General features: G+C 70.9%; 51 protein-coding genes and 1 tRNA gene. 36 read left to right on the top strand and 16 right to left on the bottom strand.

The annotated features are described in order from the left end of the window. The first annotated feature begins 40 nt into the window (after positions 1 to 40). From eno to SSQG_RS15695, 4 genes are all read left to right on the top strand, one after another. The gene (eno, locus tag SSQG_RS15710; RefSeq protein ID WP_003990772.1) at positions 41 to 1330 is read left to right on the top strand and encodes a phosphopyruvate hydratase; all 1290 of its coding nucleotides are present in this window, start codon (positions 41 to 43) and stop codon (positions 1328 to 1330) included. Between the two features lie 120 nt (positions 1331 to 1450). After that, positions 1451 to 1927, top strand: coding sequence for an FtsB family cell division protein (locus tag SSQG_RS15705; protein WP_039932825.1), 477 nt, complete (start codon positions 1451 to 1453; stop codon positions 1925 to 1927). A 48-nt stretch (positions 1928 to 1975) separates the two neighbouring features. Further along, positions 1976 to 2506, top strand: coding sequence for a DUF501 domain-containing protein (locus tag SSQG_RS15700; RefSeq protein ID WP_003990770.1), 531 nt, complete (start codon positions 1976 to 1978; stop codon positions 2504 to 2506). After that, on the top strand, positions 2503 to 3444 hold the full coding sequence (locus SSQG_RS15695) for a Ppx/GppA phosphatase family protein (RefSeq protein WP_003990769.1): 942 nt from the start codon (positions 2503 to 2505) through the stop codon (positions 3442 to 3444). The genes SSQG_RS15700 and SSQG_RS15695 overlap by 4 nt, the downstream gene beginning before the upstream one ends. A gap of 5 nt (positions 3445 to 3449) precedes the next feature. On the opposite strand, the gene SSQG_RS15690 is transcribed toward SSQG_RS15695, so the two are convergent. Together SSQG_RS15690 and SSQG_RS15685 are read right to left on the bottom strand one after the other, a co-directional pair. After that, positions 3450 to 3719, bottom strand: coding sequence for a type II toxin-antitoxin system RelE family toxin (locus tag SSQG_RS15690; RefSeq protein WP_003990768.1), 270 nt, complete (start codon positions 3717 to 3719; stop codon positions 3450 to 3452). After that, positions 3716 to 3988: a type II toxin-antitoxin system Phd/YefM family antitoxin gene (locus SSQG_RS15685; protein WP_003990767.1), complete on the bottom strand. Its 273-nt coding sequence runs from the start codon at positions 3986 to 3988 to the stop codon at positions 3716 to 3718. Before SSQG_RS15685 ends, SSQG_RS15690 begins: the two co-directional genes overlap by 4 nt. A 516-nt stretch (positions 3989 to 4504) precedes the next feature. Here SSQG_RS15685 and SSQG_RS15680 point away from each other — a divergent pair. The 4 genes from SSQG_RS15680 (at position 4505) to SSQG_RS15665 (ending at position 12749) form a co-directional block, all read left to right on the top strand. Next, positions 4505 to 5917, top strand: coding sequence for an NAD(P)/FAD-dependent oxidoreductase (locus tag SSQG_RS15680; RefSeq protein ID WP_078506858.1), 1413 nt, complete (start codon positions 4505 to 4507; stop codon positions 5915 to 5917). Positions 5918 to 6199: 282 nt separating this feature from the next. Beyond that, on the top strand, positions 6200 to 6541 hold the full coding sequence (locus SSQG_RS15675; RefSeq protein WP_086025096.1) for a trypco2 family protein: 342 nt from the start codon (positions 6200 to 6202) through the stop codon (positions 6539 to 6541). Positions 6542 to 6671: 130 nt separating this feature from the next. Then, positions 6672 to 11381 carry a tetratricopeptide repeat protein gene (locus SSQG_RS43450; RefSeq protein ID WP_052310290.1) on the top strand — a complete coding sequence of 1570 codons (4710 nt, stop codon included), beginning with the start codon at positions 6672 to 6674 and terminating at the stop codon, positions 11379 to 11381. 60 nt (positions 11382 to 11441) lie between these two features. After that, positions 11442 to 12749 (top strand): SAM-dependent methyltransferase, encoded by a 1308-nt coding sequence (locus SSQG_RS15665; RefSeq protein WP_039932824.1) that lies wholly within the window; start codon positions 11442 to 11444, stop codon positions 12747 to 12749. A gap of 69 nt (positions 12750 to 12818) precedes the next feature. Here the strand turns inward: SSQG_RS15665 and SSQG_RS15660 are convergent, their stop codons facing one another. Next, the gene (locus SSQG_RS15660; RefSeq protein ID WP_003990762.1) at positions 12819 to 15353 is read right to left on the bottom strand and encodes an ABC transporter permease; all 2535 of its coding nucleotides are present in this window, start codon (positions 15351 to 15353) and stop codon (positions 12819 to 12821) included. A 38-nt stretch (positions 15354 to 15391) separates the two neighbouring features. Continuing rightward, a complete protein-coding gene (locus tag SSQG_RS15655) occupies positions 15392 to 16162 on the bottom strand; it encodes an ABC transporter ATP-binding protein (RefSeq protein WP_003990761.1) in 771 nt (256 codons plus the stop codon). A 416-nt stretch (positions 16163 to 16578) separates the two neighbouring features. On the opposite strand from SSQG_RS15655, the gene SSQG_RS15650 reads away from it, so the two are divergent. After that, positions 16579 to 16662: transfer RNA gene (locus tag SSQG_RS15650), tRNA-Leu, on the top strand. A 220-nt stretch (positions 16663 to 16882) separates the two neighbouring features. Here the strand turns inward: SSQG_RS15650 and SSQG_RS15645 are convergent. Both SSQG_RS15645 and SSQG_RS15640 read right to left on the bottom strand, forming a co-directional pair. Beyond that, positions 16883 to 17455 (bottom strand): GNAT family N-acetyltransferase, encoded by a 573-nt coding sequence (locus SSQG_RS15645; protein WP_003990760.1) that lies wholly within the window; start codon positions 17453 to 17455, stop codon positions 16883 to 16885. After that, the gene (locus SSQG_RS15640; RefSeq protein ID WP_244299141.1) at positions 17455 to 18468 is read right to left on the bottom strand and encodes a hypothetical protein; all 1014 of its coding nucleotides are present in this window, start codon (positions 18466 to 18468) and stop codon (positions 17455 to 17457) included. The genes SSQG_RS15645 and SSQG_RS15640 overlap by 1 nt, the downstream gene beginning before the upstream one ends. 491 nt (positions 18469 to 18959) lie before the next feature. On the opposite strand from SSQG_RS15640, the gene SSQG_RS15635 reads away from it, so the two are divergent. From SSQG_RS15635 to SSQG_RS15605, 7 genes are all read left to right on the top strand, one after another. Beyond that, positions 18960 to 19433, top strand: coding sequence for an ATP-binding protein (locus SSQG_RS15635; RefSeq protein ID WP_244299139.1), 474 nt, complete (start codon positions 18960 to 18962; stop codon positions 19431 to 19433). Continuing rightward, a complete protein-coding gene (locus tag SSQG_RS15630; RefSeq protein ID WP_003990757.1) occupies positions 19415 to 20059 on the top strand; it encodes a hypothetical protein in 645 nt (214 codons plus the stop codon). The genes SSQG_RS15635 and SSQG_RS15630 overlap by 19 nt, the downstream gene beginning before the upstream one ends. A gap of 220 nt (positions 20060 to 20279) precedes the next feature. After that, on the top strand, positions 20280 to 21398 hold the full coding sequence (locus SSQG_RS15625) for a radical SAM protein (protein WP_039932822.1): 1119 nt from the start codon (positions 20280 to 20282) through the stop codon (positions 21396 to 21398). A gap of 3 nt (positions 21399 to 21401) precedes the next feature. Next, positions 21402 to 21599 carry a hypothetical protein gene (locus tag SSQG_RS15620; protein ID WP_003990755.1) on the top strand — a complete coding sequence of 66 codons (198 nt, stop codon included), beginning with the start codon at positions 21402 to 21404 and terminating at the stop codon, positions 21597 to 21599. 86 nt (positions 21600 to 21685) lie between these two features. Continuing rightward, a complete protein-coding gene (locus tag SSQG_RS15615; RefSeq protein WP_003990754.1) occupies positions 21686 to 22558 on the top strand; it encodes a GNAT family N-acetyltransferase in 873 nt (290 codons plus the stop codon). 487 nt (positions 22559 to 23045) lie between these two features. Beyond that, the gene (locus SSQG_RS15610) at positions 23046 to 24224 is read left to right on the top strand and encodes a 4-hydroxybenzoate 3-monooxygenase (RefSeq protein WP_003990753.1); all 1179 of its coding nucleotides are present in this window, start codon (positions 23046 to 23048) and stop codon (positions 24222 to 24224) included. A gap of 152 nt (positions 24225 to 24376) precedes the next feature. Beyond that, a complete protein-coding gene (locus SSQG_RS15605; protein ID WP_003990752.1) occupies positions 24377 to 25285 on the top strand; it encodes a Bax inhibitor-1/YccA family protein in 909 nt (302 codons plus the stop codon). Between the two features lie 61 nt (positions 25286 to 25346). Here SSQG_RS15605 and SSQG_RS15600 read toward each other — a convergent pair whose 3' ends face one another. After that, positions 25347 to 25577, bottom strand: coding sequence for a DUF4287 domain-containing protein (locus SSQG_RS15600; RefSeq protein WP_003990751.1), 231 nt, complete (start codon positions 25575 to 25577; stop codon positions 25347 to 25349). Positions 25578 to 25678: 101 nt separating this feature from the next. Here SSQG_RS15600 and SSQG_RS15595 point away from each other — a divergent pair, with 101 nt between their 5' ends. Beyond that, complete coding sequence (locus tag SSQG_RS15595) at positions 25679 to 25990, top strand: hypothetical protein (RefSeq protein WP_003990750.1); 312 nt, start codon at positions 25679 to 25681, stop codon at positions 25988 to 25990. Positions 25991 to 26083: 93 nt separating this feature from the next. Here SSQG_RS15595 and SSQG_RS15590 read toward each other — a convergent pair whose 3' ends face one another. From SSQG_RS15590 to SSQG_RS15580, 3 genes are all read right to left on the bottom strand, one after another. Then, on the bottom strand, positions 26084 to 26863 hold the full coding sequence (locus tag SSQG_RS15590) for a hypothetical protein (RefSeq protein WP_003990749.1): 780 nt from the start codon (positions 26861 to 26863) through the stop codon (positions 26084 to 26086). A 273-nt stretch (positions 26864 to 27136) separates the two neighbouring features. Then, the gene (locus tag SSQG_RS15585) at positions 27137 to 28354 is read right to left on the bottom strand and encodes an acetyl-CoA C-acetyltransferase (protein WP_039932820.1); all 1218 of its coding nucleotides are present in this window, start codon (positions 28352 to 28354) and stop codon (positions 27137 to 27139) included. A gap of 130 nt (positions 28355 to 28484) precedes the next feature. Continuing rightward, a complete protein-coding gene (locus SSQG_RS15580) occupies positions 28485 to 29504 on the bottom strand; it encodes an SGNH/GDSL hydrolase family protein (protein ID WP_003990747.1) in 1020 nt (339 codons plus the stop codon). Positions 29505 to 29667: 163 nt separating this feature from the next. Here SSQG_RS15580 and SSQG_RS15575 point away from each other — a divergent pair, with 163 nt between their 5' ends. Continuing rightward, positions 29668 to 31056: a cystathionine beta-synthase gene (locus SSQG_RS15575; RefSeq protein ID WP_003990746.1), complete on the top strand. Its 1389-nt coding sequence runs from the start codon at positions 29668 to 29670 to the stop codon at positions 31054 to 31056. A gap of 346 nt (positions 31057 to 31402) precedes the next feature. On the opposite strand, the gene SSQG_RS15570 is transcribed toward SSQG_RS15575, so the two are convergent. Then, a complete protein-coding gene (locus SSQG_RS15570) occupies positions 31403 to 32233 on the bottom strand; it encodes a helix-turn-helix transcriptional regulator (RefSeq protein WP_003990745.1) in 831 nt (276 codons plus the stop codon). Between the two features lie 145 nt (positions 32234 to 32378). Here SSQG_RS15570 and SSQG_RS15565 point away from each other — a divergent pair, with 145 nt between their 5' ends. Next, entirely contained in the window at positions 32379 to 33140 is a 762-nt protein-coding gene (locus SSQG_RS15565; RefSeq protein ID WP_003990744.1) for an SDR family oxidoreductase, read from the top strand. A 12-nt stretch (positions 33141 to 33152) separates the two neighbouring features. Here SSQG_RS15565 and SSQG_RS15560 read toward each other — a convergent pair whose 3' ends face one another. After that, positions 33153 to 33575 carry a hypothetical protein gene (locus tag SSQG_RS15560; RefSeq protein ID WP_039932817.1) on the bottom strand — a complete coding sequence of 141 codons (423 nt, stop codon included), beginning with the start codon at positions 33573 to 33575 and terminating at the stop codon, positions 33153 to 33155. 151 nt (positions 33576 to 33726) lie between these two features. On the opposite strand from SSQG_RS15560, the gene SSQG_RS15555 reads away from it, so the two are divergent. After that, positions 33727 to 34569: a MurR/RpiR family transcriptional regulator gene (locus SSQG_RS15555; RefSeq protein WP_003990742.1), complete on the top strand. Its 843-nt coding sequence runs from the start codon at positions 33727 to 33729 to the stop codon at positions 34567 to 34569. A gap of 84 nt (positions 34570 to 34653) precedes the next feature. Here the strand turns inward: SSQG_RS15555 and SSQG_RS15550 are convergent, their stop codons facing one another. Next, complete coding sequence (locus tag SSQG_RS15550; protein ID WP_039932815.1) at positions 34654 to 36015, bottom strand: diaminopimelate decarboxylase; 1362 nt, start codon at positions 36013 to 36015, stop codon at positions 34654 to 34656. A 127-nt stretch (positions 36016 to 36142) separates the two neighbouring features. Between SSQG_RS15550 and hutU the strand changes: the two genes are divergently transcribed. The 7 genes from hutU to SSQG_RS15515 all read left to right on the top strand — a co-directional run bounded on the left by hutU (position 36143) and on the right by SSQG_RS15515 (position 45255). After that, entirely contained in the window at positions 36143 to 37807 is a 1665-nt protein-coding gene (gene hutU / locus SSQG_RS15545) for a urocanate hydratase (RefSeq protein ID WP_003990740.1), read from the top strand. Continuing rightward, a complete protein-coding gene (locus tag SSQG_RS15540; RefSeq protein ID WP_003990739.1) occupies positions 37804 to 39021 on the top strand; it encodes an allantoate amidohydrolase in 1218 nt (405 codons plus the stop codon). The genes hutU and SSQG_RS15540 overlap by 4 nt, the downstream gene beginning before the upstream one ends. Next, a complete protein-coding gene (locus SSQG_RS15535; protein ID WP_003990738.1) occupies positions 39018 to 40355 on the top strand; it encodes a formimidoylglutamate deiminase in 1338 nt (445 codons plus the stop codon). The genes SSQG_RS15540 and SSQG_RS15535 overlap by 4 nt, the downstream gene beginning before the upstream one ends. Further along, positions 40352 to 41647: an imidazolonepropionase gene (hutI, locus tag SSQG_RS15530; RefSeq protein ID WP_003990737.1), complete on the top strand. Its 1296-nt coding sequence runs from the start codon at positions 40352 to 40354 to the stop codon at positions 41645 to 41647. Before SSQG_RS15535 ends, hutI begins: the two co-directional genes overlap by 4 nt. Positions 41648 to 41972: 325 nt before the next feature. Continuing rightward, on the top strand, positions 41973 to 44171 hold the full coding sequence (locus SSQG_RS15525) for a glycoside hydrolase domain-containing protein (protein WP_003990736.1): 2199 nt from the start codon (positions 41973 to 41975) through the stop codon (positions 44169 to 44171). Between the two features lie 9 nt (positions 44172 to 44180). Next, positions 44181 to 44534, top strand: a complete 354-nt coding sequence (locus SSQG_RS15520) for a hypothetical protein (RefSeq protein WP_052310289.1) — start codon at positions 44181 to 44183, stop codon at positions 44532 to 44534. Positions 44535 to 44538: 4 nt separating this feature from the next. Continuing rightward, the gene (locus tag SSQG_RS15515) at positions 44539 to 45255 is read left to right on the top strand and encodes a hypothetical protein (RefSeq protein ID WP_244299137.1); all 717 of its coding nucleotides are present in this window, start codon (positions 44539 to 44541) and stop codon (positions 45253 to 45255) included. Positions 45256 to 45328: 73 nt separating this feature from the next. Here SSQG_RS15515 and SSQG_RS15510 read toward each other — a convergent pair whose 3' ends face one another. Continuing rightward, positions 45329 to 46243, bottom strand: coding sequence for an RNA polymerase sigma factor SigF (locus SSQG_RS15510; protein WP_003990733.1), 915 nt, complete (start codon positions 46241 to 46243; stop codon positions 45329 to 45331). 251 nt (positions 46244 to 46494) lie between these two features. Here SSQG_RS15510 and SSQG_RS15505 point away from each other — a divergent pair, with 251 nt between their 5' ends. From SSQG_RS15505 to SSQG_RS15490, 4 genes are all read left to right on the top strand, one after another. Next, positions 46495 to 46872 carry an STAS domain-containing protein gene (locus SSQG_RS15505; protein WP_003990732.1) on the top strand — a complete coding sequence of 126 codons (378 nt, stop codon included), beginning with the start codon at positions 46495 to 46497 and terminating at the stop codon, positions 46870 to 46872. 243 nt (positions 46873 to 47115) lie between these two features. Further along, complete coding sequence (locus tag SSQG_RS15500; RefSeq protein WP_003990731.1) at positions 47116 to 47673, top strand: ATP-binding protein; 558 nt, start codon at positions 47116 to 47118, stop codon at positions 47671 to 47673. Positions 47674 to 48025: 352 nt separating this feature from the next. Beyond that, the gene (locus tag SSQG_RS15495) at positions 48026 to 48727 is read left to right on the top strand and encodes an LPXTG cell wall anchor domain-containing protein (RefSeq protein ID WP_003990730.1); all 702 of its coding nucleotides are present in this window, start codon (positions 48026 to 48028) and stop codon (positions 48725 to 48727) included. A 61-nt stretch (positions 48728 to 48788) separates the two neighbouring features. Further along, complete coding sequence (locus tag SSQG_RS15490; RefSeq protein ID WP_003990729.1) at positions 48789 to 49781, top strand: hypothetical protein; 993 nt, start codon at positions 48789 to 48791, stop codon at positions 49779 to 49781. A 58-nt stretch (positions 49782 to 49839) separates the two neighbouring features. On the opposite strand, the gene SSQG_RS15485 is transcribed toward SSQG_RS15490, so the two are convergent. Further along, positions 49840 to 51345 (bottom strand): peptide MFS transporter, encoded by a 1506-nt coding sequence (locus SSQG_RS15485; RefSeq protein ID WP_003990728.1) that lies wholly within the window; start codon positions 51343 to 51345, stop codon positions 49840 to 49842. A 514-nt stretch (positions 51346 to 51859) separates the two neighbouring features. Between SSQG_RS15485 and SSQG_RS15480 the strand changes: the two genes are divergently transcribed. Further along, entirely contained in the window at positions 51860 to 52537 is a 678-nt protein-coding gene (locus SSQG_RS15480) for a response regulator transcription factor (RefSeq protein WP_039932810.1), read from the top strand. Positions 52538 to 52658: 121 nt separating this feature from the next. After that, a complete protein-coding gene (locus tag SSQG_RS15475) occupies positions 52659 to 53933 on the top strand; it encodes an ATP-binding protein (protein ID WP_003990726.1) in 1275 nt (424 codons plus the stop codon). 32 nt (positions 53934 to 53965) lie between these two features. On the opposite strand, the gene SSQG_RS15470 is transcribed toward SSQG_RS15475, so the two are convergent. Next, positions 53966 to 54472, bottom strand: coding sequence for a GtrA family protein (locus tag SSQG_RS15470; protein WP_003990725.1), 507 nt, complete (start codon positions 54470 to 54472; stop codon positions 53966 to 53968). Positions 54473 to 54640: 168 nt separating this feature from the next. On the opposite strand from SSQG_RS15470, the gene SSQG_RS15465 reads away from it, so the two are divergent. From SSQG_RS15465 to SSQG_RS15455, 3 genes are all read left to right on the top strand, one after another. Beyond that, positions 54641 to 55780: a 5-(carboxyamino)imidazole ribonucleotide synthase gene (locus tag SSQG_RS15465; protein ID WP_063749164.1), complete on the top strand. Its 1140-nt coding sequence runs from the start codon at positions 54641 to 54643 to the stop codon at positions 55778 to 55780. Next, complete coding sequence (gene purE / locus SSQG_RS15460; protein ID WP_003990723.1) at positions 55777 to 56304, top strand: 5-(carboxyamino)imidazole ribonucleotide mutase; 528 nt, start codon at positions 55777 to 55779, stop codon at positions 56302 to 56304. Before SSQG_RS15465 ends, purE begins: the two co-directional genes overlap by 4 nt. A gap of 5 nt (positions 56305 to 56309) precedes the next feature. Then, the coding region (locus SSQG_RS15455) for a dipeptidase (RefSeq protein ID WP_039932804.1) at positions 56310 to 57369 on the top strand (1060 nt) is incomplete at its 3' end.

Here is a 57369-nt window from a genome sequence, read left to right as displayed (position 1 = left end):
GCGGCCCGCGTACCCGCGTCACATCAAGAAGGAGATGCTCGTGCCGTCCATCGACGTCGTCGTAGCCCGGGAAATCCTGGACTCCCGAGGCAACCCCACGGTCGAGGTCGAGGTCGGCCTCGACGACGGCAGCACCGGTCGTGCCGCCGTCCCGTCCGGCGCCTCCACGGGCGCCTTCGAGGCCATCGAGCTCCGCGACGGCGACTCGAACCGCTACCTCGGCAAGGGTGTGGAGAAGGCCGTCCTCGCGGTCATCGAGCAGATCGGCCCGGAGCTCGTCGGTTACGACGCCACCGAGCAGCGCCTGATCGACCAGGCGATGTTCGACCTGGACGCCACCGACAACAAGGGCTCCCTCGGCGCCAACGCCATCCTCGGCGTCTCCCTCGCCGTCGCCCACGCCGCCTCCGAGGCCAGCGACCTGCCGCTCTTCCGCTACCTGGGCGGCCCGAACGCGCACCTGCTGCCGGTGCCGATGATGAACATCCTGAACGGCGGCTCGCACGCCGACTCCAACGTGGACATCCAGGAGTTCATGATCGCCCCGATCGGCGCGGAGTCCTTCTCCGAGGCCCTGCGCTGGGGCGCCGAGGTCTACCACACGCTGAAGAAGGTCCTGAAGAGCAAGGGCCTGGCCACCGGCCTCGGCGACGAGGGCGGCTTCGCCCCGAACCTCGGCTCCAACCGCGAGGCCCTCGACCTCATCCTGGAAGCGATCAAGGAGGCCGGCTACACGCCCGGCGAGCAGATCGCCCTCGCCCTCGACGTGGCCGCGTCCGAGTTCTACAAGGACGGCTCCTACACCTTCGAGGGCAAGACCCGCTCCGCCGCCGAGATGACCGAGTACTACGCCGAGCTCGTCGACGCGTACCCGCTCGTCTCCATCGAGGACCCGCTGTTCGAGGACGACTGGGAGGGCTGGAAGACCATCACCGACAAGCTCGGTGACAAGGTCCAGCTCGTCGGCGACGACCTGTTCGTCACCAACCCCGAGCGCCTCGCCCGCGGCATCGAGGAGAACGCGGCCAACGCGCTCCTGGTCAAGGTCAACCAGATCGGTTCGCTCACCGAGACCCTGGACGCCGTCGAGCTGGCCCAGCGCAACGGCTTCAAGTGCATGATGTCCCACCGCTCCGGCGAGACCGAGGACGTCACCATCGCCGACCTGGCCGTCGCCACCAACTGCGGCCAGATCAAGACCGGCGCCCCGGCCCGCTCCGAGCGCGTCGCCAAGTACAACCAGCTGCTGCGTATCGAGGAGATCCTCGACGACGCCGCGGTGTACGCCGGACGCAGCGCGTTCCCGCGGTTCCGCTCCGCCAACCAGTAAGCACAGCGAGGGCTGAGGCACGGCCCCCGTAAGGAAGCGTCGTACGTACGTCCCCGTACTCGGTCCCGTACCGTGTGCGGGGACGTACGCGCATCGGACGTGAGCGGGAGGCGGGCAGACATGGCCGTGAAGGACCGGGACCGGTTCTCCACCGCGACCAGGATCCGGCTGCTCGGAGAGCAGACCGCGGCCCGGGTCTACCGCTCCCAGACCCGGCGCCAGGCCCGCCGCTCCCGGCTGACCGGCCGGGCCGCGCTGCTCGCCCTGGTGATGTGCTCGCTGATCGTGGCGCTCGCCTACCCGATGCGCGAGTACGTCTCGCAGGGCGCCGAGATCGACGACCTCCAGAAGGAACAGCGGCAGGCACGGGAGCGCGTCGAACGGCTGCGCGACCAGAAGGCGCGCTGGCAGGACGACGCGTACGCCGAGCAGCAGATCCGGCAGCGGTTGCACTACGTCATGCCGGGGGAGACGGGATTCATCGTCGTCGACCCGCACGCGGCGAAGCAGTCGCGCACCGACCTCGGGGCGGCCGACCGCCCCTGGTACTCCAACGTCTGGGACGGCGTCGACAAGTCCGACGCCTCCGGTCAGTGACCTGAACCCCCCAGCCGACGATCAGAGAAAGACAGCCTGAACACAGTCATGGAAACGCCCCCGCCGACCACCCCGCGCACCGAGCCCACCGACGCGGACGTCGAGGCCTTCAAGCAGCAGCTCGGTCGGCCCCCGCGCGGTCTGCGCGCGATCGCGCACCGGTGCCCGTGCGGGCAGCCCGACGTCGTCGAGACGGCACCGCGGCTGCCGGACGGCACGCCCTTCCCCACGCTGTACTACCTGACGTGCCCGCGCGCCGCCTCGGCGATCGGCACGCTGGAGGCGAACGGCGTGATGAAGGAGATGACCGAACGGCTGGCCGCGGACCCGGAGCTGGCGGCGGCCTACCGGGCGGCCCACGAGGACTACATCAGGCGCCGCGACGAGATCGAGGAGCTGAAGAACTTCCCCAGCGCGGGCGGCATGCCGGACCGGGTGAAGTGCCTGCACGTGCTGGTGGCGCACTCGCTGGCCGCGGGCCCCGGGGTGAACCCCCTCGGGGACGAGGCGATCGCGATGCTGCCGGAGTGGTGGCAGAAGGGCCCGTGTGTGACGGCCGTCGAGGAGGACGCCCAGTGACCCGTGTCGCCGCCGTGGACTGCGGTACGAACTCCATCCGCCTGCTGGTCGCGGACGCCGACCCGGCCACCGGCGAGCTGGTCGATCTGGACCGCCGGATGACGATCGTGCGGCTCGGGCAGGGCGTCGACCGCACCGGCCGGCTCGCTCCCGAGGCGTTGCAGCGGACCTTCGCGGCGTGCCGCGAGTACGCCGGGATCATCAAGGAGCACGGGGCGGAGCGGCTGCGGTTCGTGGCGACCTCCGCCTCCCGGGACGCCGAGAACCGGGACGAGTTCGTGCGCGGCGTGCTGGACATCCTGGGCGTCGAGCCCGAGGTGATCTCCGGGGACCAGGAGGCCGAGTTCTCCTTCACCGGCGCCACCAAGGAGCTCGCCGGGCGCGACCACCTCGCGAAGCCCTACCTCGTCGTGGACATCGGCGGCGGCTCCACCGAGTTCGTGGTCGGCGACGACCGGGTGCGCGCGGCGCGCTCGGTGGACGTCGGCTGCGTCCGCATGACCGAGCGGCACCTGGTCCGGGACGGGGTGGTGAGCGACCCGCCCACCGAGGAGCAGATCGCGGCGATGCGGGCGGACATCGAGGCCGCCCTCGACCTCGCCGAGGAGACGGTCCCGCTGCGCGAGGCCCGCACGCTGGTCGGCCTGGCCGGGTCCGTGACGACCGTGTCGGCGATCGCCCAGGAGCTGCCCGAGTACGACTCGGAGGCCATCCACCACTCCCGCGTCTCCCACGAGAAGGTCCGCGAGATCACCGAGTGGCTGCTGCGCTCCACGCACGCCGAGCGCGCGGCCGTGCCCTCGATGCACCCGGGCCGGGTCGACGTGATCGGCGCGGGGGCCCTCGTACTCCTGTCGATCATGGAGCGGATCGGCGCGGAGGAGGTCGTGGTGAGCGAGCACGACATCCTCGACGGCATCGGCTGGTCTTTGGCTTGACCGCCCTACAGGTTGCGGTAGACGTCCCGCCGGTCGCCCACCTTGACGACGAGGATGACCAGCTCACCATCGTTGATCTGGTAGGCGACCCTGTAGCTTCCGACCCTCAGCCGGTAGAGCCCGGACGGACCGGTGAGTTTCTTGACGTCGGCGTCCTCGCGGTACGGGTCGTCACCGAGCGCGGTCAGCGCGGTCAGGATGCGCATGGCGTCGAGCCGGCTGATGGCCCGCAGTTGCCGCTGCGCCGCCGTGGTGAACCGGAAGGCGTACTTCACGCCGCATCGCCGTTGCGCTCGGTGAACAGGTCTGCCAGCAGTTCCGCCATCGTTACCGTGGGGCCGCCCTCGGCCAGAACTGCTTCGGCTTCGCGCGCCAGCATGACGTCGGCCGCTTCCTCCAGTGCGTCGAAGTCAGCGATCGGGACTACGGCTGCCACCGGAGCGCCGTTGCGCGTGATGACGGTCGGAACGCCTTCCTCGGCCCGGTTGATGTGGTCGGCGAGATGCGCGCGGGCTTCCCGTACGGTCACGGTGTTCTCAGTCATGAAACCAGTGTACGCATTAGCGTGTACACGCGACTCGATTCAGGGAGTCGCGTTCGCGAGCCATGCTCGACGGCATCGGCTGGTCGCCGGCTCAGGCCGCTTCTGAGCAGGCATGGATCACGAATGAGCGTCTCCGGGGGGCTCGCACGGGCCCCTCGGAGACAGCCCGTCGGAAAAGTTCGTGAAGTTCTTCACAAGGAATTCGGCCCTCCTGAGCGACAACAAGGGGGCGGTTGACCCATCTGGGGGCCCAATCGGCCCTTGAACGCGTTCAGAAGCGTGATAAGGGGGTGTGTCGGAGAGGGTCCGGAACGGTGCTCCGACGACACCTCACGGAGCCCTCGCCGGGCCAGAGAGGCAGCTCACGCGGCATTGACAACGGTCCGCGCTGCACAAAGGATCCCGGTTGTCACCATGACATGGATCACGCGAGCGGCGGAGGATAACACACCCCATGTCGGAGCTTGTGAAGGGGCGCACGAGCCACCCCCCTGAGGCGGGTGGATACTCGATGGCATGAGCACCACGGAGCGTCCCAGGATCCTCGTAGTAGGCGGTGGGTACGTAGGCCTGTACGCAGCTCGGCGCATCCTCAAGAAGATGCGTTACGGCGAGGCGACCGTCACGGTCGTCGACCCCCGGTCGTACATGACCTACCAGCCCTTCCTCCCGGAAGCCGCCGCCGGCAACATCTCCCCGCGCCACGTCGTCGTCCCGCTGCGACGCGTGCTGCCCAAGGCGGAGGTTCTCACCGGCCGGGTCACCACCATCGACCAGGACCGCAAGGTCGCCACCGTCGCCCCGCTGGTCGGCGAGGCGTACGAGCTGCCCTTCGACTACCTCGTCGTCGCGCTCGGCGCGGTCTCCCGTACCTTCCCGATCCCCGGCCTCGCCGAGCAGGGCATCGGTATGAAGGGCGTCGAGGAGGCCATCGGCCTGCGCAACCACGTCCTCGAGCAGCTCGACAAGGCCGACTCCACGACCGACGAGGAGATCCGCCGCAAGGCCCTCACCTTCGTCTTCGTGGGCGGCGGGTTCGCCGGTGCGGAGACCATCGGCGAGGTCGAGGACATGGCCCGGGACGCCTCCAAGTACTACAAGAACGTGTCCCGTGAGGACATGCGCTTCATCCTCGTCGACGCCGCCGACAAGATCCTCCCCGAGGTGGGTCCCAAGCTCGGCAAGTACGGCAAGGAGCACCTCGAGGGCCGCGGTGTCGAGGTCTACCTGTCCACCTCCATGGACTCCTGCGTCGACGGCCACGTGGTGCTGAAGAACGGCCTCGAGGTCGACTCCAACACCATCGTCTGGACCGCCGGCGTCAAGCCCAACCCGGTCCTGTCCCGCTACGGCCTGCCCCTCGGGCCCCGCGGCCACGTCGACTGCGCGACGACGCTCCAGGTCCAGGGCACCGACTACATCTGGGCCGCGGGCGACAACGCCCAGGTGCCGGACCTCGTCGGCCGCAAGGCCGGCAACGAGAACGCCTGGTGCCCGCCGAACGCCCAGCACGCGCTGCGTCAGGCCCGCGTCCTCGGCGACAACGTCCTGTCCGGCATGCGGGGCTTCCCGCAGAAGGACTACTCGCACGCCAACAAGGGTGCGGTGGCCGGTCTCGGCCTCCACAAGGGCGTCGCGATGATCGTCATGGGCAAGATGAAGATCAAGCTCAAGGGCCGTCTCGCCTGGTACATGCACCGTGGCTACCACGGCCTGGCGATGCCGACCTGGAACCGCAAGATCCGCGTCTTCGCCGACTGGACGCTCGGCATGTTCCTCAAGCGCGAGGTCGTCTCCCTCGGCGCGATGGAGACCCCGCGCGAGGAGTTCTACGAGGCCGCCAAGCCGGCCCCGGTGGCCGCGCCGCCGAAGGAGAAGACCGCGGAGAAGGCTGCGGAGAAGACCGAGGAGAAGGCCAAGGCCTCCTGACCGACGGTCACGCACCTCCCCGAAGGGGCCGCCCGCCATCCGTGGTGCGGGCGGCCCCTTCGGTGTGTGTTCCCGGCGCACCGGCCAAGGCCCTCGTTCCCGCGGCACCGCGCGGCGCCGTTGCACCGGGGGGTGTCGGCTTCCGAAGAACGCCGTGTCCGTAAGTCCCCGCACGTGTACGGTGTGTCACGACTTCAGGGGGGGACTCGCCCGGCGCACCCGCGCCGTGACACCGGCGCGCACGTGCGCCCGGGGGGCTCGGGCGATCACAACGGGGTGGGCATGAAGCTGGAACTGGAACTCGCGGACGCGGTGGCCGCGTTGCGCGACGAACTGGTGCAAGCCGTGACGCGCGGCGCCGGGCAGGACCTCGCCTTTCGAGTGGGTCCGATAGAGCTGGAGTTCAGCGTCGAACTGCGCCAGGACGCCCGGGCGAAGGCCGGCTTCAAGGCATGGGTGGTGTCCGGTGACGCCGAAGCGGGTGCCGCGCGGGGGCGCACGCACAGGGTGACGGTGACGCTGACGCCGAAGAGCGGCGACGGCCGGGAGGACATCCTGGTGGCCGAGAAGCGCCGGTCGGCGTTCCCGGGCCCGGGCGACGTGTCCGGGCGCATCCAGAACTGACGTTCCTCACAGCGGGACCTGTCACCTCTCCAGCGGTGGAGAGGAACGTACGTATGGGCGAGTGGGGGATGGCGTGAACGGTGACCTCGTCGTTGGTGTGGACGGGCCTTCGGGCAGGGGATCGGGCTATGTGGTCGGGCCGCGACTGGTGCTGACCTCCGGGCATGTCGTGCCCGAACCGGGCGGGACAGTCACCTTCTTCCACCCCGGCAGACCCGGGCAGTACCCGGCGACGGTGGTCTGGCGGGGGACGCCGGGAGGACGGGACGACGCGGCCCTGCTCCGTATCGACGGCCAGTACCCGGCCGAGGGACAACAGCCCTGGCCGGGGAGGCCGGTGCGGTGGGGCCACCTGGTCACCCACCGGCCGGCCGTAGGGTGTGAGACGCGCGGTCTGCCGAGCGTCGTGCAGCGTGACCAGGTGGCCGAGTTGCTGCACCTGGAGGGGACCGTCAACAGGGCGGACCGCTCCGTCAACAACCGCTACCTCATGCGGGTCACCGAACGCGTCGAGCCCCGCGTCGGCCCGGACGGCCATCCCGCCTCACCGTGGGCCGGCCTGTCGGGCGCGCCCATGTTCTGCGGTGCCCTCCTCACCGGGGTGATCTCCACCGACTTCGGCGGATTCACCCACACGCGCCTGGATGCGGCACCCGCCTACGTCCTGATGGCGGACCAGCGCTTCCGTGCGGTCCTGGCGGAGCACGGGCTGAGCACGCTCCTGGAACCCGTGGAGTGGCAGACCCTGCCCGAACCCCCGCCGGCGCCGACGCGCGACGGCCTGCTCGGATCCCCCGCCGCCCTCCTGGAGGCACACCGCGCGGTCGTACCGTTCCGGGGCCGTACCCGACTGCTGGACGAACTGCTGAACTGGTGCGCCGACCCCGGCCTCGGCGTGCGCCTGATCCATGGACCGGCGGGACAGGGCAAGACCCGCCTGGCTCACCAGCTGGCCGAGCGGCTGACCGGCGAGGAGGGCTCCCGCTGGTCGGTGCTGTGGCTGTCCGGGCAGGCCCCGATCGGCGACCTGGCGGAACTCAGGGACGCGGCCGTCCCTCTGCTGGTGATCATCGACTACGCCGAGACCCGTCCCGAGCAGCTCACCGCTCTCCTGGACGTCCTCCTGCGGCACCCGACTGCCACGCCGTTGAAGCTGCTCCTGCTCGCGCGCACCAGGGGCGACTGGTGGACGTCGGCCCGAAGGGCACGGCGCCAGAGCCAGGAGCTGCTGGACACGGCCGCCGTGACCGAGCTCGAGCCACTGGACACCGTTGACCGTGCCACGGCGTACGCACAGGCGGTGCAGGCCCTCTCCCGGGCCCTGCACCAAGTGCGTGGGCAGCGACTGCGCAAGTGGGAACGGGTGGCCGAGGGCCTGTCCGGACCGCCGGAGAGCCGGTTGAACGCTCCGGGCATGGACGTGGCGCTCACCCTCCACATGACCGTCCTGGCCGACCTGCTGGACGCCGCGGACCGGCCCGTACGTGCCAGGGCGAGGGAGACCGACGACGCACCCGTGGAAGAGCGGCTGCTGGACCACGAGATCCGCTACTGGGAGAACGAGAGCGAACGACGCGGTGCGAAGCTCCCGTGGGAAACGCTCTCCCAGGCCCTGGCCGCGGCGTTCCTGTGCGGCGCAGACGACGACTGCCAGGCGGACGACCTGCTGCGCCGGGTGCCCCCGCTGGCCGGCGCGGACGCGGAACGCGAGCACGTCAGCGCCCTGATCGCCGGGCTCTACCCGCCGGGTGAAGGGAGACACTGGGGGACGCTCCAGCCGGACCGACTGGCCGAGTACTTCGTCGGCCGGCAACTGCTGACCAGGCGACGTCTCCCGAAGGCACTGCTCGGGACAGGCACGCCTCCGGGTGACCGGAGCGCCGGCGCCCTGACCGAGGCGCAGCGCGTACAGATGCTGACCGTCTACACGCGCGCCGCCGCCCACCCCGCCCACCACGGGCTCCTCGACGGCCCCCTCACCGACCTCTGCGTCAGCCGCCACGATGTGCTCACGCAGGCCGCGATCGACGTCGCCACCCGGGTGGAGCGGCCGGAACCGCTGGTCGGTGCCCTGGAGCGGATCGCCCAGGAGTGCGCGGCGACGCCAGGCGAGCTGGGCCCTCTGGCCGAGCGTCTGCCGCGGCCCACGCACACGCTCGCCCCGTTGGCGCTGAACGTGACCGAGCGGCTCGTCGGGATCCACCGCGCACAGGCCGAGCACGACCCGGAACACCGGGCTGAACTGGCCCTGGCGCTGCGCCGGCTCACCGGCCGCCTCGGTGACATGGGCCGCAGGCGGGAGGCGTACGAGGCCGCCGCCGAAGCCGTACGCCTCTACAAGCGGCTGGCCGAGGAGGACCCGGCGGCGTTCCGCGCCCACCATGCCACCAGCCTGCGCAACCTGTCGGTCATGCTCAGCAAGCTGGGGCGGCGCAAGAAGGCTCTGAAACGCGCTGCCAAGGCGGTACGCATCCTGCGCGCGTCGGCCGCCTCCGACGCCGGAGACCCCAAGGACCTCCTGGCCCACGGCCTCGAGGCCGTCGCCACCGCCGAAGCGGAGCTGGGGCGTCCGCAGGAGGCGCTCACGTCGATCGCGGAGGCGGTCGGGATCCGCCGCGGCCTGGTCGAGGAACACGGCGACGAGTTCCGGCCCAGCCTGGCCGCGGCCCTGAACGACCACGCCACCTGGCTCAAGGAGTGCGGGCGCGTCGAGGAGGCGCTGACGGCGAGCGAAGAGGCCGTGGGCGTCTACCGGTCGCTGGCCGAGCGGCGACCTGACGCCTACCGTGCCGCCCTGGCGATGGGGCTGGGCACGCACTCCATCTGCCTGCACCTCATGGGCCGCCCCAGAGAGGCGCTGAAGGCGGCACACGAGGCGGTCGGGATCCGGCGCCGGCTCGCCGAGGAGCGCCCCGGCACCTACCGCGCCGACCTCGCCCTCAGCCTGAACTCCCTGGCGATCGACCTCGACGGCGTGGGGCGGCCGGACGAGGCCGTGCAACCGGCTGCCGAAGCGGTCAGCCTCTACCGGAGTCTGGCCGAGAAGGACCCGAAGGCGTTCGTCCACCAGCTGGCCAACGCGCTGAACACCTATGCCAACCAACTGCACGACACAGGGCGCGTGGAGGAGGCTCTGACAGCCGCCGAGGAGTCGGCCGCCCGCTACCGGAGCCTCGCCGAGGCGGAACCGGACAGGTTCACCGCCGATCTCGCCATGAGCCTGATGACCCTCGCCAGTCAGTTGCGGGAGAGTGGGCGGCAGGAGGAGGCACTGGAAACCCAGCGGGAATCGGTCGCCCTGCACCGCCGGCTGGCCGAGCGGCAACCGGGGGTGTTTCGGCACGACCTGGCGTCGGCTCTGAACAACCTGTGCCTGCTGCTGAGCACGACGGGAAGCCCCGACGCGGCCCTGGCGGCGGTGAACGAGGCGGCCGATATCCAGCGCGACCTGATGGAGAGCGGCTCCACCGGCCGCGCACGACCCTCCCTGCCCACAGCCCTGATGAACAAGATGAGCTGTCTGTGCGACCTGGGACGTGAGCAGGAGGCCGTGCCCGTGGCCGAGGAGGCGGTGGAACACTACCGCCGTCTGGTCGAGGACGACCCGGACCTCTACGAACCGCAGCTCGCCACTGCCCTGTCCGCGCGGTGGGGAGTCTTGTACAGAGTGGGCCGCACGGAGGAGGCTCTGACGGCGCTGACCGAGTCGGTCGGGATCCGCGGGCGCCTGCTGGACCAGGACGACGCGGCCCAGCGCCCGGCATACGCCGACCAGCTGCACCTCCTCGGCAGTCAGCTCTCCGCCGCCCACCGCCACGACGAGGCGGTGGACGCCCTGCGCAAGGCCGTAGCCGTCCGCCGCGGGCCGGCACAAGAGGATCCCACCCGGCAGCTGCCGCAGCTCGCCCTGTCCCTGGCGACGCTCGGGACGACGCTGATGAGGGCGGGGCTGCGCCGGGAGGCACTGCCGGTCGCCGAAGAAGCGGTCGAGTTGCTGAGCGGTCCGGCACAGCAGGACGAGACCCATCGACCACTCCTCGCCGAAGCGCTGTGCACCCTGGGCGTCCTTCAGCACACCGCCGGACGGGAGGAGGCCCGGCACACCCTCCGGCGGGCCGTCCGCGTCTGCGGCGAACTGCCCCGCACAGACCTGCGCGAGACCCTTCGTCACGTGTCTCTCCACGCTCTGGGACTCTGCCTGGCGGATCAGGGCGAGGCTGCCGAAGGCCTGTCCCTCGTCACACGGGCCGTCGGTGTCGCCCGCGACCTGGCCCGGATCAACCCCGCGTACGAAGCCCTGTCGGCCGGGTCGCTCACCACCCTCTCCCGGCTGTCGGCAGCCGACCCGCTGGTGTGCGGGGAGGCCCTGACGATCTCCGGCGAGGCGGTCGCGATCAGCGAGCGGCTGGTGGAATCCGATCCGCTGACCCACAACACTCTCCTCGCCTGGGCGCTGCCGGACCACGGCCTCCGCCTGGCTGAGGCCGGCCGGTACGAGGAGGCGCTGGACGCCACCGCGCGGGCGGTCGACCTGAGCCGCCGACTGGTCGCGGATCACCGCACCGCCCACACGGACAACCTCGCCTTCTCCCTGTACGCGTACGCCAGGAGCCGGTTGGTCTCGGACACCGAAACGGAGCAAGCCAGGAGCGCCATCGAAGAAGCCCTTCCGGTGTGGGAAGCGTTCGCCGAGGAGGAGCCCGGCCTCGTCGCGCCGTACCTCGACTCTGTGCGGGACACCTTCGCGCGGCTGGCCGGTGGGGCCGCGCCCGGTCGGTCGGGATGGGAGGCAAAGGAGCGTTTTTGCCCAGATGTAACGCGCGCCGGGGAGTGCGGCTGAGCCCTACGGTGTTTACGTGGTGCTGGACATTCCGGGATTCTCGTCACGGAGGTGTACACCATGGCAGACGCCGCGCCGCGGCTGCAGGGCCTGTTCACACAGTTGCTGGGAGCGCCGCTCCCGGTGCGCATCCGCGCCTGGGACGGTTCGCAGGCGGGTCCTCCGGGTGCGCCGACCCTGGTCGTACGCAACCGCCGCGCCCTGCGCCGCCTGCTGTGGAAACCGGGCGAACTCGGCCTGGCCCGCGCCTGGGTGGCCGGCGATCTCGACATCGAGGGCGATCTGTACGCCACCCTCGACCTGCTGGCCGGTCTCGTCTGGGAGCGCGGCGAGGACGCCCGCACCCTCGCCCAGGCCCTGCGCGACCCCGAGGTCCGCTCCGCCGTACGCGGCCTCGTCAAGCTCGCCGGGAGCCCGCTGCCGCCCGCCCCGCCTCCCGAGGAGGCCCGCAGCCCTCGCCGCCACCTGCACACCAAGCGCAGCGACAGACGCGCCATCAGCCACCACTACGACGTCGGCAACGACTTCTACGAGATCGTCCTCGGCCCGTCCATGGTGTACTCCTGCGCCTACTGGCCCACCCCGGACAGCACCCTCGAACAGGCCCAGCACGACAAGCTCGAACTCGTCTGCCGCAAGCTCGGCCTGAAGCCCGGTCAGCGGCTCCTCGACGTCGGCTGCGGCTGGGGCTCGATGGCCCTGCACGCCGCCCGCGAGCACGGCGTCGCCGTCGTCGGGGTCACGCTCTCCCAGGAGCAGGCCGCCTACGCCCGCAAGCGCGTCGCCGACGAGGGCCTCACCGACAAGGTCGAGATCCGCGTACAGGACTACCGCGACGTCCGCGACGGGCCCTACGACGCCATCTCCTCCATCGGCATGGCCGAGCACGTCGGCGCGGAGCGGTACCTGGACTACGCCACCGACCTGCACGCGCTGCTCGTGCCCGGCGGGCGGCTGCTCAACCACCAGATCGCCCGCCGCCCGCAGCGGGACGAGACGACGTACAGCGTCGACGCGTTCATCGACTCCTACGTCTTCCCGGGCGGTGAGCTCCAGCCCGTCGGCAGCACCGTCACCCAGTTGGAGCGGGCCGGTTTCGAGGTGCGTGACGTCGAGTCGATCCGCGAGCACTACGCCCTCACCCTGCGCCGGTGGGTCACCCGTCTGGAGACCGACTGGGCGCGGGCCGCGCGGCTCACCAGCCCCGGCCGCGCCCGCGTCTGGCGCCTCTACATGGCCGCCTCCGCGGTCGCCTTCGAACGCAACCGCATCGGCGTCAACCAGGTCCTGGCCGTGCGGACCCCCGAGTCGGGGACCTCGGGCCTGCCGCTGCGCGCCCGCGAGTGGACCGAGTCCGAGCGCAGTTGACCCGGACGCAAGCCGAAGGGCCGGACTCCCCGTCGAGGGAAGTCCGGCCCTTCGGCGTGGCGGGACTGCTCACTCCGCCTTGATCGCGTTCAGCATGTTCAGCCGCGCGGCGTTGCGGGCCGGCCACATCGCCGCCAGGACGCCCACCAGGCCGGCCAGCACCAGGAAGATCCCGATCCGGTCCCAGGGCAGGACCAGCGCGTAGCCCGGGATCTGGTCCGCGAAGGTCTCGCCGATCGCCCAGCCGAGGAACGAGCCGAGACCGATGCCGACCATCGCGCCGAACACCGAGATGACCACGGCTTCCAGCCGCACCATCCGCTTCACCCGGCGCCGGTCGAGACCGATCGCGCGCAGCATGCCGATCTCCTGCTGCCGTTCGAAGACCGACATCGCCAGGGTGTTGACGACACCCAGCACGGCGATGATCAGGGCCATCGCCAGCAGGCCGTACATGATGTTCAGCAGGGTGTTGATGATGCCGCCGAACTCGTCGCGGATGTCCTGCCGGTCCATGACCTTGATCGCGGGGTTGTCGCCCAGCGCGTCGGTCAGGACCTTCTCGTGCGCCGAGGACTGGCCGCCGTCCACCTTCACGAAGATCTGCTGGATGGACGGCCGCGCCTCGTGCGGCTTCACGACCTTCGTGTCGACGAGGACGGGGGAGAGGAACTCGCTGTCCTTGAAGACGGCGCCGACCTCGAGCGTGCCCTTCTTCTCGTCGTTGAAGGTGACGGGGACGGTGTCGCCGGGCTTCCAGCCCTTGCTCCTGGCCGTCTTCTCGGCGACCGCGATCTTCCCCTTCGCGAGCGAACCGATGTCGCCGCTGACGACGTCGACGTTCAGGACCTGCTCGACATCGCCGGGTGTGACCGCCGAAGCGGATACGAAGTCCTCGTCACCGGCCTGGAAGTAGACGCTCTGCTGGGGCGAGACCGCCGAAACGCCCTCGGCCTTCTCCAGCGCCGTCAGCGCGGACTGGTCGAGGTCCCGGCCGTTCGCCATCGAGACCATGTAGTCGGCCTTGATGTTGTCCGTGGTCGTCTTGTCGATGGCCGTGCCCACCGTGACACCGAGCACCGACAGGCCGGTCACCAGCGTCAGCCCGATCGCCAGCGCCGAGGCGGTGGCCCCGGTACGGCGCGGGTTGCGGACCGCGTTCTGGCCGGCCAGTTTGCCGGACACCCCGAAGGGGCCGACGAGCAGCGGACGGACGATGGCGATCACGGGCCGGGACAGCAGCGGGATCAGGATGATCACACCGACCAGGGCGAAGAACGCGCCCGCCGCGATGTACATCCGGCCGTCGTCACCGCCGGACGAGGCACCCAGCACGATGCCGGCCGCGCCGAGGGCGGTGACGGCCGCCCCGATGGAGTTGCGCAGCACCAGCGACTTGGTGGTGGCCGCGGCGTGGACGCTGTTCATGGCCGCCACCGGTGGGATCTTCGCGGCCCGGCGGCCGGGCAGCCAGGCGGCGAACATCGTGATCAGCACACCGACGCCGAGCGCCGCGAGCACCGGCGTGGCGGACAGGATCAGCGGACCGTCCGGGATCTTCATCTCGAACGCTGCCATCCCGGACCGCAGACCGACCGCCAGCCCGATGCCGAGGACGAAGCCGATCGCCGAGGCGACCAGACCCACCAACGCCGCCTCGGCGAGCACCGAACGGGTGATCTGCCTGCGCGAGGCACCGACGGCGCGCATCAGCGCGATCTCCTTGGTGCGCTGGGCGACCAGCATGGTGAAGGTGTTGGAGATCAGGAAGACCCCGACGAACAGCGCGATGCCCGCGAAGCCGAGCAGGACCTGCTTGAGGCTGCCCAGACCCTGTTCGATCTCCTCGGCCTGCTCGTCCGCGAGGGCCTGGCCGGTCTTCGCCTCGGCGGTGTCCGGCAGCAGCGGCTTGACCGCGTCCAGGATCTTCGCGTCGGACGCACCGGGGGCGGCGGTGACGGTGACGCTCTGGAAGTAACCGGGCTCGAGGTACTGCTTCTGGGCGACCGCGGTGTCGAAGAGGACCAGGCTGCCGCCGGCGTTCACGGCGCCGTCCTCGGTGGTGAACACACCACTGAGGGTGTACTCCTTCACCGGCCCGTTCGTGGCGACCCGGACCCGGTCGCCGACCTGGTAGTCGCCCTTGGCCGCGGAGTCCCTGTCCAGGGCGATCTGATCGTCCTTCACCGGGCCCGAGCCGTCGGTGAACGTGTAGGCGGGGTCCTTGCCGCCCTTGCCGGGGGCGAAGTTGGAGCCCTTGTTGGACCAGCCGACGCCGATCAGCTTCCCGTCGGGGTCGGCGACACCGGCGAAGCCGTCGACGCGGCCGTACGTGGCGCCGACGCCGTCCACCGCGGCGATCTCGTCGAGGGTCTTCCGGGAGAGACCGGGCTCCTTCTCGGCGTCGTCCTTCTCGGCGTACGAGGTGACGGCCACGGCGACGTCGTCGTAGCTCTTCGCCGACTGGTTGCGGAAGGCGTTGGAGAGCGTGTCGGCGAAGACCAGCGTGCCGGAGACGAATGCCACGCCGAGCATCACGGCGAGCACGGTCATCAGGAGCCGGGCCTTGTGCGCGAGCACGTTGCGCAAGGCGGTTCGGAACATGGGTTCTTCTTCTCAGTCCTGTCGGTCCTGACGGGGGATCAGCTGGTGCGGCCCTTGGCGTCGAAGGCCTTCATGCGGTCCAGGACCGTCTCCGCCGTCGGGCGGTACATCTCGTCGACGATCCGGCCGTCCGCGAGGAAGACGACCCGGTCCGCGTAGGCCGCGGCGACCGGGTCGTGCGTCACCATCACCACCGTCTGGCCCAGCTCCCGAACGGAGTTGCGCAGGAAGCCCAGCACCTCGGCGCCGGAGCGCGAGTCGAGGTTGCCGGTGGGCTCGTCACCGAAGATGATCTCGGGCTTGGAGGCCAACGCCCGCGCCACGGCCACGCGCTGCTGCTGACCGCCGGACAGCTGCGAGGGCCGGTGACCGAGCCGGTCCGCCAGACCGACCATCGTGATGACGGAGTCCAGCCACTGCTTGTCCGGCTTACGGCCCGCGATGTCCATCGGAAGGGTGATGTTCTCCAGGGCCGTCAGGGTTGGCAGCAGGTTGAACGCCTGGAAGATGAAGCCGATCTTGTCCCGGCGGAGCTTGGTCAGGTGCTTGTCCTTCAGCGAGCCGAGCTCGGTGTCGCCGATGCGCACCGACCCGGAGGAGAAGGTGTCCAGCCCCGCCACGCAGTGCATCAGGGTGGACTTGCCGGAGCCGGACGGACCCATGATCGCGGTGAACTCGGCCTGCCGGAAGTCGACGGAGACCCGGTCCAGGGCGACCACCTGGGTCTCACCCTGCCCGTAGATCTTGGACAGATCCGTGGCGCGCGCGGCCACGGTGGTGGCCCGGTCGGCGAGGGATGCGGTGGTCACGGATGACTCTCCTGTCGGGACGACGGTGTTCTGGACGGACGTGAATCCATCGTCCGCTTGCCCACCCGTCGTGTAGTCACCCGTAGTCCCGGTTCCGAAGGCCGACTTCGGTCTGACCGCGAGAGGCGATGTCATACCTGGGGATGACGGGCGTCCCTGAGGGGGCCCGGTGTCGGGAACCAGACCGATCCTGTGTCAAGAACAGGTGGAGTGCCCTCGTTCAGACGGTGAAATTCCGTCATTCCGTATACGTAGCCGAGCGCCGCACGGAAGGCTATTGGCAAGTGCGGATGGCGCGTTCCGAGTGCTGATGCACCCTCAGACGTCAATAAAATAAGACAACATCGGCCCACCCTTCCGCTGTTCGGGGGACCCGTCCCGATAGTCTCGGAACCTCGATGCGGAGCCCATGGCCTGCCCGGATGGTGGAATGCAGACACGGCGAGCTTAAACCTCGCTGCCCCTTCGCGGGCGTGCCGGTTCGAGTCCGGCTCCGGGCACCTTCCGACCCCTGCATGGTTCATTGAAGAGTTCACGGCATGCCCGTTGACAGCGGGCGCATGCCGTCGGAAACCTGATCGTAGTGAAATATTCTTCACTACGCGAACTCATCCCGCCGCGATCGACTTCCAGGCAGGGCGGCACGCAGTGCCTGGAGGGCCGGGGGGAGTTGGGCGAGGCGCCAAGGTACGGGCGGGGCTGACAACGCCCGTACGGTGATCAGGGTGCGGCGGGCGGGGCTTGCTGAAGGTGGCGCACCATGCAGTCGTACAGGGGTGCGTCTTCCCAGGGGTGGGAGGTGCCGACGCGGTGGTATCCCCATGCCTCGTAGGCCTGGCGGGCGGGGGCGGCCTCCGGTTCGGGCCGTACGGTGAGGGTGACGCGCTCGGCGTGCACGTCCTCCAGGAGCACGTTGTGCAGGGTGGCGGCGACCCTGCGGCGGCGCCAGGCCCTGCGCACCGCGAGTTCGATGATCACGAACGTACGTCGGCCGTCCTCGCGTGTCTCCTCGGGCGGGAGCTGGACGTCCTGGATGTTGGCCCACCAGCGGGTGTCCGGGGCGAGGTAGTAGCCGTAGGTGAAGCCGACGACGTCGGGGCCGTCGTGGGCGAGTACCAGGCGCATGCCTGGGCGCTTGGCTTGGGCGGCGTAGTGCTCGATGAAGTCGGCGACGTCCCTGGGGCCCTCGAGGTAGGGCGGTTCGGCGTAGATCTCCTCGTACGCCGGCAGGAATACGTCCAGGGCATCGGCGGCGTCCTGGCCCTCATGCCGTGTGTAGGTCAGCTCCGGCATCACGCGGCCTTCCTCTCCTGCACGTACTCGGTCAGCTCCTCGGCGGCCTGGCGCGCGGAGACGGCGTCGACGTCGCCGAGGAGGTCCACGACCTCGCTCAGGCGACGCAGTACCCGCCCGGATTCGACTTCTTCCAGGTGGCCCAGGCTCTCGATGGCTTGGGCTGCTCCTTCGTCGACCTCGCCGCAGCTCACGAGGCTCCGGGCGAGGGTGAGCCGGTACAGGGCGCGGTTGCGGCCGTATGTGCGGTCCTGGTGGTCGAGGGCTGCCCGCAAGAACGCGACGGCGCGGTGGTGGTGGCCGCTCTCCGTGTACAGCAGGCCCTGGGCGTAGTCGAGTTCGGCGTGGCCGTGGAACGCGGCCCAGTCAGGGGAGGGGCGCCCGCGGTCTGCCCGCTCCACCAGGCGCATCGACTCCGCCAGGCGTTTGCGGGCGGTGGAGTCATCGCGGAGGAGGGACAGGGCCCGGGCTTCGCGGGAGGCGATGAGGGATTGCAGGACGGGGGAGCCGTAGCGGGCTGCCCGTTCCTGGGCTGCTCGGGCCAGGTCGTAGCCGTCGCGGGGCCGTCCGGTGTAGCTGGCCTGCATGCTCAGGGAGGCGAGGACGAGGATCTCCAGTGAGGCCTCGCGCACCATCGTGGCGGTGGTCAGGGCCTCCCCCCAGTAGGAGTTGGCCCCGTCCTGGTCGTCGGCGTCGTAGTGCAGCCAGGCGCAGTGCTCGGCGGTTTCGCCGGCGAGGAGGCGTAGCTGCCGTCCGATGGTGTCGGGGTACTCCCGGGTGTTGATGACGCGGCGGATGCGGCGCAGGTGCTTGACGGCCAGTGAGAGGACGTCGCCGCCGCCGTACGCATCGTCCAGGTGGTACAGGGAGCGGAGGCCTTCCCGCAGCTCCAGCACGTGGGCGGTGCCGACTGCGCCCGTGCTGCTCGGCGGCGTGGTGGTGGTTACTCGGGGCGGCATGGTGACGGCGGCGGCGGCGCCGATGGAGTCGGAGAGGAATGCCCGTCGGTGCACGCTGGTGCCTTCCTGCGCGAGGAGCGTTGCTCCTCTCAAGGTGACACCGGCAGGCCGGTTGGGGAAACCAAGCTCGAGGGGGTCCACGCCGAACATGGCATGGATGACTGTCCATGTCCGGGCCCGCGGTGTCGGCGGCGGCACCTCGCGTTTCCAGCGGCGGACATGACGGGCGGTCACAGTGACCGGCTCGCCCAGGAGCTCCGCTGTCTCCTCAAAGGCCTGCACGAATTTACCCGTTGTGTCCCAGCCCTGAGCGATGCATGCCTGCTCGAAGAGCGTTGCTCCCTCGGCCACGTCGTGACTCCGCTCATCCGATCGTCCACTGACCGTAGCCGGTTGCAGACACATGGGGATGTCCCCTCTCTTGAAAATGTCCGCCGGAATGTCCGCCTGGATGTCCTCACGGAGAAGTTGACCCGCTGTTGGCTTGAAGGGCGGGCCCCGGGTCCGCCTCCGAAAATGCACGACAGCCGCTTGGGGGCGTCAGCATGGCGAGCACGAGCATCACTGAGACCGAAAGGGTGGAACGGCTGCGGCCGTCCTGGCGCCCGATCGTCTCAGCCACCGGAGATCCGGCGTACGTCGGCGTCCTCCAGCGGGACGAGCAGACCGCTGAGGACGCCCGCCAGATGGTGGCCATAGTGCTGGCCGTCTGGCACCTGGAGCACCTTAAGGATGACGCGAAGATCCTGGTGTCGGAGTTGGCGAGCAACGCCACCCGTCACGCCACGGGCAGCATCGTCCGCTTGACGGTGACCCGCACGGCCCGCAACCGGGTGCGCGTTGCGGTCACGGACAAGAGCCGGACCATGCCGCAGGTCCTGGAGGGCGATCTGCTCGCCGAGTCCGGCAGGGGCCTGCGCCTGGTCGACGCGTTGTCGAGTAACTGGGGGGTCATCCCGCTGCCCTGGGGCAAGAGCGTGTGGGAGGAGGTGACCGCCTCATGGCCACCGCAGCGCTGATGGCGCCGCCGTACCTGCCGCAGTACGGGCCGCTGGACCTGGTCGCCGTCGACGGCACATGGAACGCCGTCACCGTGCCCGCCAGGTGGGGGCCTCTCGTCCTGGACGTCCTGGCGGACCGGTCCGAGCCGGTCCTTGAGGACCCGGCCGCCGGCCACCTGCTGTGGCCGGTCCCGCCCGGCAGCGCGGACACGTGGCCCGACACCCGGACCGCCGGCATCCAGGTACACGGGCAGGGCGCGGAACTGCTGATGTGCGGGCCCGGCGGGCACCGGGACGTGATGCAGTGGCTGCGCGTCCCGACGCGCCGTCACTGGGCGACGGACGCCGACCCATTGCGCATGGCGGTGGAGTTTGTGGTCGGGCCGCTCCCGGCCGCGGTGCCGATACAGATGTGCACCTGGTGCGGGACGCCGACGCGCGCCGCCGCCTGCTGGGCTGGCGGTATGAGCAGTCCGGCCCGGTCGGGGCACTGTTCGCCTGCCCGCCGTGCTGGTCGTCGACCCTGCGGGGCTGCACCGGCCGGCACCTCCGCCTCGTGCGTGAGGGGCCGCTGTGACAGCCCGTACGGAGGCGGTCGCCTGCATGGTGGTCGGCACCGCTCTGGCTACTGCCTCCACCTCTGAACTCCCGCCCCTGGCCGGCATGACGCCGATGGAGTCCGGCGCCCGACCTCCGCCCTCCTCCCACTGTGGACGGTCCCGGCCCGGGGCGGGACATCGTCCCGGTGTCCCTCCTGGGGGAGGGCGGCGCCGGGGCGAGGGCCCCGGCCGACCGTGCGGCCGGGGCCGTCCTCCCCGGACTCCCGCCCCCGACCTGAGCGACCGACTCACTCTTGGAGCCTGCATGCATTCCGTGATCGCCAGTCCGTTTCTGGAGCAGCACGTCCTCGTACGGCCGGGGAGCCGCGGTGGTGCCCTGCTGCCCGTGGACCGTTACGAGGAGCTGCGCGTCCTCGACCCGGCCGCGCCGGCCCCGGCCTGGCTGGCCGACGCCGTCCGCGAGCAGTGGGACGACCTGGGCGTGACCGGCCGCCCGGCCGGTGAGTTCCTGCTCGTCCGCCAGCCCTCGACGTGGGGGTACGGCAAGGCCAGTTGGGAGATCAACCTGGGCTGTAACTACGCGTGCAAGCACTGCTATCTCGGGCTGAAGATGAACTCCGGGATGCCGTGGGAGGACAAGCGCCGGTGCCTGGACGTCATGGCGGAGGCGGGGGTGCTGTTCCTCCAGGTGACCGGCGGGGAGCCGACCGTCGACAAGGACTTCATGCGGTCCTACCGGCACGCGTGGGACCACGGCATGATGATCACGGTCTCGACGAACGCCTCCCTGCTGTGGCGGCAGAACCTCCTCGACATGTTCGCGGAGCGCCCGCCGTACCGGGTGACGGTGTCGGTGTACGGAGCGACGAAGCGCAGCTATGACGAGCTGACGCAGCGCGAGGGCGCGTGGGACCAGTTCGTTCAGGGCATGAACGCCGCCCGGCACGCCCGGCTGCCGCTCCGCATGTCCATCGTCGTGACGGAGGACAACGGTCACGAGGAACAGGCCATGATCGACCTCTGCCGGGGCTGGGGCGTCGAGTACGAGGTGTTCACGAACATCACGCCGACGATCTACGGCGGCGGGGAAGTCCTCACCGCGCAGTCCGCCGAGCACCTCCGGGTCCGCAAGACCTTCACCGGCTGCAACGCCGGCCACACCTTCTTTCACATGGACCCGCACGGGCTGGTGTCCATCTGCAAGATCGGTCGTGACGATCAGATCAGCCTGCCCCATGAGGGCATCGAGGGCCTGGCCCGGCTGGGCGCGATCGCTGACCGCCTCATGCTTCGCACCGGCGGGTGCTCGGGATGCACCCTGGCCGGTTCCTGCCGCGTGTGCAGGCCCCTGGCTAAGCACTACCAGGAGGCGAAGGCGCCGCTGGCCGCTTACTGCCAGCACGGAGATAAGAAAGCAGGTTGAGCGATGACCGCTGTAGCAGTCGAGATCTCGCCGCGCCGTCCTCTCCCGGGCGACGGCCCCGGGAGCAGCGAGCCGTACTTCACCCGGCCCGTCCTCGCGGCGGTGCCTCCGGTGAGGACGGTCACCGGGATCGCGGACATGGACACCGTCATGGACAGTGCCAAGTGCAGCTGTGCCGCCGGTGACGACAACCCGCACTAGCGGCCGCGTCCGGTCATGAACGCAGGCCCCGCCAGCAGTTCCGGTCGGGGCCTGCGGCATGCGCGCCGGGTGGGTAGCGTGCGGTCATGCGCTTTCACTGGGGCTGGATGGAGCCCGTGATGCCCGTGCCGTACGTGCCGACTCTTGGCCCGGTCCGCCCGGGCGACCCCGTCCCTGACATGTTCGAGGCGGTCGTGGAGGTCGCCGGCACCGGCCGCTTCCTCCCTTACGACAAGGACCGCCGCTGGTCGCCCGTCAAGGCGGAGAGCGTCCTCGTGGACGCCATTGAGCACGACCGGACGCAGACGCTCGTGCCGACCCTCCTGGAGCGCGGCGCCGGGGTCGTCAAGGTCCATGTGTACGGGGCGGAGCCGGACAGCCTGACCGCCGGCGCCGACCTGGCCCGCAAGCTGGCCGCCGTTCACGCTGCCGCCAAGGCCCGTGTGGTGTGGTTCCTAGGCCCCGAGCAGCCCGAGGCGTACGCCCGGGGTGTCGGGACCCGTGTGCAGCTGAAGGACTTCGCCCAGGGGCCGGGAGGGGTGCCGGCCGTGGAGGTCCACCACGACAAGCAGCTCCGGGAGGAGGAGGGGTTCGCGGAGTTCGCGGAACGGATGGCGGCCGACGGGTTCGCGTTCCTCCATGAGCAGATGCAGGCGGGGACGGTAGGCCCGGTCCTCACGGTCCTCCACGGGGGCCGCGTGGCCGGCGCCATCGGCCCCATGGAGACGATGGCCGACCCGGCTGGCGCGGTGCGCCAGCTGCCCCAGTACTTCGGCGTGCTGCCGGAGTACCGGGGGGACGGATACGGGCGGGCTCTGTGGCGGGCGGCGATGCACTGGGGCTACCAGCAGGGTGCCGCGTATCAGCTTCTGCAGACGGAGGTCGGCGGCGCGTCCGACCGGCTGTGCCGGGCGGAGGGTTTGGCGTCCCTAGGGTTCGTGAACCAGAGAGACGTCTGACGGTCCGCTCTGGAGGGCGCCGCGCGGTGAACAGTCGTCAGACCACTGAAGCGCTTACCGCTTTCGGGTGCCTCTTGGAGACTGCACGCATCCGCCTAGTCGGGGATGCCACGGTCCTCCGGCGGGCGCACGGACGCAATAGGGCGCATGCAGGACGGTCCAGAGCTGTCCTCCCCTGCATAGGAGGCGTGCGTCCAGTGCGCCCAAGGATGGGCGCACGGGAGGTCTGAGGGGGGCTGAGGAGGGATGAAAACCGCTGGTCGCGGAGTCGTCGCAGGTCAGAGCCTTGGCCCGCAAGGGTTCAAGTCCGGCTCCGGGCACCTTCCGACCCCTGCATGGTTCATTGAAGAGTTCACGGCATGCCCGTTGACAGCGGGCGCATGCCGTCGGAAACTCACATCCGAACACAGTGAAATAATTTTCACTGTGCGAACGCACGCGCATTGCGGGCGGACGCACTCCATGAACCTGAGAGAGAAGGTGCCCGATGCGCGCCACCGTCGGCATCCTCGGAGCGGGCCCGGCCGGCCTCCTCCTGGCCCGGCTGCTCCACAACGCCGGCATCGACTCGGTCGTCCTGGAGAGCCGCGACCGCGCCTATGTCGAACGGCGGCAGCGGGCCGGGATCCTGGAGCAGGGGACGGCGGACGTACTGCGCGCGGCCGGTGCCGGTGAGCGCATGGACCGCGAGGGTCTGCGCCACGACGGCATCGAACTCCGCTTCGACCGCAGGCGCCACCGCGTCGACTTCCCCGCCCTCACCGGCGGCCGGTCCGTGACGGTCTACGCCCAGACCGAGGTCTGCAAGGACCTCATCGCCCTCCAACTCCAGGACGGCGGCCCGCTGCTGTTCGAGGCGGAGGCACTGGCCGTCGAGGGCGCGGACACCGACGCCCCGCGCGTCCGCTTCCGGCGCGAGGGCCGCGAGGACGTGCTGGAGTGTGCGTACGTCGTCGGCTGCGACGGCTTCTGGGGCGTGGCGCGCAAGGCCATCCCCGCCGAACTGGTCCAGGTCTTCGAACGGACGTACCCCTTCGGCTGGCTCGGCATCCTCGCCGACGTGCCGCCCTCGCACGACGAGCTGGTCTACGCCCGCCACGACCGCGGCTTCGCCCTGCTGTCCATGCGGTCGCCGTCCGTCTCCCGCCTCTACCTCCAGGTGCCCGACGGCACGGACGCCGGGGAGTGGAGCGACGAGGAGATCTGGGACGAGCTGGGGCGCCGTTTCGAGACCGCCGACGACTGGCGCCTGGAGCGCGGCCCGATCACGCAGAAGTCGGTGACGCCCATGCGCTCCTACGTCCACGAGCCCATGCGCCACGGCCGCCTCTTCCTCGCCGGTGACGCGGCCCACATCGTGCCACCGACCGGGGCCAAGGGGCTGAACCTCGCTGTCGGTGACGTCGTGACGTTCGCCCGGGCCCTGACCCACCAGCAGGAAACCGGCTCACCCGACCTGCTCGACGCCTACTCGGAGACCTGCCTGCGCCGGATCTGGCAGGCCGAGCGGTTCTCCTACGACATGACGACCCTCCTGCACCGGGCCCCCGGCGCGACCGGCTTCGAGGACCGGCTCCAGCTCGCCCGACTGGAGCGCATCGCCTCCTCGCGGGCCGCCGAGACCGACCTGGCCGAGGGCTACACGGGTTTCCCGTTCGGCGGATGAGGAACCCCCCCTCCAGTGAGGGGAATCACGAGGCGGCGTAGCGTGTTGCGCACCACGACGAGGGAAAGATCCTCCCCAAGCACTAGGGTCAATCCTTTGCCTACCTATTACTCTTGAGCCAAGGCCACGCACGGTGGCCATGGAGGAGTGAAATGAGGAGCAGAAACCCGGTCTTCTCGCGACGGGGGTTCAGCCGCGACAACGGCTACGCGGGCTTCAACACCGCGCCGCAGGCCGGGGGTCCCGCTGTTGCCACGCAGGGCAACCCGTACGCCCAGCCGACGGGCGCCCCGTACGCGCAGAACCCGTACGCGCAGAACCCCTACGCCCAGCAGGACCTGCAGTACGGCGCACCGCCGCAGGCTCCGGCCACCACCGGCCGGATGACCATCGACGACGTCGTCCTGCGCACGGCGAGCACGCTCGGTGTGCTCATCCTCACCGCGGCGCTCTCCTGGGCCCTGCTGCCGGTCGACGACGCCAACATCAGCCGTAGCTACGGCATCGGCATCGGCGCCGCGCTGATCGGCATGGTCCTGGCGTTCGTGCAGTCCTTCAAGCGCAAGGCCTCGCCCGCGCTGATCCTGACGTACGCCGCGTTCGAGGGTGTCTTCCTCGGCGTCGTGTCCAACATCGTCGACAACCGCATCGCCGACGGCGCCGCCATGCAGGCGGTGATCGGCACCATGGCGGTCTTCGCCGGTGTGCTGATCGCCTACAAGGCCGGCTGGATCCGCGTCAACCGGCGCTTCTACGGCTTCGTGATGGCGGCCGCGCTCGGCTTCATCCTGCTGATGACCGTGAACCTGCTGTTCGCGGTGTTCGGCGGCGGTGACGGCCTCGGCTTCCGCAGTGGTGCCCTCGGTGTCGTCTTCGGCGTCATCGGCATCATCCTCGGCGCCTGCTTCCTCGCCCTGGACTTCAAGCAGGTCGAGGACGGCGTCGCCTACGGCGCCCCGCGCGAGGAGGCGTGGCTCGCGGCCTTCGGCCTGACGCTGACGCTGGTGTGGATCTACATGGAGTTCCTGAGGCTCATCTCGATCCTCAACAGCAACGACTAGTCCTCGACGGTCGTACGCGAAAGGGCCCCGGCTTCGACCGGGGCCCTTGTCGTTCGCGCGCTCAGAGCAGTTTGCGCGCGGCCCTCCTCAGGTCGTACTCGTGGACGATCGCCTTGGCGTGGCCGTACGCCAGGTTGTGTTCGTGCCGGAGCCAGCTGACCTTTTCCTCGAAGCGGAAGAGCGCCGGGCCTTCGTCGACGGTGCGCAGCCAGTCGGAGATCTGACGACCGGTGCAGTGGGGGATGCGGGCGAGCATGTTGCGATGAGTCTCTTCGGAGAAGACTTGGGACATCGGCGCCTCCGGACGCTGGGATGTAAGCCGGTCCTTCAGGTCACGGTGCCTGAGTGTTCGCCCGTTGGCAACAGTCCCGGTGCGACGCGTACGCTCGCGACGTGGTTGATACGACGCCTCTGACCCGTGCGGTGGATCACTTCGCCGATCGTTTGAGGGCTGCGCCCCAGAGTCGGCTGCAGCGGGGCGCTGCCGCCGAGGCTCTCGGGCTGGCCCGGGAGTTGGCCCGCAGGGCGCAGGCTCTGGAGGAACCGGGGGTGGAGCCTCGGGAGATGCCCGATGCGGGGATGTTTGCTGCCGCAGATCAGATCACCGTGGCCGGGCATGATCTGGCGGTCGTGATTCCCAGTGCGTCGGACGTCGACGACGCCGTGAGGGTGGTGGAGGAGGCGCAGAAGCGGGCGGGGGTTTAGCGCCGTGCGCGGGTGCGGGTTGTGTGTGGCTTGTCGCGCCCGCGCGGCGGAGCCGCACATCGATACAGCCCCGCGCCCCTTGGGGGCGCTTCCCTATAGGGAAGCGATGACCCGGTCCGCCAGGATGTAGACGTTCTCCTCGCCGCACTCGAACGTGAGTGAGTACGCGCCTGATACGCCCGAGCCGCCCAGGAGGGTCGGGGTCTTGCCTGTGCGCAGGGCGGTGGCGAGGCGTTCCGCGGTCTCGCGGTGGCCCGGGGTCATGCACAGGGTCGTGCCGTCGGCGAAGACGTAGACGTCGAGGGTGCCCAGGGGGCCCGGGCGGACGTCCGTCAGTTCGACGCGGGAGGCGGCCAGCTCCTCCAGGGTGGCGACCGTGCGCTCGTGGTCGTTCACCACGGGCGAGGGGTTCGGCACGAAGTCCGGGTGGGAGGGGTGGCGGCGACGGGCCGCGGCCAGCTCGGCGGACTCGCCGGCCGGCTCCTCGGTGTCCGCGCCGGGCTCGGACACCGGCTCCAGACCCGCGAAATCGGACTGCCGGGGCAGGAAAAGGTCGGTCTCGGGCAGGCCCAGCAGCGACGGCGCGTCGGAGGCGTCACGGGTCTCCTGGGCGGCCCAGAACGCCCGCGCCTCGGCGAGCTCGCGCTCCCGCTCCTCGGCGAGCGCCGCGGCCACGGCGGCCCGTATCTCGTCCGCGTCAGCGGTACGGGCGGCGGGCAGCAGGGCGCGGGTCATGGCGGCGCGGTTCTCGGCCAGCGCGGTGTGCAGGGCGGCGACCTGTCGGCGCAGCTGCAGGACGGTGCGCAGGACGGCGACACCCACGGCGCCCGTGGCGGCCGTGGTGACCAGCAACGCGATCGGCATGGCGCTCACTGACGTACTCCCGGTTCAAAGTCGACCCCCGACTTCCTACATCAGCTTGAAGGGCGGACTAAGCAGCTGTCAGTGCGTAACGTCACGAAACGGACAGGGCTTCGGTCTCGGGGGAGGGGGTGTGACCACTGTGACCTGGGAATCTCCCCGAGTAGAGGGAGATAGGTCACATCCTGGGGGAGATTGGATCACAAAACGGCCCAGAACCCTGGTGCTTTCCGGGTTCTGGGCCATTGCCTCACGGGCGGTGCCGCTGCGGCTACGGTGCGGCGCTCAGCTGAGGCGCTCGATGACCATGGCCATGCCCTGGCCGCCGCCGACGCACATCGTCTCCAGGCCGAACTGCTTGTCGTGGAACTGGAGCGAGTTGATGAGCGTGGTGGTGATGCGGGCGCCGGTCATGCCGAAGGGGTGGCCGACGGCGATGGCGCCGCCGTTGACGTTCAGCTTCTCCAGCGGGATGCCGAGGTCGCGGTAGGAGGGGATCACCTGGGCGGCGAACGCCTCGTTGATCTCCACCAGGTCGATGTCGTCGATGGTCAGCCCGGCCCGCTTGAGGGCCTGCTTGCTCGCCTCGACCGGACCGAGGCCCATGATCTCGGGGGAGAGGCCGGAGACGCCGGTCGACACGATCCGGGCGAGCGGGGTGAGGCCGAGCTCGCGGGCCTTGGTGTCGGACATGACGACGAGCGCGGCGGCGCCGTCGTTCAGCGGGCAGCAGTTGCCGGCCGTGACCAGGCCGTCGGGGCGGAAGACCGGCTTGAGGCCCTGGACGGCCTCCAGGGTGACGCCGGCGCGAGGCCCGTCGTCCTTGGCGACGACCGTGCCGTCGGGGAGGGTCACCGGGGTGATCTCGCGCTCCCAGAAGCCGTTCTTGATGGCCTCTTCGGCGAGGTTCTGCGAGCGGACGCCGAACTCGTCCATGTCCTGGCGGGTGACGCCCTTGGCGCGGGCCAGGTTCTCGGCGGTCTGGCCCATCGTGATGTACGGGTCGGGCAGCAGGCCGTCCTCGCGCGGGTCGTGCCAGGAGGAGCCCTCGGACTGGGCGGTCTCGGCGGTGCGGGCCTCGGCGTCGGCGAAGAGCGGGTTGTGCGTGCCGGGCATGTCGGAGCTGCCGAACGCGTACCGGGAGACCGTCTCGACACCGGCCGAGATGAAGACGTCGCCCTCGCCGGCCTTGATGGCGTGCAGGGCCATGCGGGAGGTCTGCAGGGACGAGGAGCAGTACCGGGTGACGGTACAGCCCGGCAGGTGGTCCATGCCCATCTGTACGGCCACGATGCGGCCGAGGTTGTGGCCCTGCTCGCCGCCGGGCAGGCCGCAGCCGAGCATCAGGTCGTCGATGTCCTTCGGGTCCAGCTCGGGGACCTTCGCGAGGGCGGCCTGCACGATGGTGGCGGCGAGGTCGTCCGGGCGTATGTCCTTGAGGGAGCCCTTGACGGCGCGGCCGATGGGGGAGCGGGCGGCTGAGACGATCACGGCTTCGGGCATCACGGCTCCATTGACGTACCGGGTGGTCTGGCGGGCTGACTGGGAAGTTACCCGTACGTATGGGCTGGGTCACGGGTGTGGCGGTGTGACCCTGGCCGCAGTTTTCTAAGCGCTTGCTTTTTCGGCTCCCTCAGCTCGACGGTGTGGCCGGGGCCGGTTCCTGCTCGGGTACCCGCCTGCGCCGCCGGCGCTTCAGCAGCGCCCACGGGCCCCGCGGCCCGGTCGGCAGGGCGGCCGCGACCTCCGTACCGGCCTCCGAGGCGGCCTCCGCCGCCGCCCGTGCCACCGGCAGGAAGCCCTCGCGGCGGGAGGCGTCCGGGCGCTCCTCCTCGGCCGGCCACAGGCCGAGCGAGGCGCAGACGGTCGGCAGGACCGCCATCGCCGCCGTCGCATAGCCCTCGGCGGAGGGGTGGTAGTTGTCCGGGCCGAAGAGCTCACGCGGGTTCGCGGCGAACTCGGGGCCCAGCAGGTCGCCCAGGGACACGGTGCGGCCGCCCTGTTCGACGACTCCGATCGTCTGGGCGGCCGCCAGCTGGCGGGAGGCCCGTCGGGCCAGCCAGCGCAAGGGCTGCCGGACCGGCTCGATGGTGCCCAGGTCGGGACAGGTGCCCACCACGACCTCGGCACCGGCCGTGCGCAGCCGCCGTACCGCCGACGCGAGACAGCGCACCGAGCGGGTGGCGGGCATGCGGTGGGTGACGTCGTTCGCGCCGATCATGATCACGCAGATGTCGGGCACCGGGCCGGCCAGCACCAGGGCCACCTGGCGGTCCAGATCGTCCGAGCGGGCTCCGGGCGTCGCCACCGTGCGCAACTCGACCGGGCGTTCCGCCAGTGCCGCGACCCCCGAGGCCAACAGGGCCCCCGGGGTCTGCCCGGAGCGGTGCACGCCCTGGCCCGCGGCCGTGGAGTCACCCAGCATCGTCAGCCGCAGCGGCGTCTGCCCGGGACCGGCGTACGTACCGCCGTACCGCCCGTCCGCGTTCGGCACATGAGGGGACGTGCCGTTGCCCACCCGGCGCCGCGCCAGTTGCACCTCCGCCAGCAGCAGCCCCATGGCGGCCGCCCCGGCCAGGCCGATCCCGCCACCGCCGTACGCCGCGCCGGCCGCGATCCGCCGGGCCACCCGCGCCCTCGACATGCTCGTCATGCGTCGCCGCCACCTCCTCGAACCCGTACACCCTGTGCTTGCCCCGTACAGCCCGTCGTCCAATCGCAACAGCGAGTGAACGACCGTCACGGACCATGACGAGGCGCGAGGCCATAGGCTGGCGGCACCACTCAGACCACTTCTGCGGCATCCGGAGACAACGGTGCAGTTCCACGACTCGATGATCAGCCTCGTCGGCAACACCCCGCTGGTGAGGCTCAACAGCGTGACCAAGGGCATCAGGGCGACCGTCCTGGCCAAGGTGGAGTACTTCAACCCCGGCGGCTCCGTGAAGGACCGCATCGCCCTGCGCATGATCGAGGCGGCGGAGGAGAGCGGCGCGCTCAAGCCCGGCGGCACGATCGTCGAGCCGACCAGCGGCAACACCGGGGTCGGGCTCGCCATCGTGGCGCAGCAGAAGGGGTACAAGTGCGTCTTCGTGTGCCCCGACAAGGTGAGCACCGACAAGATCAACGTGCTGCGCGCCTACGGCGCCGAGGTCGTCGTGTGCCCGACCGCCGTGGACCCCGAGCACCCGGACTCCTACTACAACGTCTCCGACCGGCTGGTCCGCGAGACGCCCGGGGCCTGGAAGCCCGACCAGTACTCCAACCCCCACAACCCGCTCTCCCACTACCACTCGACCGGCCCCGAGCTGTGGGAGCAGACGGAGGGGAGGATCACCCACTTCGTGGCAGGTGTGGGCACCGGCGGCACCATCTCCGGGACCGGCCGCTACCTGAAGGAGATCAGCGACGGCAAGGTCAAGGTCGTCGGCGCCGACCCCGAGGGTTCCGTCTACTCCGGCGGCTCCGGCCGGCCGTACCTCGTCGAGGGCGTCGGTGAGGACTTCTGGCCGACCGCCTACGACCGGACCGTCGCGGACGAGATCGTCGCCGTGTCCGACAAGGACTCCTTCCAGATGACCCGCCGCCTCGCCAAGGAGGAGGGCCTCCTGGTCGGCGGCTCCTGCGGCATGGCGGTCGTCGCCGCGCTCGAGGTCGCCGCGCGGCTCGGCGAGGACGACGTCGTGGTGGTCCTGCTGCCGGACAGCGGACGCGGCTACCTCAGCAAGATCTTCAACGACGAGTGGATGGCCGACTACGGCTTCCTGGAGGACTCCGGCCCCAGCGCCCGCGTCGGCGACGTCCTCGCCGACAAGGAGGGCGACCGCATGCCCTCCCTCGTCCACATGCACCCGGAGGAGACGGTCGGCCAGGCCATCGACGTGCTGCGCGAGTACGGCGTCTCGCAGATGCCGGTCGTCAAGCCGGGCGCCGGGCACCCCGACGTGATGGCCGCCGAGGTCGTCGGCTCGGTGGTGGAGCGCGAGCTGCTGGACGCGCTGTTCAGCAAGAACGCCTCGCTGGAGGACCCGCTGGAGAAGCACATGTCCGCCCCGCTGCCCCAGGTCGGCTCCGGCGAACCGGTCGCGGACCTGATGGCCGTCCTGGGCAAGGCGGACGCGGCGATCGTCCTCGTCGAGGGCAAGCCGACCGGCGTGGTCAGCCGGCAGGACCTGCTGTCCTTCCTCGCCCGGACCGGGAAGTGACGGCGAACGTCCGGTGCGTCGCCCGTGAACCGGGTGAACTTGCGGCGTCCCTGATCTTCGTCGACTTCGCGGAAGTGGTACGAGGGCGTCACGTCCGCGCAGCACCCGCTTAACACGGGTCCTGCACATTAGGGGGTGTCGGCAGGGCGGGAGCGGCTCCCCGCCCCGGCCGGCGCCGTAGGCGTCAAGGACCTCCGGAGCGGCTCCCGGACCTCCACCGACGTCACGGACGCGTAAGCCCGGCCCTGACCAGGCCCGCGTCCTTCGCGGGGACCGCCGTCGTCCCGACCCTCGTTGCACGGGGGTGCGGCGGTCCCCGCGCAAGCTTTCCCCGGCCCGCCTGGTGTCAGCCCGTGTGGCTCGTGGTCCAACTTCCCAGCAGCGCGAGCCGCTCCGCCGTCTCCGATCCCGCTTCCGGCGCGTAGGCGACGATCGTCTGGTCCGGTGCCCCCGGGATCGTGAGGGTCTCGTACGGGAGGGTCAGCGGGCCCGCGACCGGGTGGCGGAGGTGCTTCACCCCGTGGTCGCAGGGGTCGACCGCGTGGTCCGCCCACAGGCGGCGGAAGTCCTCGCTCGCCCGCGACAGTTCGGCGACGAGTTCGGCCATGGCGGCGTCCCCGGGGTGGTGACCCGCCTGGAGGCGCAGATGGGCCACCGTCTGGCCGGCGATCTCGGCCCAGTGGGGGTACAGATCACGGGAGGCGGGGTCGAGGAAGACACGGCGCGGGATGTTGCGCTCGCCGGAGCCGATGCCGTCGAAGCCGAGCAACGCGTCGGCGAGGGCGTTCCAGCCGAGGACGTCCATGCGGTGGTCCAGGACGTACGCGGGGTTGCGCTCCATGCCGTCCAGGATCAGCTGGACCCCCGGACGCACCCGGGACACGGCCCGGCGGTCGTCGTCCCGCCGGCGCGGCCGGGCCACCGCCCGCAGGTAGTCGTGCTCCGCCCCGTCCAGCCGCAGCACCCGCGCCACCGCGTCCAGCACGGCGTCGGACACGCTCGGGCCCCTGCCCTGTTCCAGCCGGACGTAGTAGTCGACGCTCACCCCGGCCAGCTGCGCCACCTCCTCGCGGCGCAGACCCGGGACGCGGCGGCGGCCGTAGGAGGGCAGCCCCACCTCCTCCGGCTGGATACGGGCCCGGCGCGAGCGCAGGAAGTCTCCGATTTCTCCGTCCATGCCGCCGAGCCTAGGCGGCCCGGGGCCGGCGAGCCTGGTACTGCCAGACCCAGGAAAACCGTCGCCCTGGGTACGGCGGCCGATGCCGCCGAGGGTGGTGGACGAGGCCGGGGAGACGCCCCGGCCACCACCGAGGGGATCTCCCATGTCGTACGACAACCTGTCCGGCCGTACCGCCGTCGTCACCGGAGCCGCCAGCGGGATCGGCGAGGCCGTCGCCCTGCTGCTGGCCGCCCAGGGCGCCCGCGTGGCGCTGCTGGCCCGGCGCGAGGAACGGCTGGCCGCCGTCGCCGGGAAGATCCGTGCCGACGGCGGGCAGGCACTGACCGTCGTCGCGGACGTCACGGACGAGGTGTCCGTCGCGGACGCCGCCGACCGGATCCACGCGGCTTACGGGCCCGTCGACCTGGTCGTCAACGCGGCCGGGGTCATGCTGCCCCACCCCGTCGACGCCCGGCGCACCGACGAGTGGCAGCGGATGCTCGACACCAACGTCGCCGGAGTGCTGCGCGTCGTCGGCGCCTTCACCGAGGACCTGGTGAGCGCCGCCGCCGACGGCCGTACCGCCGACCTCGTGAACATCTCGTCCATCGCCGCGCACGTCAGCTTCCCGAACTACGCGGTGTACGGCGCGACCAAGGCGGCCGTCACCTACCTGTCGGAGTCCCTGCGCGGCGAGTTCGGGCCGCGGGACGTCCGGGTCACCAACATCGAGCCCGGCTTCGTCGAGAGCGAGCTGCGCACGCACATCTCCGACGCGGAACTGTCCCGCCAGGTGGAGGGCATGCTGGACGCGGTGGGCGCGCTGTCCGCCGAGGAGCTCGCCGACCTGGTGGCCTACGCGACCAGCCGGCCGCGCCGGGTCAACCTGCGGCAGATCGTCGCGCTGCCCACCCGGCAGGCCTGAGACAGAGGGCGCTCAGTCCTCCCAGTCGCCGTCCCGGGAGGACTTGCGGCGGCCGAACAGGCCCGGGTTGGTGCGGACGGCCTGGACGACGTTGACGCCGACGATGCCCGCCCAGGCGACGAGCAGACCCGGCAGATGGGCCACACCTCCGCCGATCGCGGACAGCGGCACCGCGAGGACCAGCGAGACGATCCCGAAGCCGTACCGCTCGCCCCAGGAGTCGGTGGCCTTCGGAGACCGGGAGTCCCGGGCCGTCTGCATCTGCTGCTCGGCGAGCTGCCGGCGCACGCGGCGATCCACCGCGCCGTCGATCCGCTGGTCGATCTTCTCCAGGAACGAGTCCACCAGCGCGGACTCGTACTCCTCGCCCAGCTCCCTGCGCGTCTGCAGGGTGGCGTCGAGTTCCTTCTTCAGGTCGGTGTCCCGCGCGTCCATCCCGGTCATGTCCCCCACAGTAGAAAGCGGTGCCGAGGGCCGCACTGGGGTTAGCCCCCCTTTCGGGGCGGGGGCCCTTCGGTCCCGCTTGCCGGTCTGCATATGCTCATGCAGAATCCTCAGCTACTGAATAGGCGAGGGGGAGCACGTCATGAGCGTGACCGACAGCCCTGCCGCGCGGCTCCAAGCGCTCTTCGAGGGCCACCGGCTGACACCGACCCAGCGGCGCATCGCGCACAGCATGGTGCGGCGCGCCGCCGACGTGCCGTTCCTGTCGAGCGTGGAGCTCGCCGAGCTGGCCGGGGTCAGCCAGCCGTCCGTGACCCGTTTCGCCGTCGCCCTCGGCTTCGACGGCTACCCCGCCCTGCGCCGCCATCTGCGCGAGGTCGCCCCCGCGGAGCCCGCGGCCGACGCGGGGTCCTCCAACGAGTACCAGCAGGCCGTCGAGGCGGAGATCGAGAACCTGCGGCAGCTGGCGGAGGCCCTGGCCGACCCCGGGCCGGTGCGGCGGGCCGGGCGCCTGCTGGCGGCCTCCCGCCCGCTGCCCGTCCTCGGACTGCGGGCGGCGGCGGCCCAGGCGAACGGCTTCGGCTACTTCGCGGCCAAAGTGCATCCCGACGTACGGCTCCTGGGCGAGGGCGGCACCATGCTCCAGGACCGTATCGACGCCGCCGTCCGGGCCGGTGCGACCGCACTGCTGTGCTTCGCCCTGCCCCGGCATCCCCGCGAGGTCGTCGACACCCTCCACTACGCCCGGCAGGCCGGGCTGACCGTCGTCACCGTCGCCGACTCGGCCTTCGCGCCGGTCGCCAAGGTGTCCGACCTGCTGCTGCCCGCCGCCGTCGGCACCGGACTCGCCTTCGACACGGCCTGCGCGCCGATGCTGCTCGGCCGGGTCCTGCTGGAGGCGATGTGCGACGACCTGCCCCAGGCCCAGTCCCGCCTGGAGGAGTTCGACGCGAAGGCGGCGGCGCGCGGCCTGTTCGTCGACTGACGTCACGCGCGGCGGGGGTCCAGGGGTGCGGGGAACCGCGCGACCAGCCACGACGCACCCGCAGCCCGCCCACTGCGTGACCCCCTACGGCGATTCGGTAAGCGCACCCGCCTGCGCCCCACCGGACTCCGCCACGACCTCCCCCACCGTCTGCGCCTCCCGCACCACCGCGAAGCGCCCGTCCGGCCAGAACCCGTACACCCCCGGCCGCGCCAGCGAGTTGTACGCGTAGTGATGCGCGAAGTAGTACGCCCCCGTGTCCAGCGCCGCCGCGTAGTCCCCCTGCTCCAGCTCCGGCATGGACCGCCCCTCCGCCAGCAGGTCCCCCGAGAAGCAGGCCGGCCCCGCGACGTCCTGTACGACGACGGGCCCGTCCTTCACCCGCCCCTTCGCGTCGTACGCCGCGATCCTCAAGGGCCAGCTCCCGGGCGCGTACACCGTCCGCGCGGCCACCTGCACCCCGGCGTGGGTCACCGCCACCGCCCGCCCGCCGGAGGACTTCGCGTACTCCACCCGCGCCACCACCGTCCCGTGCTTGGCGAGCAGTGACCGCCCGAACTCCGTCACGAGGCCGTACCGTCCGTCGAACAGCCCCGGCACCTCCTCGGCCAGCACGCGCGCGTACTGCGCGTACGTCGGTGTCGTCGCGTCCGACGCGAAGTTCACGGGCAGCCCGCCTCCGATGTCGAGCGTGTCGATCTGCCGCCGCCCGGCCCGCCGGTTGATCTCCTCCGCCAGCGCGTACGTCTCCGCCACGCCCCGGGCCATCAGGGACAGGGGGATGCCCTGGGACCCGGTGTGCGCGTGCAGCCGGGTCAGCCACGGCCGGTCCAGGCACGCCTGTACGACCCACTCCCGCGCCCCCTCGTCACGCAGCGCCACCCCGAACTTCGACGTGGCCGTGGCCGTGGACGTCGCCTCGATGGATCCCCCGCCGACCTGAGGGTTCACGCGGATGCCGAGCGGCGAGCGACTGGCGGCGGAGGACATCAGGCCGTCGATGCGCTCCAACTCCTGCGGGTTGTCCGCGTTGACGGCGATGCCCAGGGCCAGCGCCTCGCGCAGCTCGGCCGGGGTCTTCGCGGGCGAGTCGAGCACCGTCATGGCCGGCTCCACCCCGGCGGCCCGCGCCAGCGCCAGCTCGCCCGGGCTCGCCACCTCCGCGCCGACGCCCTCCTCGCGCAGCAGCCGCAGCACCGGCACCAGCGGGGTCGCCTTCACCGCGAAGGCGTGCAGCACGGGCGTGCCCGGCGCCACCACCGCGTCGAACGCCGCCCGCAGCTCGGCCGCCGACTCCCGGATGCCGGTGACGTCCAGCAGCCCGACGATGGGGCTCTCGGGCCCGAGCAGGCCCTGTTCCACGGCGGCCCGCACCGCCTCGTCCCGCCGGGCCGCCCGCCCGGCGCCGTCGTCGTCCGCCTCGAATTCCTCATTGTGTGCGCCCATGTGACCAGCCAAACACCCACGGCACCGCCGCGCCGACCCCCGGGCGTATTGACTAGCTCTATTCAGAGGGTCAGGATGTGAATAACCGCAGCAACATCCGCCGGGAGCACCCACCAGGAGGCAGACCATGTCAGGACCCCGCCCCGTCCGAGCACCGCGCGGTACGGAACTGAGCGCCCTGGGATGGCAGCAGGAAGCCGCACTGCGGATGCTGCAGAACAATCTCGACCCCGAGGTCGCCGAGCACCCCGACAAGCTCGTCGTCTACGGCGGCACCGGCAAGGCCGCCCGCGACTGGCGCTCCTTCGACGCCATGGTCCGCACGCTGCAGACCCTCAAGCAGGACGAGACGATGCTCGTCCAGTCCGGTCGGCCCGTCGGCGTCATGCAGACCCACGAGTGGGCCCCGCGCGTCCTGCTCGCCAACTCCAACCTGGTCGGCGACTGGGCGAACTGGGAGGAGTTCCGCCGCCTGGAGGCCCTCGGCCTGACCATGTACGGGCAGATGACCGCCGGCTCCTGGATCTACATCGGCACCCAGGGCATCCTCCAGGGCACCTACGAGACCTTCGCCGCCGTCGCCGCGAAGAAGTTCGGCGGCTCGCTGGCGGGCACCATCACGCTGACCGCCGGCCTCGGCGGCATGGGCGGCGCCCAGCCCCTCGCCGTGACGATGAACGACGGTGTGGCGATCTGCGTCGACTGCGATCCGCGGGCCATCGATCGACGCATCGAGCACCGCTACCTGGATGTGAGGGCCGACTCCCTCGAGCACGCCCTGCGGCTGGCCGTGGAGGCCCGGGACGCCCGCCGCCCGCTGTCGATCGGTGTCCTCGGCAACGCCGCCGAGCTGCTGCCGCAACTGCTCGCCATGGGCGCCCCGATCGACATCGTCACCGACCAGACCTCCGCCCACGACCCGCTGGCCTACCTGCCGCTCGGCACCGCCTTCGAGGACATGGCCGACGCCGCCGCCAAGGACCCGGCCGGTTTCACCACCCGGGCCCGCGAGTCCATGGCCCGGCACGTCGAGGCCATGGTCGGCTTCATGGACGCCGGCGCGGAGGTCTTCGACTACGGCAACTCCATCCGCGGCGAGGCACAGCTCGCCGGATACGACCGGGCCTTCGCCTTCCCCGGCTTCGTCCCCGCCTACATCCGCCCGCTGTTCTGCGAAGGCAAGGGTCCCTTCCGCTGGGCGGCCCTCTCGGGCGACCCGGCCGACATCGCCAAGACCGACAAGGCGATCCTCGAACTGTTCCCGGAGAACGAGTCCCTCGCCCGCTGGATCAAGATGGCGGGCGAGCGCGTGCACTTCCAGGGACTGCCCGCCCGCATCTGCTGGCTCGGCTACGGCGAGCGGGACAAGGCCGGTGAGCGGTTCAACGACATGGTGGCGAGCGGTGAGCTGGCCGCGCCGCTGGCCATCGGGCGCGACCACCTCGACTGCGGTTCCGTGGCCTCGCCCTACCGCGAGACCGAGGCCATGCTCGACGGGTCCGACGCGATCGCCGACTGGCCGCTGCTGAACGCCATGGTGAACGTGGCGTCGGGCGCCTCCTGGGTGTCGATCCACCACGGTGGCGGCGTGGGGATGGGCCGATCCATCCACGCCGGGCAGGTGACGGTGGCCGACGGTACGAAGCTCGGCGGGGAGAAGATCCGCCGGGTGCTCACCAACGACCCCGGCATGGGCGTCATCCGGCACGTGGACGCGGGCTACGACATCGCGGAGTCGGTCGCCGGCGAGCGCGGTGTCCGGGTCCCGATGCGTGAAGGTGACGACGCGTGACCTTCCACAGCATGTGGGCGGAGCTTGTGCCGATCGGCCGCAGCTCCGCCTCCGGCGGCTACCGCCGCTACGCCTGGACCCCGGCCGACCTCGACTGCCGGGCCTGGTTCAAGGAGCAGGCCGAGTCCCGCGGACTGGCCTACGAGGTCGACCGCAACGGCAACCAGTGGGCCTGGCTGGGCGATCCCGACGCCGGGGACGCCGTCGTCACCGGGTCTCACCTCGACTCCGTGCCCGACGGGGGCGCCTTCGACGGGCCCCTGGGCGTCGTGTCGTCCTTCGCCGCGCTCGACGAACTGCGCGCCCGGGGCACGGACCTCGCCAAGCCGCTCGCGGTCGTCAACTTCGGCGACGAGGAGGGCGCCCGGTTCGGGCTCGCCTGTGTCGGCTCCCGGCTCACCGCCGGACAGCTCACGCGTGAGCAGGCGCACCGGCTCACCGACGGCGAGGGCGTCACACTGGCCCGCGCCATGGAGGCCGCCGGATACGACCCCGACACCGTCGGCCCCGACCCGGAGCGACTCGCCCGCATCGGCGCCTTCGTGGAGCTCCACGTCGAACAGGGCCGGGCTCTGGACCTGACCGGCGACCGGGTCGGCATCGCCAGCGCGATCTGGCCGCACGGCCGGTGGCGGTTCGACTTCCGGGGCGAGGCCAACCACGCCGGCACCACCCGGCTCACCGACCGGCACGACCCCATGCTCTCCTACGCCGAAACCGTGCTCGCCGCCCGCCGCGAGGCCGAACTCGCCGGTGCCGTCGCCACCTTCGGCAAGATCGCCGTCGAGCCCAACGGAGTCAACGCCATCCCCTCCCTGGTGCGCGGCTGGCTCGACTCCCGTGCCGAGGACCAGGGCAGGCTGGACGCCGTGGTCGCCGGCATCGAGAAGGCGGCCGGGGAGTACGCCGCCGCCCACGGCATCGCCCTCGACGTCGTCCGCGAGTCGTTCACCCCCGTCGTGGAGTTCGACCACGCCCTGCGCGACGAACTCGCCCGCATCCTCGGCAAGGACACCGGCATCACCGTGCCCGTCCTGGGTACGGGTGCCGGACACGACGCCGGAATCCTCTCCGGGCGCATCCCGACCGCCATGCTGTTCGTACGCAACCCCACGGGCGTCTCGCACTCCCCGGCCGAGTTCGCCGCCGAGGACGACTGCGTGGCCGGGGTCCTCGCACTCGCCGACGTACTGGAAGGGCTGGCCCGCAGGTGACATCGAAGACCTACTGGCTGGAGCACGCCTGGCTCGGCACACACGTCGAGCCCGGTGTGGCCCTCGACGTCCGGGACGGCCGCATCACCGCCGTCCGCCCGGACACCGACGCCCCGCCCCCCGGGGCCGAGATCCTCCGCGGACTGACCCTCCCCGGCCTGGCCAACGCCCACAGCCACGCCTTCCACCGGGCCCTGCGTGGCACCGTCCAGGTCGGCTCCGGGACCTTCTGGACCTGGCGCGAGGTCATGTACGCCACGGCCGACCGCCTCACCCCGGACACCTACCACGCCCTCGCCCGCGCGGTGTACGCCGAGATGGCCCTGGCCGGCGTCACGGCGGTCGGCGAGTTCCACTACGTCCACCACGCCCCCGGCGGCACCCGCTACGCCGACCCCAACGCCATGGGCGAGGCCCTGATCGCGGCGGCCGACGAAGCCGGGATCCGCATCACCCTCCTCGACACCGCCTACCTCTCCTCCGGCTTCGGCCGGCCGCCCACCGGTCACCAGCTCCGCTTCTCCGACGGCGACGCCGGGGCCTGGGCCGCACGCTCTTCACTTCTCAAGGAACGGGATCACGTACGGATCGGGGCGGCGATCCACTCCGTACGGGCGGTGCCCGCCGACCAGCTGGAGACCGTGGCGCGCTGGGCCGAGGAGCGGCGGGCCCCGCTCCATGTGCACCTGTCCGAGCAGACCGCCGAGAACGAGGCGTGCCTGGAGATCCACGGGTGCACCCCGACGCAGCTGCTCGCCCTGCACGGCGTCCTCGGCCCGCGCACCACCGGCGTGCACAACACGCATCTCACCGCCGAGGACATCTCCCTGATCGGGGGGAGCGGCACCGGCACCTGCATGTGCCCGACCACCGAACGGGACCTCGCCGACGGCATCGGGCCGGCCGTGGCCCTCCAGAACGAGGGCTCCCCGCTCAGCCTCGGCTCCGACAGCCACGCCGTGATCGACCTCTTCGAGGAGGCACGGGCCATGGAGCTGAACGAGCGGCTGCGCACCCGGACCCGGGGCCACTGGACGGCGGCGGCCCTGCTGCGGGCCGCCTCGGCCGACGGGCACGCGGCCCTCGGCTGGGCGGAGGCCGGCGCTCTGGAGCCCGGCGCGCTCGCCGACTTCACGACGATCGCGCTCGACTCGGTCAGAACGGCTGGGCCGCTTCCACGGCTCGGGGCCGAGACGGCCGTATTCGCCGCGTCGGCAGCAGACGTGTCGCACACGGTCGTGGCAGGTCGGCACGTCGTACGGGACGGGGCGCACTCCCTCGTACCGGATGTGCCGCGAGCCCTCGCGGACGCCGTCGAAGCCCTGCGCGGCTGACCTCGGGCCGCCCACCCGCGCGGCCCGCCTCCGCCCCCGAACCCGACCCCACCGCCGACCAGGCCACCAAGGACGCCATGAGCAACGCGACGACCGTCAGCCCCGCCCACTCCGCGAGCACCGCAAGCACGCTCATCACCAACATCGCCGCCCTGGTCACCAACGACCCCTCCTCCGGTGACGGTTCCCCCCTCGGACTGGTCCAGGACGCGGCCGTCGTCATCGAAGGCGACCGCATCGCGTGGACCGGTGATCAAAGCAAAGCACCCGCCACTGACAATCGGGTCGACGCCGGCGGCCGTGCGGTGCTCCCCGGCTTCGTCGACTCCCACTCCCACCTCGTCTTCGCCGGCGACCGGACGCAGGAGTTCAACGCCCGGATGTCGGGCCGGCCGTACAGCGCGGGCGGCATCCGCACGACCGTCGCCGCCACCCGCGCCGCGAGCGACGCGGAACTCGAGGCCAACCTGACCCGCTACCTCCGCGAGGCACTGCTCCAGGGCACCACGACCTTCGAGACCAAGTCCGGTTACGGCCTGACCGTCGAGGACGAGGCCCGGGCCCTGCGCATCGCCGCCGCCCACACCGACGAGGTCACCTTCCTCGGCGCCCACATCGTCCCGCCCGACCACGCCGACGACCCGGCCGCCTACGTCGCCCTCGTCACCGGCGAGATGCTCGGCGCCTGCGCGCCCCACGCCCGCTGGATCGACGTCTTCTGCGAGCAGGGCGCCTTCGACGGCGACCAGGCCCGCGCCATCCTCACCGCCGGAAAGGCCGCGGGCCTGCACCCCCGGGTCCACGCGGGCCAGCTCTCGTACGGCCCGGGCGTCCAGCTCGCCGTCGAACTCGACGCGGCCAGCGCCGACCACTGCACCCACCTGACCGACGCGGACCTGGACGCCCTGGCGAACAGCCGTACGGTCGCCACCCTCCTCCCCGGCGCCGAGTTCTCCACCCGCGCCGAGTGGCCGGACGCCCGCCGCCTCCTGGACGCGGGCGTCACCGTGGCGCTCTCCACCGACTGCAACCCCGGGTCGTCGTTCACGTCCTCCGTCCCCTTCTGCATCGCGCTCGCCGTCCGGGACATGGGCATGACCCCCGACGAGGCGGTGTGGTCGGCCACGGCGGGCGGGGCCGCCGCCCTCCGGCGCGACGACGTCGGACGCCTCACCCCGGGCGCGTACGCCGACCTGACGCTCCTCGACGCCCCGAGCCATGTGCACCTCGCCTACCGGCCGGGCGTCCCGCTGGTCGCCGGAGTGTGGCGGCGTGGCGAGCGGGTGCTCTGACCACTGAACCCGGCCGACAGTTGTGCGCGATTTGCATACCATACGCATAACAAGTGCATGACAAATCAAAGTTGACGATCCGCCAGATCAACACCCTCCGCGCATAAAGGACTTGACCCCCCTCGCGGCGCGACGCAGGATCACGCCAGTCGCACCGGCACCATGACCTACGCGCCGGCCGCACGCGACGAGGGGGGTCTCTTCGCCATGCCCCCCGACGGGGGGTGCAGTTCCAGCGCGGGCACGTGGTCTCAGAACCGTGGCCGCGCCGCGGTGACAGCGCTTTTCCTCCCCGCCTCACCATTCGGACCACAGGAGGAAGCCCATGGCAGACGAGATGGTGCAGCGCGCCCAGAGATTCATCAACACGACCTACAACAACGGCGCCACGCTGGGCATATCCAAGCTGGACGAGAACGGCCAGACCGGCTGGCCCGTGATGTACGCCCTGACCCGGGCGCTCCAGTACGAGATGGGCATCACCGCCCTGTCCGACTCCTTCGGCCCGACCACCCTGGCGAAGATCGGGGAGAAGTACGGCAAGCTCGACGAGACGACCATCCCGTCGGCCAACTTCTGCCGCGTCATCCAGTCCGCCCTGTACTGCAAGGGCTACGACGGCGGCGAGATCGACGGCAAGTACAACGACCGGGTCAAGGACGCGGTCGTGAAGCTGAACCAGAACATGGGCGTCTCCGGCACGTACCCGGGCAGCTCCCTGTGGCCCAAGGTGGTCAAGGGCCTGTTCAACATGGACGCCTACGTCACCGTCAGCAACGGCTCGGACACCATCCGGACCATCCAGCAGTGGCTGAACGGCCGTTACATCCTGCGCAAGGACTTCTACGTCATCCCCTGCGACGGTCACCACTCCCGTGACGTCGCCAAGTCGATGCTGTTCGCGATCCAGTACGAGCTGGGCATGGCGGACGGCGTCGCCAACGGCGTGTTCGGACCCGGCACCCAGTCCGGCCTGAAGAGCCACACCGTGTCGACCGGCACCACCGGCGTCTGGGCGCAGCTGTTCACCGCCGCCATGGTCCTGAACAAGCGCAACGTCCCGTTCGGCAACTTCACCTCCGCGGTGCAGTCCGGCGTGGAGACCTTCCAGTCCTTCAGCAAGCTCCCGGTCACCGGCAAGGGCGACTTCCAGACCTGGGCCTCGCTGCTCGTCTCCTACGGCGACCAGTCCCGCAAGGGCACGGCCTGCGACGGCGTCACCATGATCACGCCCGCCCGGGCGCAGGCACTGAAGGACGCCGGCTACAAGTACATCGGCCGCTACCTCTTCAATCCCTCCACCACGAGCCTGCCGGAGAAGCAGATCCAGCCGGGCGAGCTGGCCACCATCAAGGACTACGGGCTGAGCTGCTTCCCGATCTTCCAGACGTGGAGCCGGTCGGCCAACTACTTCAGCCCCGAGCAGGGCACCGCCGACGCGTTCCGCGCGATCGAGTGGGCCCAGTACCACGGCTTCAAGCCCGGCACCATCATCTACTTCGCCGTCGACTACGACGCGATGGACGGCGAGGTCACCGAGTTCGTCCTCCCGCACTTCCGCGGGATCATGCGCACCATCGGCGAGAGCTCCGGCTACGGCGTCGGTGTGTACGGTCCCCGCAACGTCTGCCAGCGCGTCGCCGACGCCGGCTACGCGGCGGCGAGCTTCGTCTCCGACATGTCCAGCGGCTTCTCCGGCAACCTCGGCTACCCGCTGCCCACCAACTGGGCGTTCGACCAGATCTCCACCATCAAGGTCGGCTCGGGCGCGGGCCAGATCGAGATCGACAACAACATCGTCTCCGGCCGGGACTTCGGCCAGAGCAGCTTCAACCCCGGCGCGGACTTCGGCGGACTGGACACGGACCTGGACAAGGCCGCCTACCGCGACGCCCTGCTCAAGGACGTTCAGGCGTACCTGGTCTCGATCGGTGTGCCGGAGACCGGTGGCGAGAACTGGGAGCCCGACGACGACTGGGCCACGCTCGGCGGCATCTCCACCACCAAGGCGGTCGATCTGGTGCTGAGCGCGGACTGGCTGTTCACCTCGCTCGCACGGCAGCTCAGGCTCCGCAAGGCGCTCATCCAGGCGCCGGTCCTGTGGGAGCTGCGCAAGATGAACCCCTTCGACGTCGCAGCCGACGAGGCAGTGAAGAAGGGGCTGGACGACGACTGCAGCACCGGTTGGGGTCAGATCTTCGCCTGGGTGACGATCGAGGCCCGCAACTACTGCCGGGAGCAGGGCATCATCAACGGCTCGCCGCTCACGAACGACGACATCCCCACCGTGTGGAAGCAGCTCAACGAGGACCCGACGTACAACATCCGCTCGGTGGCGTATCTGACGCTCTACAACGCCCACCAGATCGGGGCGCCCCGGCCGAGCCTGACCACCACCCCCGCCCAGACCCAGGCCTTGCTGGCCCGGTACAACGGCACCGGCGACGACGCCGCGAAGTACGGCCGTGAGCTGCTCGGCCTGTACAACCAACTGGAGAACTACAACATGCTGTCGCGCGGTTAGTGAGACCCGATGAAGACGAGCACCGCACACCCGTGGCTCCGGCTGAGCCTCCCCCTGGTCGCCAACGTCCTGCTGGGGATTCCGGCCGTGGTGCCCGCGTTCATGCTGTGGTACTTCGCGGCGAACTGGCCCCTTGCCTCGCTGGGCTGGACCGACCGCGAGCCCACCGAGAACGACGGTGTGCTCCCCTGGGTGATGGTCGCGACACCGATCTTCATCCTGTTCGGCCTCATCTGGTGGCTGGTCAACCGCCCGTTCCGCCGCAGGACGGAACTGCCACCCGGCAGGTACTGGCTGCTGAGCGCGGCGGCCACCGCACTGCCCACGCTCACTCTCATCATCATCAGCCTGGGAAGGAACTGAAAACGTGTCCGACAACGCGCGCAGCAGCATGAGCGGCATACCGAGACGGACCCTGGTCAAGGGGGCCGGGGTGATCGCACTCACGGCGGCCGCCGGTTCGTTCGCGCCGGCCACCGCCGTGGCCTCCCCCGCCGGCACTCCCCTGAGCGCCGCCCGGAAGAAGGCCCCCACCTCGGCCAATGGCTGGACCCTGGAGGAGGAGGCCAACCACGTCTCCACCGTCTGGACGCGCCCCGTCCCGGGCACCGGCCTGGAGGTCGACGTCCGGATCGGCGACGTGGAGGCGATCCTGCTCCACGTCGTCCGGCGCTACCACTACGAGGTCGAGCAGCTGAACCGCGTCGACCTGGCGGGCTGGCAGCGGATCGGCGGCCTGGAGAAGGGCCGGCCGGAGTCCAACCTGGCCTCGGGCACCGCCGTGCGGATCCGCCCGGGCGCGGGCGCGAGCGGCAGCCTCTTCCCGCTCCAGGTGCTGACGGTGCGCGACATCCTCGCCGACTGCGAGGGCGTCGTGCGCTGGGGCGGCGACGACAGCCCGGTGGACGAGTCGCTGTTCTACGTCGACCGGGGGCCGGACGACGCGTCGGTCCGCGGGCTCGCCGACCGGCTGCGGCTGGCCGAGGCCACACCCGGGCAGGGTGCCGGCGTGGCGGTCGACGTGCTGGCCCCGTCCCGCCGTGAGCGCGCGAAGAAGCTGGTGAAGGAGCAGCGGGCGGGCTGAGTCAGGTACGACACGCGCTCAGGGGGCGGACCCGTTCGGTCCGCCCCCTGAGGACAGCGTCACCCACGGAGGATCACTCCTCGACGGTCAGCCCCTTGCGCAGCCGTACCAGCGTCCGCGACAGCAGCCGCGAGACGTGCATCTGCGAGATGCCGAGCTCTTCGCCGATCTCCGACTGGGTCAGGCCCGCGACGAACCGCAGGGACAGGATCTTGCGGTCGCGCGGCGGGAGTTCGGCTATCAGCGGCTTCAACGACTCGACGTACTCGATGCCTTCGAGTCCGTGGTCCTCGTAGCCGATGCGGTCCGCGAGCGCGCCCTCGGAGTCGTCCTCCTCCGGCTGGGCGTCCAGCGAGGAGGCGGTGTAGGCGTTCGACGCGGCCATGCCCTCGACGACCTCGTCGTTGGAGATGCCGAGGCGCTCGGCCAGTTCGGTCACCGTCGGGGCGCGGTCCAGCTTCTGGGCCAGCTCGTCACCGGCCTTGGCCAGGTCGAGCCGCAGCTCCTGAAGCCGCCGCGGAACGCGCACGGACCACGAGGTGTCGCGGAAGAAGCGCTTGATCTCGCCGACGATGGTCGGCATCGCGAACGTGGGGAACTCGACACCCCGAGAGAGCTCGAAGCGGTCGATCGCCTTGATCAGGCCGATGGTGCCGACCTGGATGATGTCCTCCATCGGCTCGCTGCGGGAGCGGAACCGGGAGGCGGCGAACTTGACCAGCGCGAGGTTCAGTTCGACGAGCGTGTTGCGGACGTACGAGTACTCGTGTGTGCCTTCCTCGAGCGACTCCAGGCGCTCGAAGAGGGTCTTGGAAAGGGCCCGCGCGTCGACCGCGTCGACTTCCTCGTACGGGGGAATGTCCGGAAGTCCGGCGAGGAGCGCGCCCTGTGTGACGAGCATCTCGTCCTGCTCGATGGGATCCAGATGTTCCGCAGGGGGTGTCGACGTCGCTTTGTGGGTACGCGATCCGTCGAGCCGGGGTGACATGATGTCCTCCATCGTTCTCGGCATATGGCTGCCGGGGCCAAAACGTGCACTGCGGTGTGCGGCGCCTCCAAAGCCGGCCGTGTCGGGTACGTGTCCTTACTAGGCCTACCCGCTTTCCTGAGCCCACCGCAAGTGCGTTCTGTGGGCATATGTCCGTTTGTGTGTAGTTGTTCGGGTGTCGGAGCGTCCCGGGAAGGCGTAGTGTTCGAGGGCGTCAGCAAGCAGCCTCGACGTCGGGAGAGAGAGACGGCATGGACCGCGGGACGGTCGGCAGCGCACAGTCTGGCCGGCTTCTGGTGGAGGTGCGGGAAGAGGGCTCTAATGCCGTCGTGACCCCGGCGGGTGAGTTGGATCACCACACCGCCGATCTGTTGCGTGAGCCACTCGAAGACTGCCTCGCCAAGGGATTCAAGCGCCTGGTCATCGACTGCGCACGGCTGGAGTTCTGCGACTCCACGGGGCTCAACGTGCTCCTGGGCGCGCGGCTGAAGGCCGAGGCCGCCGGTGGTGGTGTGGCGCTCGCCGGGATGCAGCCGGTGGTGGCACGCGTGTTCGAGATCACCGGGGCGGATGCGGTCTTCAGCGTCCATGACACGCTCCAGGCGGCACTGGCCGACGAGCCGAGCTGACCGGCGGTGCGTCGGCGCGCCGAGCCTCGGCCATCCCGCTGTGACCGGTCTCCCACCCCCGTCACGCCTTTCGAGCGGAATACGGGGGTGTTCTGCCGGTCCGCCCGGGCAGGAGACATCCTGAACCTGTCGGCCGACAGGGTGGCGGGGGCGCCGCGAAACCGACGTGCCGCGCACTGCGTGACTGACTGTGTACTGAAGTTTTTGAATCGTGAACTGGTGAATCGGTGAGGTGAAGCGCTGATGAGCACCACCCGGCCTTACTCGCCGGGCGACCGCGGGCCGGAGCCCAGCGGCGCTTCCGGGGCGTCCGAGGGTGGCGGAGCGGCGTCCGGTGCGTCCGGCGAGGGCGTGGCGGCGCCGTCCGGAGCCGCTGCGGGGCCGCCGGGGGGCAGGCAGGTGCGCCGGCTGAGCTTCGAGGAGGCGAGCGGCGTCGTTCCGCTCGCCCGCGACTTCACCCGCCAGGCGCTGTACGCGTGGGGCTGGCTGCCGGCCGCGTCCGCCGATCAGCGGGCCGCCGCCGAGGACGTGCTGCTCGTCGTCTCCGAGCTGGTCACCAACGCGTGTCTGCACGCCGAGGGGCCGGACCAGTTGTGGATCACCTGCGACAACAAGGTGATCCGTATCGAGGTCGCCGACCGGGGCACGGGCCAGCCGGCGCCGCGCACACCGCACCGCGCGGGCCGTCCGGGAGGCCACGGCATGTTCATCGTCCAGCGACTCTGCCTGGACTGGGGCGTCGTCCGCACACCGGGGGTCGCCGGCAAGACGGTCTGGGCGGAACTGGGCGCACCGGCCTGACCGGAGCCCGCGCCGCGCGCCCCTCCGGGCGATGACCCGGACTTGGCGACGTCATTGCGGTGGCGGCTCCCGCTGATGCCGCCGGGGTTTGCGACGGTCGGACCGGCCGATGTCGCCGGGGCCCCGCGACCGCGCCCCGCCCATGCCTCCCCGGCGTCGTTCCGTGCCCTTCGTACCCGCCGTCCGGGTGACGACCTCACGGACCCCCGCCGGGCGCCCCTTCCCACGTCACCCGCGTCACGCCGGATCCCCGCACATCCGGCGTGTCCTGTGTCTTCCTTCCTCACGGCCCCGGGCGTACCTTGACGGCCCGATCTGATGCTCCGTCAGGAACAGGAAGGGGAGCGGCACCGTGTCGTACCGGAATCGAACCGCCGCGCTCGCGTCCGCCGCGGCCCTGGCCGGCTCGGTGGTGTGGTTGGCCGCCCCCGTGGCCCGGGCCGAGGTCGTCGACGTCAACTACCAGTGCAAGACGCCGATCGGAGACAAGAGCGCCGTCTCGCCCATCGACATCAAGGGCGCCAGGAGCGGCAGCGGCTACCGGATCACCATGTCCTGGCAGAAGGGCGTCTCCTCCAGCCCGGTCGAACTGGGCAAGGGCGCGATGACGCCGAGCGCCACCATCGCCCTGGGCGGCGCCGACAGCGGCACCCTGACGGTGACCGGCCCCGCCAACGACGCGGCCATCCCGGCCAACACACCGATCAAGATCAACGACCTGAGCGGGACGTACACGCCGAAGAAGAGCGGCGAGGTCACCTTCACGGCCGGCGTGCTCACCATCAAGGCGCTCGGCACGACGACCACGTGCACCCCGACGAACGACCCGGGCCCGTCCCTGAAACTCGACGTCACGGCCGCGCGCGGCGGCGGCACCACCGGCTCCACCCAGGGCGGCGGCTCCGGCTCCGGCGGCGGTGCCGAACTCCCGCAGACCGGCCCCGACGACTCGGCCGTGGCCCTGGGCATCCTCGGCGGCACGGTTCTGCTGGCCGGCGCGGCAGGCACCCTGTGGCTGACACGACGTCACCGGAGCGCACGGGCAGGCCACTGAGCGGACCGTACGACCGCCAGGGCACGAGCCGCGCCCGCCCGCACCCCCGCTGGAGCCGCCGATGCCGTACGTCGCTCGTGTTCCCCACCTCTCGCTGTCCGTCCTGCTCGTGCTCCTGCTGAGCCTGGCCGGTGCCGGGCCCGCCCAGGCCTCGGACCGGCCCGGTGTGGAGGTGTCCACGTCGCAGGCGGGGGCGGGAGGCTCGGTCACCGTCAGCGGGAGCGGCTGGCGGCCGCGTGCGCTGCTGACGCTGCTGGTCTGCGGGCAGGCCGAACCGTCCCGGGGTGTGACCGGCGGCACCAACTCCTGCGCCAACGCCGACGGCCGGGCCGTCACCACGGACGCCGACGGCCGCTTCCGGCGCCGGCTGCCCGTCGTGGAACCGCCCGTGCCGTGCCCCTGCGTGGTGCACGTGGAGACGGTGACGGGGGCCGGGGCCGAGGCCGAGGCCGACACCGCCCTCCAGGTCGCCGGGCATGCGGTCGAGCCGCTGCCCGCGGACCGGGCCGGCGGCCGGCTGTCCCTGCTCGCGGACACCCGGCTGCGCGGCTCCGGCGGGCTGCTGACCTGGTTCGGCTCCCCGCCCGCCCGGACCCTCGAAGTCACCCTCGGCAACGTCGGGACGTCCCCCGTGAGGGACCCCGTCTTCCAGGTCGGCACCTCCCACGGCGTGTTCGCGCCGCAGTGGCAGGACCAGCGGTGGCACGGCACGATCCGGCCCGGCGGGAAGGCCCGGATCGAACTGCCCGTGGAGCTCGCCGCCGGGGCGCACGGCGACTACACCGTGTCCCTGAAGTACGGCGGCAAGGTCCTCGCCGAGCAGCCCTGGGGCGTGGGCCGCCCGTGGGGCGTGACCCTGTTCTGGGGCCTCGTCCTGCTGGTCGTACCGGCGGCGCTGTTCCGCGCGGGCCTGGCCGTCGTGGACCACGTACGCCCGCGCCGTCCCGGTCACGCGGCCCGCCCGGCCCGCCGCGTCCGGCTGCGCCTGCCCGCCACCGCCAGGCGCTCGGCCCCGCCCTGGTTCACCCCGGACGCCGAGCAGAAGAAGACATGAGAAAGGGCCGCCGCACCCCGGGGTGCGACGGCCCTTTCTCAGGGTCGGACGAGGGCGGTCAGCGCACGTCGCCCATCATGGCCTTGACCTTCTTGCGGTACATGAACACCGCGAAACCGGCGACCACGGCGAGCGCGGCCTCCAGCGCCACGAAGCCCATGCGGTCGAGGTTGATCCCGCCGATGGCCGGGTTGGACAGCAGTGCGGTGACGGAGTCGCCCGCGGTGACCGCGAGGAACCAGACGCCCATCATCTGCGAGGCGTACTTCGCCGGCGCCATCTTCGTCGTCACGGACAGACCCACCGGCGACAGCGTCAGCTCACCGACGGTCTGCGCGAAGTAGATCGCGACCAGCCACAGCGCCGCGGCCTTGTGGCCGCCCTCCGCGATCGACAGCGGGGCGAGGAAGAGGAAGAAGGACACACCCACCAGCACCAGACCGGAGGCGAACTTCACGATGGTGCTCGGCTCCTGGCCGCGCCGGTTCAGCCACAGCCACAGCCAGGCGAAGACCGGCGCCAGCGCCATGATCATGACCGGGTTGACCGACTGGTACCAGGAGACCGGGAACTCCCAGCCGAAGACGCTGTTGTCGGCGCTCTTCTCGGCGAACAGCGACAGGGTCGAGCCACCCTGGTCGTAGATCATCCAGAAGACGGCGGCGGCGATGAAGAACCAGATGTACGCCGACACCTTCGACCGCTCGCCCGAGTCCAGGTCCTTGTCCCGCAGGATGCGGGTGATGACCAGGATCGGCACGATCAGGCCCAGCAGCGTGAGCGGGATCAGCGCCCAGTTCAGCGTGAAGTGGCCGGTGCCGCCGACGACGCCGTAGAACACCACGGCGACGGCCAGCCAGATCAGGCCCTTGCGCAGCGTCGACGCCTTCTCGGCGGGCGACAGCGGCGTCGGGACCTCGCTGCTGCGCGCGCTCAGGTGACGGCTGCCGAGCAGGAACTGCACGAGGCCCAGCGCCATGCCGAGCGCGGCCAGCGCGAAGCCGAAGTGCCAGTTGACGTTCTCCCCGACGGTGCCGATGACCAGCGGGGCGATGAAGGCGCCGAGGTTGATGCCGATGTAGAAGAGCGTGAAGCCACCGTCCCGGCGCGGGTCCTCCGGGCCGTCGTACAGGTGGCCGACCATCGTGGAGATGTTGGCCTTCAGCAGGCCGGAACCGATGGCGACGAGGGCCAGGCCGACATAGAAGCTCGCGGCCGCGGGCAGCGCGAGGCACAGGTGGCCGACCATGATGACGAGGCCCGCGACGGCGACCGTCTTGCGCGGACCGAGCACACGGTCGGCGAACCAGCCGCCGGGCAGGGTGAGCAGGTACACGAGCGACAGGTACACGGCGTAGATCGCCGTCGCCGCGCCCGCGCTCAGGTGCAGGCCACCCGGGGCCACCAGGTACAGCGGGAGCAGGGCCCTCATGCCGTAGTAGGAGAATCGCTCCCACATCTCGGTCATGAACAGAGTGGCCAGTCCGCGGGGGTGGCCGAAGAAGGTCTTCTCGGAACCGGGGGTGCCCGGGCGGGCCGAGTCCTTCGTCAGGCTGGACGCCATGGTCGTTCCTTGCTGGTCGGGACGCGCCCCGCGACAGCGGTGGTGCGCCCGGTGGGGATCTGCCGGCACCGGTGCGTACGGCCGTCCGCCCGACGCCTGGGGGGCGCTCCGGGTCACGGAGCAGTGGGCGGTCGCCACCGGGATCCACGCCTCTACGCGCGTCGCCGCGACGAGGAGGCACGGCCACAGGTCGTTTCGAGTCGGGGCTGGCGGGAACCAGCCCGCACACAAAAGAGACCTTCAGGGGCAATCAGCCACCGAAGGCCGCCGTGGTGCTACAGGCGTCGATTCACCATACGGCACGACACCGCCACAAATGGAAGGACTTGAGACAGGGATCACAGGTGCCGGGGGAACCATACGCCTCGTTTCCAAGGTCCTTACCGGAATCGCACCCCACAGGCAGAGGTGTGTTCACGTTCCCGCGCGTCGTAAGGAGCGGGTATGCCACGGGTAAGAATCAAGGCTTCTGGTCACACCCCAGCTCAGGGCCGTGCAGGTCTACCATCACTCCATGACCCGTGTACTGCTCGCCGAGGACGACGCGTCCATCTCGGAGCCGCTGGCCCGTGCTCTGCGCCGGGAGGGCTACGAGGTCGAGGTGCGTGAGGACGGCCCCACCGCTCTCGACGCCGGAATGCAGGGCGGCGTCGACCTCGTCGTGCTCGACCTGGGGCTGCCCGGCATGGACGGCCTCGAGGTGGCCCGCAGGCTGCGTGGCGAAGGCCACGCCATCCCGATCCTCATCCTGACCGCGCGCGCCGACGAGGTGGACACCGTGGTCGGGCTCGACGCCGGTGCCGACGACTACGTCACCAAGCCCTTCCGGCTCGCCGAGCTGCTCGCCCGGGTCCGCGCCCTGCTGCGGCGCGGCGCCGCCGAGCCCCAGCAGCCGCCCGCCACGCACGGCGTGCGCATCGACGTCGAGTCGCACCGCGCCTGGATGGGCGACGAGGAGCTCCAGCTCACCGCCAAGGAGTTCGACCTGCTGCGGGTGCTGGTGCGCGACGCGGGCCGGGTCGTCACCCGCGACCAGCTGATGCGCGAGGTCTGGGACACCACCTGGTGGTCGTCGACCAAGACCCTCGACATGCACATCTCCTGGCTCCGCAAGAAGCTCGGCGACGACGCGGCCAACCCACGCTACATCGCCACCGTGCGTGGTGTGGGCTTCCGCTTCGAGAAGAGCTGAGCCGCGGGCCAGGCGCGGACGAGCGGCTGACGCGGGCCAACGGCCGGCACGGACAAGACGGCCGACACGGATAACCGGCCGACACGGATACCGGCTGACACGGACAAACGGGTAAGAGGACATGCGCCGCCGACTGATCCAGTCCACGCTCGCCGTGGTGCTCGTCGTGATCGCCGTCTTCGGCGTCTCCCTGGTCATCGTCGAGAGCCGGACGATCAGCAACAGCGCCCAGGAGCGGGTGGAGTCCGAGGCGGTCCGGCTGGCCAGCATCGTCGACAGCCGGCTCTTCGGGGCGCAGCAGGTCGACGCGGAGGTCCTGCGCGAGCAGGTCACGCAGGACCGCTACTACGCGGTGATCCGCATCCCCGGCGAGTCGCCCATCGCGGTCGGCACCAAACCGGACGGTGACGTCATCAGCGCGAGCGCGCCCGGCGAGGAGGGCGAGACCGTCACGGTCCAGGAGCCGCGCTCCTCGGTGACCCGGGAGGTCGGCCGCACCCTGCTGATCATCGCGCTGGTGGCGCTGCTGGCGGTGGTGGCCGCGGTGCTGCTGGCGGTCCGCCAGGCGAACCGGCTGGCGTCGCCGCTGACCGACCTCGCGGAGACGGCCGAGCGGCTCGGCTCGGGCGATCCGCGCCCCCGGCACAAGCGGTACGGCGTGCCCGAGCTGGACCGGGTGGCGGACGTGCTGGACGGGTCCGCCGAGCGCATCGCGCGCATGCTGACCGCCGAGCGCCGGCTGGCCGCGGACGCCTCGCACCAGCTGCGGACGCCGCTGACGGCGCTGTCGATGCGCCTGGAGGAGATCACCCTCACCGACGACCCGGACACGGTGAAGGAGGAGGCGACGATCGCGCTGACGCAGGTCGAGCGGCTCACCGACGTCGTCGAGCGGCTGCTGACCAACTCCCGCGACCCCCGCACCGGCTCCGCCGTCACCTTCGACCTCGACGAGGTCATCCAGCAGCAGCTCGCCGAGTGGCGCCCCGCCTACCGCAGCGCGGGCCGGGCGATCGTCAGCTCCGGCAAGCGGCACCTCCAGGCGGTCGGCACGCCAGGGGCGGTGGCGCAGGTCCTGGCCGCGCTGATCGAGAACTCCCTGATGCACGGCGGCGGCACGGTCGCCCTGCGCACCCGGGTCACCGGCAACCAGGCCGTCATCGAGGTCACGGACGAGGGCCCCGGGGTCCCCGCCGATCTCGGCGCACGCATCTTCGAGCGGGCGATCAGCGGCCGCAACTCCACGGGCATCGGTCTCGCCGTCGCCCGTGACCTCGCGGAAGCCGACGGGGGCAGGCTGGAGATGCTCCAGACCAAGCCCCCGGTGTTCGGCCTGTTCCTGTCCCGCACGCCCCTGCAGAAGTCCCTCGGCGAGGACGAGCCGATGATCCGCTGACGCGGCTCACAACGGGTCCACAGCCGACGGGCCTACGGCACCCGCTGCCCGGCCCGGGACGGCTCGTCCCGTTCCCGCTCCGGGGCCGCTTCCGCGTCCGCCGCCGCCTCTGCCGGGGGAAGGGCGCGGAACACCCAGGTGCGGTAGGACCAGAAGCGGAACAGCGTGGCGACGCCGATGCCGACGAACTTGAAGACGTTGTTCTGGAGCGGGCTGTTCCAGTCGAAGCCGTAGGTCGCCACGTACAGCACGCCGTTCTCGATGACCAGGCCCACCGCGCTGAACAGCAGGAACAGGACCAGCTCCCGGGTGCGCCCGGACTTGTCGCGGTCGCGGTACGCGAAGTAGCGGAAGCCGACGTAGTTGAAGACGATCGCCACGACGGTCGCGATGACGCTCGCGCGCACCACCTGGAGGTCGGTGACGTGCCGCACCAGGTTGAACACGAGGAGGTTGACCAGCACCCCGGCACCGCCCACCGCGCCGAACTTGGCGACTTCGTGAGCGAGCCGTCGGAACCGCGAGGCACCATGTCCCATGGTCGTGCAGGCCCCCGTCCCTCAATCGTTTCTGCGTCAACCCAGTCATGCTAACCACCCCCCTGCGCGATCTTCCTGTGGATGGTGGTGGAGGGCCGCAGACCGTCCGGGCGGAGCCGGGGAGGGGCGGGAAACCGGCCACCTTGGCGCGGCCGATACCCTGGGGGAGTGACGTTCCCGGTAGTCGGCATGGTCGGCGGTGGCCAGCTCGCTCGTATGACACACGAGGCTGGTATCCCGCTGGGCATCAGGTTCAAGCTTCTCAGTGACACCCCGCAGGACTCCGCTGCGCAGGTCGTGAGCGATGTCGTCGTCGGCGACTATCGCGACCTCGACACGCTGCGCGAGTTCGCGCGAGGGTGCGATGTGATCACCTTCGATCACGAACACGTACCCACCGAGCACCTCCGGGCCCTGGAGGCGGACGGCATCCCCGTGCGCCCCGGTCCCGACGCGCTCGTGCACGCCCAGGACAAGGGTGTGATGCGCGCCAAGCTCGACGCGATCGGCGTGCCCTGCCCCCGGCACCGGATCGTCTCCGATCCGCAGGACGTGGCGGCCTTCGCCGCGGAGGGGGACGGCTTCCCCGTCGTCCTCAAGACCGTCCGCGGCGGTTACGACGGCAAGGGTGTGTGGGTCGTGGACTCCGTCGAGGAGGCCGCCGACCCCTTCAAGGCCGGTGTCCCCGTGCTCGCCGAGGAGAAGGTCGACTTCCTCCGCGAGCTCGCTGCCAACGTCGTACGGTCCCCCCACGGCCAGGCCGTCGCCTACCCGGTCGTGGAGTCCCGCCAGGTGGGAGGCGTCTGCGACACGGTGATCGCCCCGGCCCCCGGCCTCGACGAGGACCTCGCGGTCCGGGCCTCCGAGATGGCGCTGAACATCGCCAAGGAGCTCGGTGTCGTCGGGCACCTCGCGGTCGAGCTGTTCCAGACCCGCGACGGCCGCATCCTCGTCAACGAGCTCGCGATGCGCCCGCACAACTCCGGCCACTGGTCGATGGACGGCGCCGTCACCAGCCAGTTCGCCAACCACGTGCGAGCCGTCCTGGACCTCCCGCTCGGCGACCCGCGCCCGCGCGCCCCGTGGACGGTCATGGTCAACGTCCTCGGCGGCGACTACCCGGACATGTACTCCGCGTACCTGCACTGCATGGCCCGCGACCCCCAGCTCAAGATCCACATGTACGGCAAGGACGTGAAGCCCGGCCGCAAGGTCGGTCATGTCAACACCTACGGCGACGACCTGGACGACGTGCTGGAGCGCGCCAGCCACGCAGCCGGCTACCTGAGAGGCACCATCACCGAATGAGCCCTGTTGTTGGCATCGTCATGGGGTCGGACTCCGACTGGCCCGTCATGGAGGCCGCCGCGAAGGCCCTCGACGAGTTCGAGATCGCCTACGAGGTCGACGTCGTCTCCGCGCACCGCATGCCGCGCGAGATGGTCGCCTACGGCGAGCAGGCCGACGCCCGCGGGCTCAAGGTGATCATCGCCGGGGCCGGCGGCGCCGCGCACCTGCCCGGCATGCTCGCCTCCGTGACCCCGCTGCCGGTCATCGGCGTGCCCGTGCCGCTGAAGTACCTCGACGGCATGGACAGCCTCCTGTCGATCGTGCAGATGCCGGCCGGTGTCCCGGTCGCCACGGTCTCCGTCGCCGGCGCCCGCAACGCCGGTCTGCTGGCGGCCCGCATCCTCGCCGCGCACGACGAGGAACTGCGCGGCCGGATGCGCGACTTCCAGCAGGAGCTCAACGACCAGGCCACCGAGAAGGGCAAGCGCCTGCGCTCCAAGGTCGAGGGCTCGGGCGGCTTCGGCTTCGGCGCCGGGAAGTGACGGCGATGACCTCCCTGGAGGCAGCCCGGGAACTCCTGCGCGAGTTCCCCGTCGCCGACGGGCACAACGACCTGCCCTGGGCGCTGCGCGAACAGGTCCGCTACGACCTCGACGCCCGGGACGTCGCCACCGACCAGAGCGCCCACCTGCACACCGACATCCCGCGGCTGCGCGCCGGCGGTGTCGGTGCGCAGTACTGGTCGGTGTACGTCCGCACGGACTCGCCCGACCCGGTCGCGGCCACCCTCGAACAGATCGACTGCGTCGGGCAGTTGCTCGCCCGGTACCCGCAGGACCTGCGGCCCGCGCTGACGGCCGCCGACATGGAGGCCGCGCGCCGGGAGGGCCGGATCGCCTCCCTCATGGGCGCGGAGGGCGGCCACTCCATCGCGGGCTCCCTGGGCGCGCTGCGCGGCTTGTACGGGCTCGGCGTGCGCTATCTCACGCTCACCCACAACGACAACGTGGACTGGGCGGACTCCGCGACCGACGAGCCGAGGGCCGGCGGCCTGACCGCGTTCGGCCGCGAGGTCGTACGGGAGATGAACCGGCTCGGCATGCTCGTCGACCTCTCCCACGTGGCCGCCACGACCATGCGGGACGCGCTCGACACGAGCACCGCCCCGGTGGTCTTCTCGCACTCCTCGGCGCGGGCCGTGTGCGACCACCCGCGCAACGTCCCGGACGACGTCCTGGAGCGGCTGCCCGCCAACGGCGGCATCGCGATGGTGACGTTCGTCCCGAAGTTCGTGCTCCAGGCGGCCGTGGACTGGACGGCCGCGGCCGACGAGAACATGCGCGCCCACGGCTTCCACCACCTCGACACGACGGCGGAGGCCATGAAGGTCCACCGCGCCTTCGAGGAGGGGCACCCGCGCCCGGTCGCCACGGTGTCGACGGTCGCCGACCACCTGGACCACATGCGCGAGGCGGCGGGCATCGACCACCTCGGCATCGGCGGCGACTACGACGGCACGGCCTTCACCCCCGACGGCCTCGACGACGTCTCCGGCTACCCGAACCTCCTCGCGGAGCTGCTGGACCGCGGCTGGTCGAAGGCCGACC

It is taken from the genome of Streptomyces viridochromogenes DSM 40736, assembly GCF_000158955.1.
In the GTDB taxonomy this organism is placed as follows: Bacteria; Actinomycetota; Actinomycetes; order Streptomycetales; family Streptomycetaceae; genus Streptomyces; species Streptomyces venetus.
Note: the sequence above shows the minus strand (reverse complement) of the source record. Positions and strands in the feature narration are given on the sequence as shown.

Coding starts and splice junctions, on each gene's coding strand:
- SSQG_RS15635 (WP_244299139.1), top strand. CDS start 18,960: ATGGCGAGCACGAGCATCACTGAGACCGAAAGGGTGGAACGGCTGCGG.
- SSQG_RS15605 (WP_003990752.1), top strand. CDS start 24,377: ATGAGGAGCAGAAACCCGGTCTTCTCGCGACGGGGGTTCAGCCGCGAC.
- SSQG_RS15700 (WP_003990770.1), top strand. CDS start 1,976: ATGGAAACGCCCCCGCCGACCACCCCGCGCACCGAGCCCACCGACGCG.
- SSQG_RS15610 (WP_003990753.1), top strand. CDS start 23,046: ATGCGCGCCACCGTCGGCATCCTCGGAGCGGGCCCGGCCGGCCTCCTC.
- SSQG_RS15675 (WP_086025096.1), top strand. CDS start 6,200: ATGAAGCTGGAACTGGAACTCGCGGACGCGGTGGCCGCGTTGCGCGAC.
- SSQG_RS15680 (WP_078506858.1), top strand. CDS start 4,505: ATGAGCACCACGGAGCGTCCCAGGATCCTCGTAGTAGGCGGTGGGTAC.
- SSQG_RS15470 (WP_003990725.1), bottom strand. CDS start 54,472: ATGGGACATGGTGCCTCGCGGTTCCGACGGCTCGCTCACGAAGTCGCC.
- SSQG_RS15615 (WP_003990754.1), top strand. CDS start 21,686: ATGCGCTTTCACTGGGGCTGGATGGAGCCCGTGATGCCCGTGCCGTAC.
- SSQG_RS15630 (WP_003990757.1), top strand. CDS start 19,415: ATGGCCACCGCAGCGCTGATGGCGCCGCCGTACCTGCCGCAGTACGGG.
- SSQG_RS15520 (WP_052310289.1), top strand. CDS start 44,181: ATGAAGACGAGCACCGCACACCCGTGGCTCCGGCTGAGCCTCCCCCTG.
- SSQG_RS15665 (WP_039932824.1), top strand. CDS start 11,442: ATGGCAGACGCCGCGCCGCGGCTGCAGGGCCTGTTCACACAGTTGCTG.
- SSQG_RS15555 (WP_003990742.1), top strand. CDS start 33,727: ATGAGCGTGACCGACAGCCCTGCCGCGCGGCTCCAAGCGCTCTTCGAG.
- SSQG_RS15525 (WP_003990736.1), top strand. CDS start 41,973: ATGGCAGACGAGATGGTGCAGCGCGCCCAGAGATTCATCAACACGACC.
- SSQG_RS15660 (WP_003990762.1), bottom strand. CDS start 15,353: ATGTTCCGAACCGCCTTGCGCAACGTGCTCGCGCACAAGGCCCGGCTC.
- SSQG_RS15705 (WP_039932825.1), top strand. CDS start 1,451: ATGGCCGTGAAGGACCGGGACCGGTTCTCCACCGCGACCAGGATCCGG.
- SSQG_RS15475 (WP_003990726.1), top strand. CDS start 52,659: ATGCGCCGCCGACTGATCCAGTCCACGCTCGCCGTGGTGCTCGTCGTG.
- SSQG_RS15505 (WP_003990732.1), top strand. CDS start 46,495: ATGGACCGCGGGACGGTCGGCAGCGCACAGTCTGGCCGGCTTCTGGTG.
- SSQG_RS15580 (WP_003990747.1), bottom strand. CDS start 29,504: ATGACGAGCATGTCGAGGGCGCGGGTGGCCCGGCGGATCGCGGCCGGC.
- SSQG_RS15685 (WP_003990767.1), bottom strand. CDS start 3,988: ATGACTGAGAACACCGTGACCGTACGGGAAGCCCGCGCGCATCTCGCC.
- SSQG_RS15570 (WP_003990745.1), bottom strand. CDS start 32,233: ATGGACGGAGAAATCGGAGACTTCCTGCGCTCGCGCCGGGCCCGTATC.
- SSQG_RS15645 (WP_003990760.1), bottom strand. CDS start 17,455: ATGCCGGAGCTGACCTACACACGGCATGAGGGCCAGGACGCCGCCGAT.
- SSQG_RS15510 (WP_003990733.1), bottom strand. CDS start 46,243: ATGTCACCCCGGCTCGACGGATCGCGTACCCACAAAGCGACGTCGACA.
- SSQG_RS15550 (WP_039932815.1), bottom strand. CDS start 36,015: ATGGGCGCACACAATGAGGAATTCGAGGCGGACGACGACGGCGCCGGG.
- SSQG_RS15620 (WP_003990755.1), top strand. CDS start 21,402: ATGACCGCTGTAGCAGTCGAGATCTCGCCGCGCCGTCCTCTCCCGGGC.
- hutU (WP_003990740.1), top strand. CDS start 36,143: ATGTCAGGACCCCGCCCCGTCCGAGCACCGCGCGGTACGGAACTGAGC.
- purE (WP_003990723.1), top strand. CDS start 55,777: ATGAGCCCTGTTGTTGGCATCGTCATGGGGTCGGACTCCGACTGGCCC.
- SSQG_RS15485 (WP_003990728.1), bottom strand. CDS start 51,345: ATGGCGTCCAGCCTGACGAAGGACTCGGCCCGCCCGGGCACCCCCGGT.
- SSQG_RS15500 (WP_003990731.1), top strand. CDS start 47,116: ATGAGCACCACCCGGCCTTACTCGCCGGGCGACCGCGGGCCGGAGCCC.
- SSQG_RS15625 (WP_039932822.1), top strand. CDS start 20,280: ATGCATTCCGTGATCGCCAGTCCGTTTCTGGAGCAGCACGTCCTCGTA.
- SSQG_RS15480 (WP_039932810.1), top strand. CDS start 51,860: ATGACCCGTGTACTGCTCGCCGAGGACGACGCGTCCATCTCGGAGCCG.
- SSQG_RS15600 (WP_003990751.1), bottom strand. CDS start 25,577: ATGTCCCAAGTCTTCTCCGAAGAGACTCATCGCAACATGCTCGCCCGC.
- SSQG_RS15565 (WP_003990744.1), top strand. CDS start 32,379: ATGTCGTACGACAACCTGTCCGGCCGTACCGCCGTCGTCACCGGAGCC.
- SSQG_RS15560 (WP_039932817.1), bottom strand. CDS start 33,575: ATGGACGCGCGGGACACCGACCTGAAGAAGGAACTCGACGCCACCCTG.
- SSQG_RS15490 (WP_003990729.1), top strand. CDS start 48,789: ATGCCGTACGTCGCTCGTGTTCCCCACCTCTCGCTGTCCGTCCTGCTC.
- SSQG_RS15585 (WP_039932820.1), bottom strand. CDS start 28,354: ATGCCCGAAGCCGTGATCGTCTCAGCCGCCCGCTCCCCCATCGGCCGC.